Raw genomic sequence first — 57,671 nt, 5'->3', positions numbered from 1 at the left:
TTCGGCTGGGGGTGTCTCGACATAGGGGCGGTCGTATTCGGGCGCGTTGCCCGAGAGCGCTTTAAGCGGCAGGTCGGCTTTGACCTCGCCATTGTGCACGATCAGGAAACGGTCCTCGGCAATTGTTTCGCCTACGATGGCGAAATCGAGGTCCCATTTGTCGAAGACGGCCTTCGCCTCTGCCTCAAGCTCGGGGCGCAGGACCATCAGCATCCGTTCCTGGGATTCCGACAGCATCATCTCGTAGGCGGTCATCGCGTGTTCGCGGGTCGGTACTTTCTCAAGATCAAGGCGCACACCAAGGTTGCCCTTGTCGCCCATTTCCACGGCCGAACAGGTCAGGCCTGCGGCGCCCATATCCTGGATCGAAATCACGGCACCGGTCGCCATCAGTTCTAGCGTGGCTTCCATCAGGCGTTTTTCGGTGAAGGGGTCGCCGACCTGAACGGTGGGGCGTTTGTCTTCGATGGTGTCGTCGAACTCGGCCGATGCCATCGTCGCGCCGCCCACGCCGTCGCGGCCAGTTTTCGCACCAAGGTAAACGACTGGCATGCCAACGCCGGAAGCGGCGGAATAGAAGATCTTGTCGGTGTCGGCCAAACCCGCAGCAAAGGCGTTCACCAGGCAGTTGCCATCATAGGCGGTGTCAAAACGCACTTCGCCGCCCACCGTGGGCACGCCAAAGCAGTTACCGTAGCCGCCCACACCCGCGACCACGCCATGCACCAGTTGGCGCGTCTTGCGGTGGTCGGGCGACCCGAAGCTAAGAGAGTTCATCGCCGCGATCGGACGCGCGCCCATAGTGAAGACGTCCCGCAGGATGCCGCCCACGCCAGTTGCCGCACCCTGATAGGGTTCGATGTAGGACGGGTGGTTGTGGCTTTCCATCTTGAAGACCAGCGCTTGGCCATCGCCGATATCAACGATACCCGCATTCTCGCCCGGGCCGCAGATCACCTGTGGGCCTTCGGTCGGCAGGGTACGCAGCCATTTCTTCGACGACTTGTAGGAACAGTGTTCGTTCCACATGGCCGAAAAGATGCCCAGTTCGGTAAAGGTGGGTTCGCGCCCGATGATATCCAGAATACGCTGATATTCTTCGGCATTGATGCCGTGGCTGGAAATCAGGTCTTGGGTGATGGCTGGTTCGGTCATGGTGCGCGTTTTCCCCTAGCAATATGCCACACCTCTTAGATCAAGCGCAGCGCGGGGAAAAGACCTAAGGCTCGTGAAGGGCTCTAGCCAAAAAAAAGGCCGAGCACGAAGCTCGGCCNAGTCCAACAGGGAGGTATGAAGTAGCGGCGCGGAGCCGCCCGTCTTCATACCGCCCAANTAAGTGGCGTTNGTGCACGGTTCAAGGATGGAATCGTTAATATGTGACATGTCCGATATGCGGTTTTCGCATAGCTAGTGGGACTCTTTCTCGCGCAGCAGTTTGCGGTGGGTAATGATCTCGTCCTGCACGAAGTCTTTAAAGGCCGCGACCCGCTTGGAGGCGCGCAATTCNTCGGGGTAGGCAAGGAATACGGGCACATCCGCCGACTCGGTCTCTGGCAGAACTTGCACCAGATCGGGGAAGTCTTGCATGAGGTAGTCGGGCAGTACGCCGATCCCGAGGTTGTTGATCACCGCTTGCAATACGCCAAAGTAGTTGTTCACCGTCAGCATCGACCGCACGTCATGCATCATAAGCTGCTGGATCAGGTTCAGACCCGCATGCACCTGNTTGCTGTCNGTGTTCTGGCAGATCAGACGGTGGTCCGACATATCCTCAAGCCGCTGGGGCGTGCCGTTCGCCGCAAGATAGGCGGGCGAGGCGTACATGCACATCTTGATCATCATCAGCTTCTTGCGCACCAGATCGGCTTGCGACGGCTCTTTCATGCGGATGGCGACATCGGCTTCGCGCATGGGNAGGTCAAGGACGCGTTCTTCGAGCATCAGGTCGACNTTGAGGTCGGGGTATTTCTCGTAGAGCTTCGGCAGACGCGGGGCCAGCCATAGGGTGCCAAAGCCCGTGGTNGTGGTGACACGCAATTCGCCAAAGACTTCTTCCTCGCTGTCGCGGATGCGCGCAGCNGCGGTATCAAGCCGTTTGGACATNGCGACGGTGGCGTCGAACAGCAGCTCGCCTTGTTCGGTCAGGATCANGCCGCGTGCNTGGCGGTGGAACAGGTTGGTATTCAGCTGCTCTTCCAGTCCGCGGATCTGGCGGCTGACGGCAGATTGCGACAAATTCAGCTTGTCGCCCGCATGGGTCAAGCTGCCCGCGTCCGCCACGGCGTGAAATATTCTGAGCTTGTCCCAATCCATGAGGACTACCTTTATAATGAGCGCAGTGTTCGCAAGAACGGTCATCTTTGCGCGTTTTACAGTTTAAAAACAACCCTCCGACGCGGCGCATCGGTATATGTGCGGTTATCTTATCACGGATAGATCGGGCGGAGGTGCAAAAGATCAAGCCCCGCGCCTTGGCGCTTTATGACCTAGGGTCAGACACAACGCTAGACAGGTCAGCTTTTGTGACCTAGTGTGATGCCATAGCTATTGATTGCACGTAGGGGAGGACGCGCTATGGGTACGCAAAAAATTTCACTAACTGACCGGTATGACCTCGAGAAATCGCCCGTGTTGCTGAACGGCACGCAGGCGTTGGTGCGCCTGACGATGATGCAGGCGGCACGGGACAANGCGGCAGGGTTGAATACCGCCGGATATGTGACCGGATATCGTGGATCGCCACTNGGGGCCGTTGACCTTCAGATGGACCGCGCCGCCAAGACNCTGGCCGCGCATAACGTCGTGTTCGAACCGGGCCTGAACGAAGANCTTGCCGCTACGGCCCTATGGGGCAGCCAGCAGGCAGAATTGCGCGGTGAGGGNAAGTACGACGGNGTGTTTGGCCTGTGGTACGGTAAGGGCCCGGGTGTGGANCGCTCTGGNGATGTNATGCGTCACGCGAATATGGCGGGCTCGTCCGTGAACGGTGGTGTTCTGATGGCCATGGGGGATGACCACACGGGTGAATCCTCTACCGTNTTGCACCAGTCCGAATGGGCGATGGTGGATGCCTATATGCCCGTCGTCAGCCCCGCCGGTGTGCAGGAGATCCTTGATTACGGTATCTATGGCTGGGCGCTNAGCCGTTTTAGCGGNCTNTGGGTCGGGCTCAAGACGATGAAAGACACCGTAGAGGCGACATCGGTCGTGAATGGTGACCCGAACCGAATGNAGCTGGTCACCCCGCAGTTCGATATGCCNGANGGNGGGCTGAACATTCGTCTGCAAGACACGCCGCATCTGCAAGAAGCGCGNATGATCGACTATAANCGNTNTGCCGCAGAGGCGTTTAGCCACGCCAACAAGATGGACAANCGCATGTGGGGCAAGCGCGGGGCCAAGATCGGCATCGCGGCNGCCGGCAAGAACTGGCTGGATGTGATCCACGCCATGAGCTTGCTGAACATCGACGAGAACGAAGCCGAACGTCTGGGGATCACGCTCTATAAGATCGGGCAGACCTTCCCNCTGGATATGAAGGGGTTCCATNNNTGGGCCGAAGGGCTCGATCTGGTGATCGTCGTGGAAGAGAAGCGCAAGCTGATCGAGGTGCAGATCAAAGAGGCNNTGTTCTCGGATACGCATCGCCGCGTCTATGGCTGGCACAAAGGCGGNGGTGCCGGGATGGAGCATGGCGAAGAGCTGTTCCCCACCCGTGGCGCNCTGGACCCGATCTGGATTGCCGAAAAGCTGGGCGGTATCTTTATCGAGGAAGGCCGGACCACCGATGGCATCAAGGCGGGTATGGAAGCGCTGGATACCGCGCGACGTGCCGANAACGCCGAAGACATCGCCGCGCGTGTGCCCTANTTCTGTTCGGGCTGTCCGCATAACTCATCAACCAAGCTCCCAGAGGGGAGCCGCGCCTACGCCGGGATCGGNTGCCACTATATGGTGCAATGGATGGANCGCGAGACAACCGGCTTTACCCATATGGGAGGNGAAGGNGCGAACTGGATCGGTGAATCCAAATTCTCGACACGCGACCATGTGTTCCAGAACCTCGGGGACGGGACATACAACCATTCGGGTAATCTGGCGATCCGTGCGGCCATCGCGGCCAAGACGAACATCACCTACAAGATCCTTTATAACGATGCCGTTGCCATGACCGGTGGCCAGCACAACGAAGGCGATCTGGACGCGCCGCGTATCGTGGCAGAGGTGAAGGCCATGGGCGTCAAGAANATCGCCGTGGTCTATGACGANAAAGAAGACGTAGACGAAAAAGCCTTTGGCGACGTGCCGATGTACGAGCGTGCAGACCTGCAGACCGTGCAAGAGAANTTCGCCAAACACAAAGGCGTCAGNGTCATCGTCTATATCCAGACCTGTGCCGCCGAGAAACGTCGCCGTCGCAAACGGGGNNTGTTCCCNGATCCCGACAAGCGCGTGTTCATCAATACCGATGTCTGCGAAGGCTGCGGGGATTGTGGNGTGCAGTCCAACTGCGTCTCGATCGTGCCCGAAGAAACAGAACTGGGGCGCAAACGGGCGATTGATCAATCCTCGTGCAACAAGGATTTCTCGTGCGTCAAAGGGTTCTGCCCGTCCTTCGTGACGCTGGANGGGGCCAAGATCCGCAAGGATCCCACGACAGAGGTCAAGATTCCCGACCTGCCCATGCCGACCCTGCCGGCGATCAATGGCACGCATAACGTGGTGATCACCGGTGTCGGTGGGACCGGCGTTGTGACCATCGGTGCCGTGCTGGCGCAAGCCGCGCAGATTGATGGCAAGGGCGCTGGGATGATGGAGATGGCAGGCCTTGCCCAAAAGGGCGGTGCCGTACATATCCATTGCCGTATTGCGAACCGTCCCGAAGACATCAGCGCCATTCGCGTGGCAACGGGTGAGGCGGATGCGTTGATCGGGGGTGATCTTGTTGTCTCTGCCGGGACCAAGACGCTTGGCCTGACGCGCGCTGGGCGGACGGGGGCGGTTGTGAANTCGCANCAGATCATCACGGGCGAGTTTACCCGCGATACCGAGTTCCAGATGCCCTACGACCGGCTCACCCTCGCGCTTGAGGCGCGGCTCAAGGATGACGTCGCGCTGTTTGATGCCTCTGATTTGGCGAAGGCGACGCTGGGGGATTCGATCTATTCGAACATGATGATCTTCGGCGCAGCGTGGCAGCAGGGGTTGATCCCGCTGTCGCTGGACAGCTTGCAACAGGCGATCACCTTGAACGGTGCCGCGGTCGAGCGGAACTTGCGTGCGTTTGAACTGGGCCGTTGGGCCGTGCTGCACCCCGAAGACGCCAAGCGCGTGATGACGCCCAATGTCGTCGCCCTGCCGAAGACGCTGGATGAACGGATCGCCTTCCGCAAGGACCACCTGATCGCCTATCAGGGCAAGCGGCTGGCGAAGCGTTATGGCACCATGGTGGACAGCATTACCGACGCGCGCCTGAAAGAGGCCGTGGCCTTGGGCTANCANAAGCTCNTGTCCTATAANGATGAATACGAGGTCGCGCGCCTGTTGAAATCCACCCGCGCCAAAGTGGCAGAGGCCTTTGAGGGGGATCCCAAGCTGACCTTCAACCTTGCGCCNCCGATCCTGTCGAAAACCGGCGCGGATGGCCGTCCGATGAAACGGACCTTTGGCGCGTGGATGGAGGGGCCGTTCAACATGCTGGCGCGGATGAAGTTCCTGCGCGGCACGCCNTTCGATCCCTTTGGNCGCACCGAAGAACGCCGGATGGAGCGGTCCTTGATCACGCAATACGAGGCCGACATGAAGGANGTTCTGCCCAAGCTGACTGATGCAACCCACGACGCGATTGTCGCCTTGGCANAGCTTCCCTTGCAGATCCGCGGCTTTGGNCCGGTNAAACAGGCGAATGAAGCCAAGGCCGCAAAGCGGCGCGAAGAGCTGCTGGCCGTCATCCGGTCAGGGGGCACGCAAACCTCGCGCGCGGCAGAGTAGGCAGAGTAGGCTGAATAGGCTGTCTGTCACGCGACTGTCATGATCCACTGCTAGAGGGCAAGGCAAAGCCCGTGAAAAGGAACCGACCTTGACCCTCTTGCAGCCCGATCTTCGGCCNCTGACAGCGCGTGACATCAGCTATGCCTATTCCGCCAAATCGCGGCCCGCGCGTGCCTTCATCCGCCTGATGGAGAATAGCACAGGGCGGTTGGGGCTGATGAAACGCGCAACCGGCTATGAAGACGACATGGCGCGCGGGATGGGNTTCTTTGACGTGATGGTGCAGCGCTANGGGCTGACGCTTGANGTCGTGGGNGGCAGTCTGGCGAANATCCCTGAAACGGGGCCTGTCATCGCGCTGGCGAACCATCCTTACGGTATTCTGGACGGGTTGATGCTGGGGCATATGTTGGCGCGCCGCCGGGACGGGTTCAAGATCATGGCNCATTCGGTNTTTAACCGCGCNCCCGACCTGAACCGCCATNTNCTGCCGATCAGTTTTGACGAGGACAAGGCCGCACTGGCGCTNAACCTGCGCACGCGCAAGACCGCGCTGGAGTATCTGGGGCAGGGTGGCGCGGTTGGTATCTTTCCGGGGGGCACCGTCAGCACCAGCGCACGGCCGTTTTCGCGCCCCATGGACCCGGGCTGGCGCAGCTTTACCGCCCGCATGATCGCGAAATCGGATGCCACCGTCGTGCCGATCTACTTTGACGGCCACACCAGCCGCTTGTTCCAGATTGCCAGCCATCTGCATCACACCCTGCGCATGGGNCTGCTGATCAAGGAATTCCGCAAACGGCTCGACACGCCCGTGCGCGTGGTCATNGGCGANCCCATCGGCAGAAACGTGCTGGACCCCATGGCAAAAGACGCAAAAGCTATGATGGATTTCCTGCGCAAAGCGACGTATGAGTTGTCACCAGACCCGGCAAAATCCTTTGATCTGGGGTTTGAATTTGAAGATCGGCATCGTGCCGACAGGTGACGGCAAGGTGTTATGGCAGTTGGTATTTTCGATTCTGGGCTAGGCGGGCTGACCGTTTGGGATGCCGTGCAGGCGCAGCTACCGGATGTGGATTTCGTGTATTTGGCCGATAGCGCCCATGCGCCCTACGGTGTGCGTAATGCGGATGACATCTATAACCTGACCACTGCTGCAACCCAGCGTCTGTTTGATGCGGGCTGCGATCTGGTGATCTTGGCGTGCAACACGGCCTCTGCCGCGGCGCTACGCCGGATGCAGGAAGGGTGGATCCCGTCGGACAAGCGNGTGTTNGGCGTCTTTGTGCCGCTGATCGAGGCGATGACAGAACGCCAATGGGGCGACAATTCCCCCCCGCGCGAGGTGGATCTCAAGCACGTGGCGCTGTTTGCGACGCCCGCAACGGTGGCAAGCCGTGCGTTCCAGCGTGAACTGGCCTTTCGGGCGATCGGCGTCGATGTCGAAGCGCAGGCCTGTGGGGGTGTCGTGGATGCGATCGAGGACGGTGACTTCATCCTNGCCGAAGCGCTGGTGCGCAGCCATGTGGACGCGCTGAAACGCAAGATGCCCGCGCCCGAAGCGGCCATTCTGGGTTGCACCCATTACCCGCTGATGCAGGAAACCTTTCAGGANGCGCTTGGCCCCGATGTCAAAGTGTTCAGCCAAGCCAATCTGGTCGCCCATAGTTTAAGCGACTATCTAAAGCGTCACCCCAATATGCTGGGCACGGGCGAGGCGGCTTTCCTGACCACGGGCGACCCCAAAAAGGTCAGCAGCCGTGCCACGCAATTCTTGCGACGACCCTTGACCTTTCAAGCGGCCTAACACGTATTTGCTAACACTTTCCGAACGGAACCCGACATGACCCATAATATCGCCATTCTTGGTGCCTCCGGCTATACCGGAGCCGAGCTGATCCGGCTGATCGCTGGCCATTCCTCTATGCAGATCAAAGCTTTGGGGGCAAACTCCAAGGCGGGGCAAACCATCGCAGAGGTGTTTCCACACCTGCGCCATCTCGACCTGCCCGCATTGGTCACCATCGAAGAGATCGATTTCTCGGAGATTGACCTGTGCTTTTGCGCCTTGCCCCATAAAACCAGCCAAGAGGTCATCGCGAACCTGCCTAAAGACCTGAAAATCGTCGATCTTTCTGCGGATTTCCGGCTGCGCGACCCCGAGGCCTACGCCAAGTGGTACGGCAACCCCCATGCCGCGCTGGAGCAGCAGAAAGAGGCGGTCTATGGCCTCACCGAATTCTACCGCGAAGAGATCAAATCCGCGCGTCTTGTGGCCGGTACGGGCTGCAACGCCGCCACCGGCCAGTTCGCCCTGCGCCCCTTGATCGAAAAAGGCGTCATTGATCTGGACGACATCATCCTTGACCTCAAATGCGCCGTTTCCGGTGCGGGGCGGTCGTTGAAGGAAAACCTGCTGCATGCAGAATTGTCCGAGGGGTATCATGCCTATTCTCTTGGCGGGACGCACCGCCATCTGGGTGAGTTTGATCAGGAGTTTTCCGCCATTGCCGGCCGTCCGGTCAAGGTGCAGTTCACCCCGCATCTGGTGCCCGCCAACCGCGGGATTTTAGCGACCGTCTATGTCAAAGGCGATGCCGAGGTGATCCACAAAACACTTGCCGCGGCCTATGATGCAGAGCCCTTTATCGAGGTGCTGCCCATGGGGGAGGCCCCGAGCACGCGCCATATTCGCGGGTCGAACTTCTGTCATATCGGCGTGGTGGCAGACCGGATCGACGGCCGCGCCATTGTGGTTGCCGCGCTCGATAATTTGACCAAGGGCTCCAGCGGGCAGGCGTTGCAAAACGCCAACCTGATGTTAGGTATTGACGAGGTCGAGGGGCTGATGATGGCTCCGCTATTTCCCTGAGGGCGCATGAAAAGTATTAAAAAACAAAGGCGTATCCAGATCATCGGCGTCGCGGTCGTGGCGCTTGTGCTGTCCACGGCGCTGATTGGATATGCCATGCGCGACGGGATCAACTTTTTCCGCGCNCCCAGTCAGGTGATCGCCGANCCCCCCGGCCCGNCAGAGGTTTTCCGCATCGGTGGCCTGGTTGAAGAGGGCAGNCTTGTGCGCGGGGATGGTCTGACGATCCGCTTTTCCGTGACCGATGGCGGCGCGGNTGTGCCTGTGACCTACAGCGGNGTATTGCCCGATCTGTTCGAGGAAAATCAAGGCATGGTAGGGACAGGNCGTTACATCAACGGCACCTTCGAAGCGACTGAAATCCTTGCCAAACATGACGAGACCTANATGCCGAAAGAGGTCGTCGACGCCCTGAAAGAGCAAGGCGTTTATGTTGCCCCCGAGGGGTGATGCGTACGGGCCTGCCGGGTTTCGTTAACATCTGAGACGTCATTCTTGCAGCAGTGCAACCTGCAAGAAGGGCCAATTTGATGCAAACTGTTGAGGAAATTGCAAAGTCCATCGTCGCGCGTGAGGGGGGCTTTGTAAACGACCCCGATGATCCGGGCGGGGCAACGAACCACGGCGTCACCATCCACACACTGCGTCGGCTGGGGCTGGATGTGAACCGTGACGGCGCAGTAAATCTCGCCGATGTTCAAGAGCTTACTCAAGATCAAGCGACCGAGATATTCATCACCCATTACTTCCACAAACCCAAGATCGCNCAGNTGCCCNGTCCGCTCCAGCCCTCTGTTTTCGACATGTACGTGAATGCGGGGGCGAATGCGGTGAAGATTCTTCAGCGATTGTTAAGAGATATGGGGTTTGATGTGGCCGTGGACGGGGTGCTTGGACCGCGAACGCTTGGCGCTACGGGGCGCGCCTATGCCGCTGCACCTGCGCAGATGGTGGACGCCTACGCCGTCGCGCGGCGCAACTATTACTTTGGGCTGGCGGATCAGCGCCCCGCAAGTCGCAAATACGCCCGCACAAGGGCCGGAAAGAAGGGAGGATGGATCAAACGGGCAGAGGAATTCATGTCACCGCGGTACCATCTGAGCATCCGTGACTTTAACGAAAGGGTCGCGGCATGGGGATGATTGATACCGCGCTTGCACTAGTCTTTGGTGACGGCCGCAATGTGGTGCGCGACACGGTCGAGGTGTTTCGCGCCAATGCGGAAAAGACGGCCGGCCGTGATGCGACCGCGCGGGAACAGGCTATGGTGCAATTTGGGGCGGAATTCGCTGTGCCCCGCAANGGACGGTTTGACCGTTTCATGGACGGGCTGAACCGGCTTCCGCGTCCAGCGCTGGCGCTTGGTACCTTGGGCTTGTTCATCGCGGCGATGGTTGATCCGGTCTGGTTTGCCAGCCGGATGCAGGGCGTGTCGCTGGTNCCAGAGCCGTTATGGTGGCTTCTGGGGGTTGTCGTGTCCTTTTACTTTGGCGCGCGGCATCAGGTAAAAACNCAAGAGTTCCAACGCTCTATCGCGCGCACCATCGCGCAGACACCAACGGTGATGCGGCATATCGAAGAGCTGGAAACGCTNCGTGTTNATGGTGTTGAAGAAGGGGNNNTGCGGGATCTGGAAGGCGTATCTAGCGCAGTGCGCGACAGATCGGACAACGCGGCGCTTGCGGACTGGCGCAGGGNTGCGGGGTAACTGNCNCAGAGTTGCAGGCTAAGGGGGNCCCTGCGACGCTTTGCNGCGCACAGTCGTGTGATTTCGCGGTNAATNGGCATGGTATGGGGCGGNGCNCCGCTCTATGATCGGGGTATGATTACAGAGCTCGGACATTTCGCCCTTATCCTCGCCTTCGGCGTTGCCATCGTTCAGATGGTCGTGCCCCTGATCGGTGCCCATAAACGCTGGCCCGGGTGGATGGCTGTGGCAGANCCCGCCGCCGGGGCGCAATTCGCCCTGACATTGCTGGCGTTTGGNGCGTTGATGTGGGCCTTTGTCACCTCTGATTTCTCGCTGCGGTTGGTGGTGTTGAANAGCCACTCNATGAAGCCGCTTTTGTATAAAATCAGCGGTACTTGGGGCAATCATGAAGGCTCAATGCTGCTGTGGGTGCTCATTGTCTCGCTATTCGGGGCGATGGCCGCGTGGTTCGGGGGCAATCTGCCGCCGACTTTGCGGGCGCGGGTTCTTTCTGTGCAAGCCGCAATCGGTGTGGCGTTTTTTGCCTTCATCCTGTTCACATCCAACCCGTTCTTGCGGCTGGCGACGCCACCTTTTGACGGGCAGGATCTGAACCCGCTGCTGCAGGATCCAGGGCTCGCCTTCCACCCGCCGTTTTTGTATTTGGGGTATGTCGGCCTTTCGATGACCTTCAGCTTTGCCGTTGCCGCCTTGATCGAAGGGCGGATTGATGCCGCTTGGGGCCGGTGGGTGCGCCCTTGGACCCTGGCGGCGTGGGTGTTTTTGACGATCGGCATCGCGCTCGGGTCCTGGTGGGCCTATTACGAACTTGGCTGGGGCGGGTTCTGGTTCTGGGATCCCGTTGAAAACGCTAGCTTTATGCCTTGGCTTCTGGCGGCGGCGCTGCTTCATTCCGCCATCGTTGTAGAAAAACGCGAAAGCCTGAAAAGCTGGACGATCCTGCTTGCGATCCTGGCTTTTGGCTTCTCGCTGATCGGGACGTTTATCGTCAGGTCCGGGTTGCTAACCTCGGTCCACGCCTTTGCGAATGACCCCGAACGCGGCGTGTTTATCCTGATGATTATGGCGTTTTTCATGGGCGGTGCTCTGGTTCTGTTCGCGGCGCGCGCCAGCGCGTTAGAGGCGAAAGGCGTGTTCAGCATGGTCAGCCGAGAGTCGGCTTTGCTGGTAAATAACGTATTGCTCGCCGTTGCCTGTTTTGTCGTGTTCATTGGCACGATGTGGCCGCTGCTGGCGGAGATGTTCTTCGACAGAAAACTGAGCGTTGGCCCCCCGTTTTTTAACGCCGCCTTTACACCTTTCATGATTATGCTGGGGCTGATCCTGCCGATCGGGTCGGCGATGCCTTGGAAGCGTGCGGTGATTTCGCGGGCGCTAAAGCCGCTACGCTACGCCTTCGTATTGGCGATTGCGATTGGGGGGCTTGCCTACGCGATGCAGTCGGGGCGCAGCTTGCTGGGTCCGCTCGGGTTGTTCTTGGGCGCGTGGATCGTGATGGGCACCGTTGTTGATCTGTGGGGGCGCACGGGGCGCGGTAATAACCGGCTGCGCCGGCTTGGGCGGTTGCCGCGCGCGGATTGGGGCAAGATGGTGGCCCACGCCGGCCTTGGGGTGACCATGGCTGGGGTGGCTGGCCTAACGGCGTGGTCGATTGATGACATCCGCGCCGTTCCGCTGGGGGAATCCTACGATGTGGGGCGCTATACCGTGCAGCTGGACGATGTCACCCAGAGCCAAGGTCCGAACTATACGGCGACGACCGGCAGCGTGACATTGTTCCACGACGGGGAAGAGATTGCGCAGTTGCGACCGGAGAAACGCTTTTATCCCGTGGCGCAGATGCCCACGACCGAAGCGGCGATCGACTATAATCTGCTGCGCGATGTCTATGTCGTGATCGGGGATGAACAGGCAAATGGTGGCTGGGTGGTGCGCACTTATGTCAAGCCGCTGACCAACTGGATTTGGATCGGCTGTGCGCTGATGGCCCTTGGTGGCGTGTTAAGTCTTTCGGACCGGCGCTACCGCGTTGCGGCAGGGGCGGCGAAATCAAAACCGGTGCCTGCACAATGAGGGCGCTGATCCTCGCCCTGATGTTGCTTGTAGCACCTGTGCTGTCGGTTGCGCCGACCTGGGCCGTGCAGCCGGACGAGGTGCTCTCGGATCCTGCGCTTGAGCAACGCGCGCGGAGCTTGTCGAAAGGGTTGCGTTGCCTGGTGTGCCGCAACGAAAGCATCGACGAAAGCAATGCCAGCCTTGCGCGCGACCTACGTATCCTGCTGCGCGAACGTCTGGTGGCCGGCGATAGCGACGAAGAGGCGGTCGCTTATATCGTCGACCGCTATGGTGAATATGTCCTGCTCAACCCGCCTGCGCGGGGATCGACCTGGGTGTTATGGGCGGCGGGGCCGCTGATGCTATTGATCGCGGCAGGGGTCGGGTTTGGATACCTGCGCGGTCGTGCGAAGGCACCGTCCGTCGAACAGGCCCCGCTCAGCGCACAAGAACAGGCGCGGCTGGACGACATTCTGAAGCGATAACGCGGGGTTTCACTGGCGGTGGCCTGTCGTATGGGTAAGGTGCGGGGGAAATCTAGATGAGGAACCCGCGCCATGGACTATCAAACCCTGACCTATGAACTGACCGACGGGCTGGCCGTGGTCACCATGAACCGCCCCGACAAGATGAACGCATTGACCACGCAAATGCGGGCAGAGATCGAGCACGCGTTTACCCAAGCGGGCAAAGACGCGCGTTGTGTGGTCATCACCGGTGCCGGTCGTGCGTTTTGCACCGGTCAGGATCTCAGCGACAGCAGCAGCAAGGGCTCGCTGGATCTGGAACGCACCCTGCGCGAGGAATACGGCCCCATGCTGCGGGCGATCACCAACTGCCCTGTGCCAACGATCGCCGCGGTCAATGGTCCTGCGGCGGGGGCAGGGGCGAACCTCGCACTGGCTGCGGATGTGGTCTTTGCGACGGAATCTTCTTATTTCCTGCAAGCATTTACGCGCATTGGTCTGATGCCCGATGCGGGCGGCACCTATACGTTGCCCCGCCAGATGGGCACGGCCAAGGCTATGGGCGCGGCCTTGTTCGCGGATAAAATCTCTGCCCGTCAGGCGGATGACTGGGGGATGATCTGGGAAGCGGTGGCTGATGCCGCGTTTGACAACCATTGGCGTGCCAAGGCGGCGCATCTGGCGCAAGGACCGACCGCAGCCTATGCCGCTGCCAAGAACGCCATTCGCGCCAGCTGGGACAATACGCTGGAGGATCAGCTGTCGCTAGAGGCGCAGGAACAAGGAAAATGCGGGCAATCACGTGATTTCAAAGAGGGCGTGATGGCCTTTATGCAGAAACGCCCCGCAAGCTTCGAGGGCCGCTAATCCCGCTAGACCGAGCGTTCGACCAGCAACACGTCATCGGGGTTGAGGGTCGGACGCGAGGCGCTGGCAACCACGGCCACCGCTATCCCGTCGGCGAGCACCGTGTGCACGCTGCCTGACACTTGCTTGACCGTGATCCGCGGCGGCGTCTGGCCCTTGTCATAGACCACCGCGATCTGGTCACATTTCTGTTCGATATCATGCACGAACGATCCCTGCGGCGCGGGGTGATGCCGTGCGGTCTTGCAGCTTAGACTGGTCGCGTTATCCCATTGCAGGCGAGGCCGAGGGTCGTTCATCCGGTCATCCTTTCCGCAGGGGGCAGCGGGCGTATTGGGGTCTGCTGTGCATCGCACAGGGTAAACCTGCGCTGAATTGACGATGAATCTGGGATGATCGGCGCGGTTGGTCAATCAATTTTGACCATTATGCGCAGCTTGGAAACAACAACACAAAACTGCCATATTTCGGACCTTATGGTTTCGAAATGGGGAAAAGTGAGTTGAAACAGTGGGCTGGAAAGAGGCGCTTTGATCACGGGGCGCTTTTGGGCGGGCTTTCAGGTGATTCTCTTTGTCCTGGGTTTCAGGCAGCAGCAGCCCACCCTGAAACGCAAAACGCCCCGCCGTGAGGGCGGGGCGTTTTGACTAATGTACTGACATTCAGCGCTTTTCGATATCCACATAGTCGCGTGGTGTTTCGCCAAGATACAGCTGACGGGGACGCCCGATTTTCAACTGAGGATCGCTGATCTGCTCTTTCCACTGCGAGATCCAGCCGACGGTCCGTGCCAGCGCAAAGATCGGCGTGAACATCGACGTGGGGAAACCCATCGCTTCGAGGATGATGCCCGAGTAGAAATCGACGTTCGGGAACAGCTTCTTCTCTGCGAAATACGGATCCTCCAGCGCCTGTTTTTCAAGCTCTTTAGCGACCTGCAGGATCGGGTTGTTTTCGACACCCAGCAGCTCAAGCACTTCGTCCGCGCTTTCTTTCATCACGGTCGCGCGTGGGTCGTGGTTCTTGTAGACGCGGTGACCAAAGCCCATCAGGCGGAACGGGTCGTTCTTGTCCTTGGCACGGGCGATGAATTCAGGGATGCGGTCCGGTGTGCCGATCTCTTTCAGCATTTCCAGACATGCCTGGTTCGCCCCACCATGCGCCGGCCCCCAAAGGCAGGCGATGCCAGCAGCGATACAGGCAAAGGGGTTCGCCCCAGAAGAGGACGCCAGACGCACGGTCGATGTCGATGCGTTCTGTTCGTGGTCTGCGTGCAGCGTAAAGATGCGGTCCATCGCGCGGGCAAGGATGGGGTCGACGACATAATCCTCGGCAGGGACGGCGAAACACATGCGCAGGAAGTTACCGGCATAGTCTACGTCGTTGCGCGGATAGATGAACGGCTGACCGATGGTGTACTTATAGGCCATCGCGGCAATCGTGGGCATCTTGGCGATCAGACGGATCGTTGCCACTTCACGCTGGTGCGCGTCGTTGATGTCGGTGCTGTCGTGGTAGAAGGCAGACATCGCGCCCACAACGCCGACCATAATCGCCATCGGGTGTGCATCACGGCGGAAACCACGGAAGAAGTTGATCATCTGCTCGTGGATCATGGTGTGGTTGGTCACCAGATTTTCAAACTCTTCCAGCTGCGCGGCAGAGGGCAGTTCGCCATACAGCAGCAGGTAGCACACTTCGAGGTAGTGGGATTCGCTGGCCAGTTGGTCGATCGGATACCCACGGTGCAGCAACACGCCTTCGTCACCGTCAATGAAGGTGATCGTGCTGTCACAGGCCGCTGTCGAGGTGAAGCCAGGGTCATATGTGAACACATTCGCCTGAGAGAACAGCTTGCGGATGTCCACAACATCCGGGCCCGCCGACGGGGAATAGATCGGCAGTTCAAAGCTGTTCCCGTCGATGGTCAACGTTGCGGATTTTGTACTTTCGGCCATGAAGTCCCTTCCTATCGTTTTATCGACGTGCGTTATGCCGTCGACTGGGGAGATACCGAAACGGTCCGCCCCTCAGTTATTGTTGAGCATATCAGGAATATGCTTTTGCATATCTTAGATAGCCGCATCGTTTAAACGGGCAAGGCTTTCGTCACGCCCAAGTACCAGCATCATATCGAAAACTGATGGGGTTGCTGCCCGCCCGGCGAGTGCTGCGCGCAGCGGCCCCGCCAGTTTGCCGAATTTGGTGTCCCGAGCGGCGGCAAAGCCGTTCAGCGCCTCCTCCAGCGTTTCTCTGCCCCAAGTAACATTCTGCAACTGCGGCGTCAATTCAGTCAGCATACCACGGGATACATTGTCCAAGTGCTTGTCTGCCTTCTCGTCCGGTTGGATGGGGCGTTCGGCGAGGATAAACTCAGCTTTTTCAAGAAGATCAGGGAATTTCTTCGCGCGATCCTTTAAGCAATACATCGCCCGCTCCAACCCGTCAGCTTGCGCATTTGTGAGCGCGGGCAGGCCGGCAGCGGTCAAATAGGCCTCGATCTCGTGCCGCAATGCAGCATCATCCGCCGCGGCGATGTGCTGCCCGCAGATGTTTTCCAGCTTCTTGAGGTCGAATTGCGCGGGGCTTTTGCGGATACCGTCCAGATCGAACCATTCTTGCGCTTGGGCATCGGTGAAGAATTCGTCGTCCCCATGGCTCCACCCCAGACGGGCGAGGTAGTTGCGCATACCGGCCGCGGGAAAGCCCATGGCCTGATACTCCTGCGCGCCCAAAGCGCCGTGACGTTTCGACAGTTTCTTGCCATCCGCGCCGTGGATCAGCGGGATATGCGCCCAGACGGGAACGTCCCAGCCCATGGCGTTATAGATCATCATCTGGCGCGCGGCGTTGTTGAGGTGATCATCCCCGCGGATCACATGGGTCACGCCCATGTCATGGTCATCAACAACAACGGCCAGCATATAGACGGGCGTACCATCGGAACGTAACAGCACCATGTCATCAAGCTGGTCGTTCCCGATCACCACGTCGCCCTGCACCGCGTCGCGGATGACGGTTTCACCCGTCAACGGGGCCTTGATCCGTACGACATAGGGGGCGTCGGGATGCGTTTCCGGCGCGGCGTCACGCCAGGGTGATTGGTACAGGGTGCTGCGCCCCTCGGCCTTGGCCTGATCCCGGAACGCGGCGATTTCTTCTTGCGAGGCAAAGCACTTATAGGCCTTTCCTTCGGCAAGAAGCTGCAGCGCCACCTCGGCGTGGCGGGGGGCGTTTTCGAACTGGCTGACCACGTCACCGTCGTGATCCAGTCCCAGCCACGCCATGCCCTGCAGAATCGCTTCGGTCGCCTCGGGGGTGTGGCGCTGGCGGTCGGTGTCTTCGATACGCAGCAGGAATTTACCGCCCCGACCGCGTGCATAAAGCCAGCTGAACAGCGCCGTCCGCGCGCCGCCGATGTGCAGATAACCGGTAGGAGACGGGGCGAAACGGGTAACGACAGGCGTTGTCATGGGCGGAGGATCCTTTGCAGCAGAAGTTCACGGAAAACGCCCGTTCGGGGTGCCGTTTATCATTTGCTAACTCCTTTGGAGATAGCGTCCCCGACTATCTACCCAGTGCAGAGAACGGGGGCAAGTATGGGGCTGTTGTCCTATATGGCGCGGAGCATGCGCGCACAGCGGGGGCATCTGATCGGCTGGGTGCCGGTGTGTCTGGCCGTGGGGATCGGCTGCTATTTTGCGCTGCGGGTTGAGCCTTCGCTGACCGTCCTGCTTTGGGTCGCGGGCGGGGCGGCGCTGCTGGGGGCGGCGGCCTTTCTGGCGGGCGAGGTCGCGGGGCCTGTGGTGTTGGGCGCGGCCTTGGTGTTGCTCGGTTTTGATCTGGCGGCGTGGCGTGCTCATGCTGTCGGCGGGCCGGTGCTGGGGTGGCGCTATTACGGCCCGATCGCGGGGCGCGTCGTGGCGGTGGATCGCAGCCAGTCCGATGCCTTGCGGCTGACGCTGGATCGGGTTGTGCTGGAACGGGTCTCTGCTGCGCGCACGCCGCTGCATGTGCGCGTGTCCTTGCATGGCGACAGGCGCTTTGACGCGGATATCACGCCGGGGTTGGGGGTGATGACCACGGGGCATCTGTCGCCGCCAAGCGGCCCGATCGAGCCTGAGGGCTTTGATTTCCAACGGCATGCATGGTTCGCGGGCTTGGGCGCTGTGGGGTACAGTCGCACCCCCTTACTGGCGGCGACACCGGCTGGGGCGGGGCATGGCGGGCTGGCGGTCTTTCGGGCGCGCATGGCGGCCTCGGCCCGGATTCAGCGGATCTTGCCGGGTGATATCGGCGGGTTTGCCACGGCGATCACCACTGGCGACCGCAGCGCCATCAGCCAAGACGCGCTGCAGGATCTGCGCGCCAGCAACCTTGCGCATCTATTGGCGATCTCGGGCTTGCACATGGGGTTGCTGAGCGCGGTGGTCTTTGGCGCGTTGCGGATCGTGCTGACGTTGGTGCCGTGGATCGCGCTGCGCTGGCCCACGCGCAGNATCGCAGCNGCNGGNGCGCTGGTGGCGGCCAGNGGCTATCTGCTGTTGTCGGGNGGNAATGTCGCAACCGAACGCGCGTTNATCATGGTCGCNGTGGCCCTTGGCGCGTTGATCATCGGGCGNCGGGCGCTGACCCTNCGGGCNGTNGCNATTGCNGCNACGATCGTATTGGTCCTTCGGCCAGAGGCATTGACGGGGCCGGGGTTCCAGATGTCCTTTGCCGCCACAACGGGGTTGGTTGCGATCTTTGGCTGGTTGCGCAACGCCGAGGTCTCGCTTGGGCCGAAGTGGCTGGCACCGGCTGTGGCGACGGTGATTTCCTCGGCTGTGGCNGGGGGCTTTACCGCGCCCATCGGGGCGGCCCATTTCAANACNATCGCGCANTATGGCTTGNTCGCGAACCTNNTGTCGGTCCCGCTGATGGGGGTCTTGGTGATGCCGGCCGCCGTGGCGGCCTTGGTCATGGCACCGCTGGGGCTAGAGTGGATCCCCCTGCAGGTCATGGGCGCAGGGTTGCGCTGGATCTTGCTGGTCGCGCAGGGCGTGGCAGAGATCGACGGTGCGCAGGGTCATGTGGCCGCCCCCGGCCCTTGGGTGCTGCCGCTGCTGGCGCTNGGGTTTTTGTGGNTGTTGCTGTGGCAGGGTTGGTTGCGATTTGCCGGTNTGGGAGCCGTGATTGCGGCGGGGGTATTGTGGCACGGTGCCGAGCGTCCGACGGTGCTGATCTCGGACACCGGCAGTCTGGTGGGGGTGATGANCCCCACGGGCCGTGCGCTGAGCAAGGCNAAAGGCGCAGGCTTTGTCGCGCTCAACTGGCTGGAGAATGACGGCGACGGNGCCGATCAGGNCCNNGCNGCNGCGCGTTGGCCNANAAGGNCAAAGATCGGGGNACGNGAGGTNATCCACCTGTCCGGCAANCGCGCGCGGGCGGCGTTCGGGGCGTGCCGTGCGGATCAGATCATCGTGCTGTCAGTTGTGCCNGANCCNCCGCTGACGGGCGGCTGCGATGTGTTTGACCCCGACCGGTTGCGATCCACGGGGGCAGTCGCACTCANCCTCGACAACGGGCGGGTCACNATGCAAACGGCCCGCCAAAAGGCGGGCNCGCGGNTGTGGACGNCATGGCCCAAGGACAGNCCNNCGCGGTAGCAANCGTCAGTAGGTGCGGATCAACCCGACCAGACGNCCCTGCACCTTGACCTTATCCGACGGCAGNACCCGCGTTTCATANGCGGGGTTAGCGGCTTCGAGTGCGACAGAGCTGCCGTGACGGCGGAATTTCTTGAGCGTCGCCTCGTGGTCTTCGACCAGCGCAACCACGATATCCCCATCATCCGCGACAGAGGTTTCGCGGATGATCACCACGTCGCCATCGTTGATCCCTGCGTCGATCATGGAATCNCCCTGCACCTCNANNGCGTAATGTTCGCCGCTGCCGCTGATCATCCCGCCGGGNACGGCGACAGATTGGGTCATGGTGCTGATCGCCTCGATCGGGACACCGGCGGCGATCCGTCCCATCATCGGCACATCAAAGGACGACGCGCTGACCGGCTGCGCNGCAGAGGGGGGCGGCCCATCGGGGCGGTCGCCGTCAATCACGCGCGGGGTAAAGCCCGCACCGGACAGGCTGCCCAAGCTATCGGGCAGTTTCACCACCTCTATCGCGCGGGCGCGATGCGCAAGGCGGCGGATGAATCCGCGTTCCTCAAGCGCTGTGATCAGACGGTGGATGCCGGATTTGGACCGCAGATCAAGCGCTTCTTTCATCTCGTCAAAGCTGGGCGGCACGCCGTCGCGCTGCACACGTTTGTGAATAAAGGCCAGCAGATCGAGTTGTTTCTTNGTCAGCATCCGGACATTCCCCGTTTCTATTTGGGGTTTGTTCTAGGGATGTTCCTGTTTTGTGTCAACCGTCAGAGGGGAATACAGCCTATGATCTCTCCGGCTGTGCGGACCCCATCGCGCGGCGGGCGGACCATCAGGACATCGGCGCGCGACAGGATACCCAGCAGCGAACTGTCCTGATTGTCTTCGGGCAGGACGGCACCGTCACGGACCATCGCACGCATATAATGTTCGCGTGGCCCATTGGCNGGCAGATCGACGCCAAGCGGCAGATCAACCCGTGCGGCGGGCGCGGCGGGCAGGCCCAGCATCTTGCGCAGCACCGGCACGACAAAGACCGTCCCGCAGACCATGGCCGACACCGGATTGCCGGGCAGGCCGATCATCGGGACATCATGCAGCCGCCCCGCCATAAGAGGTTTGCCGGGTCGCATGGCGACTTTATAGAAAGCCTGCTCCATCCCCATCTCCGCAGCGACGGGGGCGACCAGATCGTGGTCTCCGACAGAGGCACCGCCGATGGTGATGATCAGATCGGCATCCTGCGCCATGGTGAAGGCTTGGGTCAGCGAGGGCACCGTGTCGCGGGCAATCGGGATCATGCGGCACTGCGCGCCATGCTGTTCGAGCAGGGCGGCCAGACCATAGGTGTTGGAGGCGATGATCTGGTCGGGGTTCGGCACTTCGCCGGGTTGCACCAGCTCGTCCCCCGTGGCGATGATTGCCACGCGTGGTTTGGCATAGACCGGCACCGTCGCCACATTCATCGACGCCAGCAGCGCGATATCGGCAGGGCGCAGCAGGCGCGGCGCATCCATCGTGTCGCCTGCATGGAAATCCCCACCGGCGGGGCGGATATTGGTCTTGGGGCCGATGTCATGGCCCAGCATGATCAGATCGCCGCGACGGGTCGTATCCTCTTGGATCACAACGAAATCTGCACCTTCGGGGACAGGGGCACCGGTAAAGATGCGCACGGCCTGACCGGCTTTTACCACACCGTCAAACCGATGGCCCGCCGCCGCTTCGCCAATGACCTTGAACATCGCGTCGGGCTCGACCTCTGTCTGGCGCAGGGCATAGCCATCCATAGAGGAGGCCGCGAAAGGCGGCTGGGTGCGGGTGGCAACAACATCGCGCGCCAGCACACGGCCCGCGGCCTGACGCAGCGGGACCGCTTCCACCTCTGTGGCGGTGACGAGATCGAAAAGATGCGACAGGGCGTCGCTGACAGAGATCATTCTGCCTCGTATCGGCCCGATTTGCCGCCGTCTTTCAGCACGACCCGCAGGCCGCCGATTTCCATGCCTTTGTCCACGGCCTTGGCCATGTCATAGACGGTCAGCGCGGTGACAGAGGCGGCGGTCAGCGCCTCCATCTCGACGCCGGTCTGTCCGGTGGTCTTGACGGTCGCTTCGATCTGAAGCCCCGGCAGTTCGGGGTCTGGTGTAAGTTCGACAGAGACTTTGGTGATAGGCAGCGGGTGACACAGTGGGATCAGGTCAGCGGTGCGCTTTGCCGCCATGATGCCAGCCAAACGGGCGACGCCCATGACGTCACCTTTCTTTGCGCGGCCTTCGGTAATGATATCAAAGGTTTCGCGCTGCATCTTAATGTGAGTTTTTGCGGTGGCGACGCGTGATGTGACGGGCTTGTCCGACACGTCGACCATATGCGCGTCACCCTTGCCGTCAAAATGCGTAAGCGCCATTACATACCCCCCGGACGCAGCGGCGTCGCAAGCAAGTTGCGGGTTGCGACCTCTACGTCGTCTTGGCGCATCAGGCTTTCCCCGATCAGGAACACGCGCGATCCGTACTTCGCCATATCGGCCAGATCGTCGGGCGTGTTCAGCCCGCTTTCAGATACGATCATTTTTTCTACATCTACATGTTTTGACAGCAGGCGCGTGGTATCCAGCGAAGTCTCGAAGGTTTTGAGGTTGCGGTTGTTGATCCCCATCATCCGGCTTTTGAGCACGGCAGCGCGGTCCAGCTCTTGCTTGTCATGCACTTCAATCAGCGCGTCCATGCCCCATTGTGCGGCGGCATCTTCAAGCTCTATCGCCTGTGCGTCACTGACCGATGCCATGATGATCAAAATGCAATCGGCCCCAAGCGCGCGGGCTTCGGCGACCTGATAGGGGTCGTACATGAAATCCTTGCGCAGTACGGGCAGGGTGCAGGCCTCGCGGGCGGCGACAAGATATTCCTTGGCCCCCTGAAAGCTGGGCGTGTCCGTCAGCACCGACAGGCAGGTCGCACCACCGGCGGCATAGGCAGCGGCCAGTGTAGCGGGGTCGAAATCGGCGCGGATCAACCCTTTTGACGGGCTTGCCTTCTTGACCTCGGCGATCAGCCCGTACCCCTCGCGCGAGGCGTCGAACAACGCGTCGGCAAAGGGGCGCACGGGCGAGGCGGCGCGCGCCTCTGCCTCTACGGCCTCAAGCGGTTTGGCGGCCTTGTCGGCGGCGATCTCTTCCAGCTTGTAGGCTTTGATCTTGTCTAGGATGGTGCCAGTGTTGGTATCGGTCATGATGTCTCCGGTGTTGCCCAGTTTATGGCCGCTTGGCCTTGGGCGTGCAACCAGTCATTGCAGCGCGAGAAGGGGCGTGACCCGAAAAATCCGCGCCGCGCGGACAGGGGCGACGGGTGCGGGGTTTCAAGTTTGAAGTTCGGTCCCCCGTCCACATCCCGCGCGACTTTCTGGGCATGCGCGCCCCACAGCAAATAGGCGCGGGGACGGTCGGCCAAGCGGCCAAGAATTTGCGTGGTCAGCTGCTGCCAGCCCAGTTTCCCATGGCCGCCTGCGTCCCGCGCAGGCACGGTCAATGTGGTGTTCAACAACAGCACGCCCTGATCCGCCCAGAACCGCAGATCGGCATCCGGTGGGCAGGCGCCGATGTCATCCACCATCTCCTTATAGATATTGGACAGCGAACGGGGCAGCGGTTTGGTATCGGCGCTGGCGGAAAAGGCAAAGCCGTGGGCGTGGCCGGGGGTGGGATAGGGATCTTGCCCCAGGATCACCACGCGCACCGCGTCGGGCTGGGTATGTTCCAGCGCGGCGAAAACTTGGCGCCCGGGCGGCAGGGTCTCGCGCGGGTCCGCAGCCAGCGCGGCGGCGATGCCGGGCAGGGTATCGTCAAAGAACGCAAGGTCGCGCCAGGCCCCGAGGCGCGACAGGTCAAAACGGCTCATGCGGTTTGGGTGATCCGCGCGACTTGGGTGATCTTGTCACGGGCCGCACCGCTGTCAATGCTGTGGCGCGCCATCTCTACCCCGGCTTTCAGATCGGATGCGGCATCGGCCACGACCAGCGCCGCCGCCGAATTGAGCAAGACCGCATCGCGGTAGGCCGAGGGGGTTCCGTCCAGCAGCGCGTTGAAATCACGTGCGTTTTCTTCGGGTGTGCCGCCGATGATATCCTCGAACGGATGGACCGGCAGGCCGGCGTCTTCGGGCGTGATCTCGAATTCGGAAATGGTGCCATCAGGGTTCAGCGCGGCGATCCAGCTGGTGCCGGTGATTGTCAGCTCGTCCGTCCCGTCGGAGCCATGCACAAGCCAAGCTTTTTCAGAGCCAAGCGCGCCAAGCGTTTCGGCCATCGGGCGGATCAGATCGCGGCGATAAGCCCCGGTCAGCTGCCGTTTGACGCCTGCAGGGTTGGTCAGCGGGCCAAGGATGTTGAAGATCGTGCGCGTGCCCAGTTCGGACCGTGTGGGCATGACATGGGCAATCGCGGGATGGTGCATCGGGGCCATCATAAAGCCGATGCCCGCATCGCGCAGGGCGGCCTCGACCACCTTTGGTCCGACCATCACCTTGAGCCCCATCTGCGTCAGCGCATCCGCCGCGCCGGATTTGGACGACAGGTTGCGGTTGCCATGTTTCGCCACCACGACGCCCGCGCCGGCAACGACAAAGGCCGTCGCGGTAGAGATATTCAGCGTGCCCTTGCCATCGCCGCCGGTGCCCACGATGTCCATCGCGCCCTCGGGGGCTGTGACAGGATTGCATTTGGCGCGCATGACATGGGCGGCGGCGGCATATTCATCCACCGTCTCGCCACGGGTGCGCAGGGCCATCAGGAAACCACCGATCTGGCTGGGGGTCGCTTCGCCCTCGAACAGGATCTGGAACGCGGTCTCGGCCTGATCGCGGGTCAGCGGGCCATTGGCGGCCGCATCGATCAGAGGTTTCAGAGCGTCGCTCATGCGGGCACCTTTACGTTGTTCAGGAAGTTTTGCAGCATCTGGTGACCGTGATCCGAGCGGATCGATTCCGGGTGGAACTGCACGCCATGCAGCGGCAGGTCACGGTGCTGCAGGCCCATGATCGTGCCGTCCTCAAGCTCTGCCGTGATCTCAAGACAGTCGGGCAGGGTGGCGCGGTCAACGATCAGCGAATGATAGCGTGTCGCGGCAAAGGGCGATGGCAGCCCCGCAAAGACGCCCTGACCCTTGTGGTGCATCATGCCCATCTTGCCGTGCACGATCTCGCCCGCGCGCACGACCTTGCCGCCGAACGCCTGACCCAGCGTCTGATGGCCAAGGCACACACCCAAAAGCGGCGTGCTTGTTTCGGCGGCGGCTGCCGTCAGCGCAAGGCAGATGCCCGCTTGATCCGGGTCGCAGGGGCCGGGCGACAGGATGATCCCCGCGGGGTTCATCGCCATCGCGGCCTGCACGTCGATCTGGTCGTTGCGGCGGATTTCGACTTCGGCCCCGAGGTCACCCAGATAGTGTACGAGGTTGTAGGTGAAGCTATCGTAGTTATCTATCAAGAGCAGCATGCGGCAATTCTTTGTATTGGGGCAGGGTTTAGGGCTAGAGGAACCGCGCAAAACCACGGTATAATGTCCGCTGATACATGTTCAGGGTTAAGACCTATCGTCAAGGGCAGCAGGCCGGAGAGCCGCGCGAACCGGAACAAAAACAGGAGCGATCATCTATGTCACGCGGGTTTATTGGCGGCATCCTCATTGGTGCGGTATTCAGTGTCGGCGTCGCCGGTGTCGCGTCCTTCATGGTACCTATGGGGCCCGCGCCCTTGCAAGACACGCCTTTGCCAAGTGACGCGCCTGACGAAGAGCGCGCGACCAACGCGCCCGAAATGGCGGAACCCCCGGTGGTAGCGGCTGATGAAACGCCCCTGACGGCGGCTGAGGACACTAACGAGGATGTGATCACGCCAGAGCCAGTGGTCGAAGAGCCCGTCGTCGAGGAGCCCATCGTTGAACCAGATCCCGAGACTGTGCCGAAAGCCGAGGTCGCACCAGAAGTAGAAGCACCGGTCACGCAAGAGGCTGTGCAAGATGCACCTTCAGAGGACGCCCCGGACGTCGCGGCAGCGCCTGAGACCGTAGAGCCTGAGACGGTAGAGCCTGAACCACAGCCCGAGCCAGAGGTCGCCCCAACGCCGCAGCCCGCGCCGCAGATCGCACAGGATATCGACGCGACAGCCCCCGTGACCGTGCCCGATGCGGCTGCACCGAAGATCACGCTTGATGATCCTGTCTTGCCCAATCCGATGGCGCTTGCGCCAATGGAACCGACCGAGCCGGATGCGCTTGGCATCGAGACCCGGACAGCACCGCCCGTCACCGCCGACGAAAGCGTCGACACCCCCGTGTCGCCCACGCCGGACACCGATGTTGCCACCGCGCCAAGCGCGCCCGACGCGCAACCCGAAGAAGCGCCTGCAGATGTTGTCTTTGGCGCGCCCGAGCGACGCACAGACGGGCGGCCCACGATCGGCACCCCTGCGGCAATCACCTCTGAACGGGATACGGGCGTGACGATCAACCGCCTGCCGACCGCCCAATCGGGCGAACAGGCCGCCCCCGAGGCGCAAGCCACCGCACAAAGCCCCGCCATCACCCGTTATGGCCAGCCCTTCGCGAATCCTGATGACAAACCGCTGATGAGCGTCCTTTTGATGGACGTGGGGAGTGATCTGCAAGGGGGCGAGGTCGGTATCGCCGCGCTGCGCAGCTTTCCCTATCCGCTGAGCTTTGCCGTCGACGTCAGCCTGCCCGACGCGGCAGAGCGCATGCAGACCTACCGCAACGAAGGGTTCGAGGTGTTGGCGATGGTCGATCTGCCTCAGGGTGCGCAGCCAAGCGATGCAGAGACCACGCTGGCGGTCGCCTTCTCGCGCATGCCCGAAGTGATCGGCGTGCTTGAAGGGCAGGGTGCCGGGCTGCAACCCGACCGCGCGACAGCAGATCAGGTGACTGCGATCCTTGGGCAAGGGGGCTATGGCCTTGTGACCCAGGACAAGGGGCTGAACACGATGCCCAAGCTTGCAGTGAAAGAGGGCGTGCCCGCTGCACCCGTGTTCCGCGACTTTGACAGCAAGGGGCAGACGCCCACCGTGATCCGACGGTTCCTTGATCAGGCCGCGTTCAAGGCGGGGATCGAAGGGTCGGTGATCATGATGGGGCGGATGCGGCCCGAGACGATCTCGGCGCTGTTGGTCTGGGGGTTGCAGGACCGTGCCAGCCAAGTTGCACTTGCCCCTGTTTCAGCCGTGCTGAAAAACGCCACGCCTGAATGATCTACCGGTAAAGCCATCGAAACCTGCGCGTTGCGCGGGCTTCGACGTGCCTGAGTGTGATCTGTCTAGATAATCTCGTCTTCGTCAAACAGCGGGTCGCTTTCGAGCTGCGTGATCATATCCTCGACCGTGTCTGCCACCGCCTTGGGCAGCAGCTTTGCCAAGTGGAAGACCGCGTCGCCCTCGTTCACCACGGGCAGGATCGCGCGGCCGATCAGGATACCGTCATGGGGGGCGATAATATCCTCTTCGGTCTTGCCGAACGGGTCAGAGACTGTCGCCAGCGCGTCGCCATGTTTCACGGTCTCCCCCTCGGCCCTGAAGGTGCGCAGCAGCCCACCCACGGGCGCGCGCAACCACGTAGAGCTGGAACAGACATGGGATTGCCTGCGCGAGGGGGCGATGCCCTTGGCCGGCAGCATGTCTTCGGCATGCATGACCCGCAAGATACCCGCAACGCCCGCGCGCACGGCCATCTCGTCAAAACGCAGCCCTTCGCCGGCTTCATACAGCAGCACCGGTGTGCCCTTGGCGGCGGCGACCGCGCGCAGCGATCCGTCGCGCAGGGGCGAGGTCAGCACCACCGGTGCGGCAAAGCTGGCGGCCATGCGCCGCGTCACCGCATCTGANGGAGANATNCGCACCTGCGGCAGGTTGGTCCGGTGGATCGCGGCTGAATGCAGATCGATTCCGAAATCACAGCGCAGCACCACGTCGTTCANAAAGATATGNGCCAGCCGTGACCCCAAAGACCCAGACGGGTGCCCCGGAAAACAGCGGTTCAGATCGCGCCGGTCCGGCAGGTAGCGTGACCGGTTCAGNAACCCGAAAGAGTTCACCACCGGGATCACCAGCAGTGTTCCCCGCAGGGATTTCAACTGCGGTGCGCGCAGCAGACGNCGCACGATCTCGACCCCGATCAGCTCGTCCCCGTGAACAGCGGCGCTGACAAACATGGTGGGGCCGGGGCGCTTGCCGTGGATCACTTCAAGCGAGAGCCCGACAGGCGTGTGGTCCGGCAGGATCGAGATCGGCAAGTCGATCTGTGCCCGAGNGCCGGGTGCCACGTGTTGACCCGAAATCTCGAACGGGGCTTGGGTCGGCATCCTCAGCTGTTCCCTTGACCTGCGAAGCGTGCTGCATCGGCCGCCGCACGNCGGATCGCGTCGGATTTATGCNCCGTNTCCATATACTCNGCCTCTGCGTCGCTGTCATAGACGACACCGCCNCCGGCCTGAATATACAGGGTCTTGTCCTTGATAACGGCCGTGCGCAGGGCGATGCACATGTCCATGTCGCCGCCCGCGCTAAAGTAGCCNACACCGCCGCCGTAGAGCCCGCGTTTCTCGGGCTCCAGCTCGTCGATAATCTCCATCGCGCGGACCTTGGGTGCGCCTGACACTGTGCCCGCGGGCATCCCCGCAAAGAAGGCATCCAGCGCATCGCGGTCTTCGCGCAGCTCGCCCACGACATTGGACACGATATGCATCACGTGGCTGTAGCGTTCGACGATGAATTCCTCGGTCGGGCGCACGGTGCCGATCTTGGCGACCCGGCCCACGTCATTGCGGCCCAGNTCAAGCAGCATCAGATGCTCAGCCAGCTCTTTCTGNTCGGCCAGCAGATCAGCCTCCAGNGCGCGNTCTTCTTCCGGCGTGGCCCCGCGACGACGGGTNCCTGCNACGGGGCGGATCGTGATCTCGTTGCCGAAGACNCGCACNAGGATCTCGGGCGAGGCCCCGACGACGTGGAAATCACCGAAGTTGAAATAGAACATGAAGGGCGACGGGTTGGTCCGGCGCAAACTGCGATANAGCGCAAAGGGCGGCTGCGAGAAGCCCTGCGCCCACCGTTGCGACGGCACCACCTGAAAGATGTCGCCCGCCACGATGTATTCGCGCGCTTTTTCAACGGCGGATTTATAGCCNTCGCGGGTGAAATTGCTGACGGGGGCGGATTCTTCGTGGGCGTCGCCCAGATCACGGCTGGNGCCGGGCATCGACCGNTCCAGATCACGCACCGCATCCATCACGCGTTCGGCGGCTTGGGCATAAGCGGCCTTGGCCGATTGCCCGTCAGACACCCAAGCTGGCGATACGATCGTGACCTCGCCCTTGACCCCGTCNAGCACGGCAATCACCGAGGGNCGCACCATCATCGCATCGGGCAGCCCCATGGGATCGGGGTTCACATTCGGCAGATGTTCCACCAGCCGGATCATGTCATACCCCAGATAGCCGAACAGCCCGGCGGCGGCTTGCGGCAGGTCATCAGGCAGGTCGATCTTCGACTCCGCGATCACCGCACGCAATGTATCCAGCGGATCCCCTGCGACATCGTCGAAGGCATCCACGTCATAGCGTGCCGAACGGTTGATGGCCGANGTGGTGCCCTGACAGCGCCAGATCAGATCGGGCTTCATCCCGATAATCGAATAGCGCCCGCGGACCTCNCCGCCGGTCACGGATTCCAGNACAAAGGCGTTCTGNGCCGCACCGGTGAGCTTGAGCATCAGCGAAACAGGCGTGTCCAGATCGGCAGCCAGACGGGTGTAAACGATCTGGTTCTTGCCCGCCGCATAGCCTGCGGCAAAGCTGTCATAATCGGGTGTCAACGACATGGGAGACCTAACTTAGGGGAAGTTCACGTGGACGGCGTTGATCGCCTGCTGATCGACACGCGGTGCCGTGCGGCGGATCACGTCGTCAGAGAAAGCGGCGAAAAGCGCTTGCGACAGCTGGTCATCCAGCTGGGTAGCGATCTGGGATTTGACCTGCGTCATCCGGTCATTCTCGCCCGCGTCCTTGATGCTATCAAGACGGACAAGCGCGACCTCATCGGCACCTTCCAGCAGTTCGACTTCGCCGGGGGCTGCGTCAAACACAGCGGCGATGAACCCCTGCGGTGCGGCGCTGACCACGGCGTCGCGGGTCTGGTCGGTCCCGGTCTTGGGCTCCAGCCCCAGTTCGGCAAAATCAGCGCCATCCGCAAGTTCGGCNTGCAGGGTCTCGGCCTTGGCACGCAGGGCGGTGATCAATTGTTCGTTCTGCCACGCCTCGGACACGTCTGCACGGGCGGCGTCAAACGGGTTGGGGCGTTCCTCTTTGGTGCCATCAAGACGCATGGCAAAAACGCTACCGTCATCCAGCTGNTGGATCTGGGGGAAGTCGCCTTCGGTCAGACGTGTCGCGGCCTCGCGGAAACCGGCATAGGCGGCGATGCTTTCGCTGCTGTCCTGCGTCCATTCGATGGTGCTGAGGGTCATTTTGCTTTCCTCGGCGATCTGTTCCAGCGTGGCNCCACCGGCCAATTGNTCGTCCAGATCCTGGGCGCGGACCTCTACCAGACGGGCCGCNCGGTCCGCGGCAAGGTCTTGNACCAGCGTCGGGCGGGCTTCTTCGAAGGTGGTGTTCAGCGACGGCAGCACACCGTTCACACGGAACAATGCAGGCCCGAGGTTGCTGGGCAGCGGGCCGACAATATCACCCACTTCGGCAGCAAANACGGCGTCCCCTGCGGCACCCANCTGTTGCTGGCTCAGATCNCCAAGATCCACATCCGACAGGGAAAGCCCGCGGTCCGCGACCAGCCCCTCAAATGTGTTGCCATCAACCTCGAGCGCGGCGGCGGCCTGATCGGCTGCCTCCTGATCGCGGAAGACCAGACGTTCGACCAAGCGGCGTTCAGGCTGGATGTATTCATCCGCGCGGTCATCATAGGCGGCCTGTAGCTCTTCGTCGGTCAGCTCTACNTCGTCCAGCAGATCCTGCGGGCCCATGGTGATATAGCTGATGGTCTTGCTGGCGGGCAGAATGAACTGNTCGGCGTTCTCGTCGTAATAGGCCTGCANCTGCGCATCGGTNGCGTNGGGCAGGGGCGCATCCAGATCATCTTGCGTNAGTTTGGCCCAGGTAAAGCTGCGCTGCTCGCCCACATAGGATACAAGCGTGTCGGCATAGGCGTCGGGCATCGCAACCCCGCCGGTGATCGCTTCCTGCAACAGGGTACGGCCCGCTTCCTCGCGCAGGGATTGTTCGAATTCATTCTCGTTCAGACCGGCCTGCTGCAGCGCAAAGCGATAGCCCTCGCGGTCGAAATTCCCATCAACGCCTTGGAACGACGGGATTTCCACAACGCGTTCGCGCAGGTTTGCGTCGCCGATGGACAGGCCCATCAAGTCGGCCTCATTGTCGAGCGCGCGCAAACGGACCAGACGTTGCAGCACGGCACGGTCCAGCCCGATGGCTTGGGCTTCCTGAAAGCTAAGCTGTTCGCCGGACTGGCTTTCGATGGCGCGGATCTGCTGCTGCAGCTCGCGGGCGTAATCGTCAACCGAGATAGACTTGTCGCCCACTTCGCCGACGGTGCGTGCGCTGCCGTTCAGATTGACCGCGCCAAAACCGCCCAGACCCAGGATCAACAGACCCATCAGCCCCCATACTGCGGTTTTCGTAAAGCTGTTGCCTTTGGCTTTCATGGTGTCATCCCTTAAACGCACGTTTTGCCCTGTCTATGCGGTGCGCGGCAGGGGGGCAAGAGCCGCGTTAGACCTGTGTCAGACGGTCAAACAGCACCTCGATGCCTGCGACATCCAGATTGGCAAAAGCGATGCGCAGATGCCGCCCGCCGGTGATATCCTCTTCCGGATGAAACATGGTGCCGGGCAGGGTCAGCACGGCCGCCTCGCGCACCAGCCGCGGGGCCAATGTGGCAGAGCTTTCGTCAAAGGGATGCGAGAGATAGGCGAAATAGCCGCCAAGCCCCAAAAGCTTCCAGCCTTTCGCGTCCAAACGGTGCATGCTGTCGGCAATCGCCTGCCGCCGCGCCAGGATCTCGCGCCGCTCGCCGGCCAGCCATGTGTCAAGGTTCTGCATCCCCCAAAGGGCGGCATGCTGACCGATCTGGCCGGGGCAAATGGCAACGGTATCCAGGAACTTCTCAACCTCGGCGAGACGCGTCTGGGAGGCGACAATCGCGCCCACTCGGTGACCAGTCAGACGGTAGGCCTTTGAAAAAGAATATAAATGGATCAACGTATCGTGCCAGACGGGGTCCTGAAACAGACGGTGCGGCGGACCGGAACGACTGTCAAAGTCGCGATAGGTCTCGTCCAGGATCAGGGCGATACCGCGCGCACGGGCCAGATCGAAAAACGCCTGCACCAGCTCTTCGGGGTATTCAACGCCGCCGGGGTTGTTGGGCGTCACCAGGGCGATGGCACGGGTGCGGTCGGTGATCAGGGCGGCGGCCTGTTCCGGGTCGGGCAAGAGCGTATCGCCCACCGGCAGCGGCACGGCGGCGACACCCGACATGTCCAGCCACATCTTGTGGTTAAAGTACCACGGCACCGGCAGGATCACCTCGTCCCCCTCGGCACAGAGCGTGGCAATCGCAGCGGCAAAGGCCTGATTGCAGCCCGATGTAATCGCCGCTTGCGCGGGCTCTACCGCGCCGGCGTAATGGGCGCTGACCTGCGCGGCCAGCTCGTCGCGCAACTCGGGCAGACCCAGCACCGGCCCGTAAAGATGCGCATCATCGTTGTTCAGCGCGACATCAGCCATGGCCTGCCGCATGGCCTGCGGTGGCGGATCGACAGGGGCGGCTTGGCTCACGTTGATCAGGGGGCGGTCGGCGTCAAAATGGACGCCCGTCAACCAGCGGCGCGCCTCCATCACCGGAGGAGAGAAAGTCGCGGCGGTACGCGGGGTCATGGTCAATGCTCCTGTCTGGGCGAGGGAGGGGGCCCTTCGGCGAGCGGACCAGCGCAAAGTCTGACACGGCGCGTGGCCGCTGCTTCCAAATGGTCCTAAATCCTCGCCGAAGGCAGGTATCTGCGGGGGTGCCGCTTAGTCTTTGCCGCGGTAGGGCTCTACATATTGCAGCGCCATATCCCAGGGGAAGAAAATCCACGTATCCTGGCTGACTTCGGTAATGAAGGTATCCACCTGCGGGCGGCCCTTGGGCTTGGCATAGACGGTGGCCAGATGCGCATTGGGGTAAAGCTGGCGCACGACTTCAAGGGTCTTACCGGAGTCTACCAGATCGTCGATGATCAGGATACCGGTGCCGTCGCCCATCAGTTCTGCATCGGGGGCCTTGAGCACGACCGCGTCCGATTGATCCTGATGGTCATAGGACTTGATCGAAATCGTGTCGACGGTGCGGATATCCAGCTCGCGGGCGGCGATCATCGCGGGGGCCATACCGCCACGGGTGATCGCAACCACAGCACGCCAGCCGCCGTCATCGGGGCCCATGCCGTCCAGACGCCACGCCAGCGCACGGCTGTCACGGTGGATCTGGTCCCAGCTGATGTGAAACCCTTTTTCATGGGGCAGGCGCGAGGCATCCTTGCTCATGTCGTTATTCCTTTGCCATGTCTGGGGCGTCGACGGCTTTCATGCCCACCACGTGATAGCCCGCATCCACATGCAGGTTCTCGCCCGTCGTGCCCGAGCCAAGATCGCTAAGCAGGAACAGCGCGGATTTACCCACATCGTCGATGGTCACGTTGCGGCGCAGGGGCGAGTTATACTCGTTCCACTTCATGATATAGCGGAAGTCGCCGATGCCGGATGCGGCCAATGTCTTGATCGGGCCGGCGCTGATCGCGTTAACGCGGATGCCGTCCTTGCCCAGATCCTCGGCCAGATATTTGACCGATGCTTCCAGAGCGGCCTTGGCGACGCCCATCACATTATAATGCGGCATCACTTTTTCGGCGCCGTAATAGGTGAGCGTGACCGCGCTGCCGCCGGACTTCATCATCTTTTCCGCGCGCTGCATCACAGCGGTGAAGGAGTAGACAGAGATATCCATCGACATCGCGAAATTGGCGCGGCTGGTGTCGACATAGCGCCCGCGCAATTCGTTTTTGTCAGAGAACCCGATCGCGTGGACGATAAAGTCGATCCCGTCCCAACGTTCGCCCAAAGCGGTAAACAGCGCGTCAATCGACTCTTCCGACCCGACATCGCAGGGCAGGACCAGATCGCTGCCCAGTTGCGCCGCCAGCGGATCGACCCGCTTTTTCAGCGCGTCGCCTTGATACGAGAATGCCAGCTCTGCACCGGCATCCGCGAGGGTGCGCGCGATGCCCCAGGCAATCGACTTGTCATTGGCGAGGCCCATGATAAGCCCACGTTTGCCTGCCATCAGGTCATTTGCCATTGTACTTCCTTCGACTATGTCACTGAACTTTTATCCGGTTTATGCTATTGATAGTTTGGCATCAAGGCTGCACGGTGATCGCGGCACTTGAGAGGACGCCGTGATAGACCGCCCTGGCGGTTTTTTCGGCGCGGCGGTGTGTTTAGTTGTTCTAGTATGTCATTTGATGTAAGGCATTGTCGCAAGATTGCGTCGATGCGCAAGGAAGGGGATCATGATCATGGAAGTGCGCAAAGGCATTTTTGCCGGTGACGATCCCTTTGTGATTGCGCGCCGCTGGCTGGATGAGGCAACGCAGACAGAGGTCAACGACCCAAATGCCATCGCGCTATCGACCGTGGATGCCGACGGTTTGCCCAATGCGCGCATGGTATTGCTGAAAGAAATCGAAGACGCGGCATTCGTCTTTTATACAAACTACACCAGCGCCAAGGCGCAAGAACTGGATCACGCGGGCAAGGCTGCTTTCGTGATGCATTGGAAATCCCTGCGCCGCCAGATACGGGTGCGCGGCGTGGTTTCCAAAGAAGAAGGCCCGCAGGCGGACGCATATTACAAGTCGCGTTCGCTCAAAAGCCGGTTGGGGGCCTGGGCCTCTGACCAATCGTCCCCTTTAGCCAGCCGTGCGTCATTGGTCGCCGAAGTGGCAAAAGTCACCGCCAAAAAGGGGCCAAACCCAGACCGTCCACCTTTTTGGGGGGGCTACCGGATCACCCCGGTCGAAATCGAGTTCTGGGCCGACGGAGAGTATAGATTGCATGACCGTTTTGTCTGGCGACGTGCCGAACAAAACGGTGATTGGAGCGTAACGAGATTGAACCCATAAGGCGGCTTTTGCCGCTGATATTTTGTACGCGGGCACGCTGTTGCCTGACCTAGAGAAGACCAAAGGACATTTGTGTCAGAAGTATCCAGCAATAGCTCTGCCATTTCCGGCGTGGTGAAATGGTTCGACCCTGCGAAGGGGTTCGGTTTCGTTGTCTCAGACGCTGGCGGGCCTGATATCCTGTTGCACGTCAATGTGTTACGTAATTACGGTCAAAGCTCTGTCGCGGACGGTGCGCGCATTGATCTGACGGTGCAAAAGACCGAACGCGGGGTGCAGGCGACACAGGTCCATGCGGTACACCCGCCCGCTGCCGCTCAGGCGATGGCGTTGTCGGATATTGTGGGCATTGATCCCGCGCTGGTGGCCGCCGCACCGCTGGAGCCCGCGCGGGTCAAATGGTTCGATAAGTCCAAAGGCTTTGGTTTCGCGAATGTGTTTGGCAAAAGCGATGACATCTTTCTACATATAGAAGTGTTGCGCCAGTCGGGCCTGTCGGATTTGCAACCGGGCGAGGCATTGGCGCTGCGGGTCATTAACGGGGAACGCGGCCAGATGGCGGCAGAGGTACATGCATGGGAAACGGTACGACTCGATTCATCTGGCACCGCGCAAAGCTGATCCGCGCGGGTCTTATGGCCTTTGCCACTCTGGCGATGGCAGGGGCTGCCGCTGCCAAATGCAGTGACACCAGCGTGACGCTGCGCGGCGACTGGGGGCAGGCGCGCTTTAGCGTCGAGATTGCCGATGACGCCGGTGAACGTGCCCAAGGATTGATGCACCGCACCTCACTGGCAGGCAGCGCGGGTATGCTTTTTATCTATGAAGAACCGCAGCCGCTTAGCTTTTGGATGCGCAACACATTGATTCCCCTCGATCTGCTGTTCATCGATTCCCGTGGTGTGGTGCAGCACATCCACCATAATGCGGTTCCGCTCGACGAATCTCCGCTTGAGGGGGGCAGTGATGCGCTGCTGGCGGTGCTGGAAATCAACGGCGGATTAAGCGCGCGGATGGGCATCACACCGGGGACAGAGCTGCGCCATCCCGCGTTTGCAGGGCGCAATCCGGCATGGCCCTGTTAGTTCGTCAGAAACTATCATTTTCTGTGAACTTAGGGCTTTTCAATCCGATTGCTTGGGGCTAAGTAGGCCGCAGTCGGGGCGTGGCGCAGCCTGGTAGCGCACCTGTTTTGGGTACAGGGGGTCGGAAGTTCGAATCTTCTCGCCCCGACCACTTTAAGAACCACCACATATAGTGTTACTGATCTGCTTCATGCAGATCAGAACGCTGTATTTGTGTGCAGTCGTTCTTTTTTGCCACAGAAGCACGCTCTAAATCTGGTGAGATAGCCGGGTTTGCGAACCTATATCTGGTGGCTGCATAAATTTTTATCATCCACAGTTACGCCATGTTTATCCCCAGCCCGCTGTTTGGGATTTTGTGGATAACTCAAGCGATACATGAGCCAGCCGGGCTAAACCTTAGCGTTTATTAACTTTATCCGCGGTGTGAAAAAGCCTCCTCGTGATCCGCTGTCTGTGCATATCATTTCGCTGAATCACCGCGCCGACCGAAGCTTCAAAAAATGCCGATCCGGTCAAGATGCAACTTCCCTTGTTTCGATAATAAAGCCGTTGACCCAATAGGGCTGCATACGCCAGTTTGTGTAAATCGACGGGCGGGCCACTACATCTGGTGATTGATCGGGGTGGCGTGCTGATCGGGTGACATTGGGTTTTGCACTTTTGCGCCGGTTAAACGGCTTGATCCAAGACCAACCTGATGCGGGTGCGGGGGACGATGCACACCGGCGATAGGTTTGGCGGCCCGATCATGCCGCTGGTTGAGAGTTTGAAAATTTGGGGCAGCACTTATGAAAATCGAGAGAAAATTCACGCGATCCGGTCAGGATGCCTACGCAGAACTGGACTTTGTGAGCACAGCCTCCGAAATCCGCAATCCTGATGGGTCGGTGGTCTTTCGCCTCGATAACGTCGAAGTGCCCTCCAGCTGGAGCCAGGTCGCCTCTGATGTGATCGCCCAGAAATATTTCCGCAAGGCAGGCGTCCCGTCCGAAACCAAGAAGGTCAAGGAAAAGGGCGTTCCAGAATTCCTCTGGCGCTCGGTGCCGACCGATGACGCGACCATGGGCGGCGAGACGTCGTCGAAGCAAGTGTTCGACCGTCTGGCCGGCGCTTGGGCCTATTGGGGATGGAAAGGTGGCTATTTCACCACCGAAGAAGACGCCCAAGCCTATTATGACGAGATGCGCCACATCCTGGCCAGCCAGCGCGGCGCACCCAACAGCCCGCAATGGTTCAACACCGGTCTGCATTGGGCTTACGGCATCGATGGTCCCGCGCAGGGGCATTACTATGTCGATTACAAATCCGGCAAGCTGACGCGGTCGACATCCTCTTACGAGCATCCCCAGCCCCACGCTTGTTTCATCCAGTCTGTCGCTGACGATCTGGTAGGCGACGGCGGCATTATGGACCTATGGGTCCGCGAGGCGCGTCTGTTCAAATACGGTTCCGGCACCGGCACCAACTTCTCGAGCCTGCGGGCGGCGGGCGAGAAACTGTCGGGCGGGGGGAAATCCTCTGGCTTGATGGGCTTTTTGAAAATCGGTGACCGTGCGGCAGGCGCGATCAAATCGGGTGGCACCACACGGCGCGCGGCCAAGATGGTGATCGTTGATGCGGACCACCCCGATATCGAGGATTTCATCAACTGGAAGGTCATCGAAGAGCAAAAGGTGGCGAGCATCGTCGCTGGCTCGAAGATGCATGAACGCGAGCTGAACAAGCTGTTTGCCGCGATCAAAGCATGGGACGGCGCAGAGGCCGACGCCTATGACCCCGCCAAGAACGACCAGCTGAAGGCCGCGATCCGCAGCGCGAAAAAATGCGCGATCCCAGAGACATACGTCAAGCGCGTGCTGGATTACGCCAAGCAGGGTCACACCTCGATCGAATTCCCGACCTATGACACAGACTGGGATTCCGAAGCCTATTCCTCGGTCTCGGGCCAGAACTCCAACAACTCGATCCGGGTGACCAACGCTTTCCTGCATGCCGTCGAAAAAGACGCCGATTGGGAACTGCTCGACCGCACCACCGGGCGGGTGTCGAAAACCATCCGCGCCCGTGACCTGTGGGAGCAAGTCGGCCACGCCGCATGGGCCTGCGCCGATCCCGGCATCCAGTATCACGACACGGTCAACGACTGGCACACATGCCCCGAAGATGGCGCGATCCGCGGGTCGAACCCGTGCTCTGAATACATGTTCCTGGATGACACGGCCTGTAACCTCGCGTCGATGAACCTGCTGACCTTCCTGCAAGACGGGGAGTTCATGGTCGAAGACTATATGCACGCCTCGCGGCTGTGGACCGTCACGCTCGAAATCTCGGTGATGATGGCGCAGTTCCCGTCCAAGGAAATCGCGCAGCGGTCCTATGATTTCCGCACGCTGGGTCTGGGCTATGCCAACATCGGCGGTCTGCTGATGAACATGGGCTTTAGCTACGACAGTGACGAAGGCCGTGCGCTTTGCGGGGCGCTGACCGCGATCATGACAGGCGTTTCCTATGCCACCTCCGCCGAGATGGCGGGCGAGCTGGGGGCCTTCCCCGGGCACGCCAAGAACGCCGACCATATGCTGCGCGTCATCCGCAACCACCGCAACGCGGCCCACGGCAAGACCGACGGCTACGAGGCGCTATCGGTCAAGCCCGTGCCGCTGGATCACGCAAACTGCCCGCAAGCCAACCTGATCGACATCGCCACCGCGACCTGGGACGAAGCCCTGCGGCTTGGCGAAAAGCACGGGTACCGCAACGCGCAAACCTCTGTGATTGCGCCGACGGGCACCATCGGTCTGGTGATGGATTGCGACACCACCGGGATCGAGCCTGACTTTGCGCTTGTGAAATTCAAGAAGCTCGCGGGCGGTGGCTATTTCAAGATCATCAACCAGTCGGTGCCCGCAGCGCTTGAAAAGCTTGGCTACGGCTCGGCCCAGATCGAAGAAATCGTCGGCTATGCCGTCGGTCACGGCACCATCGGCAACGCGCCTGCGATCAACCACACCACGCTGGTCGGTCACGGTTTTGGCCCTAACGAGCTGGCCAAGATCGACGCGGCGCTGGCGCAGGCCTTCGACATCCGCTTTGTCTTCAACCAATGGACATTGGGCGAGGAGTTTTGCACCCAAGTCCTTGGCATCCCTGCCGAAAAGCTGAACGACCCGACGTTTGACCTGCTGAAATCCCTGGGCTTTTCCAAGAAAGACATCGAAGCGGCCAACGACCATGTTTGCGGTACGATGACGCTGGAAGGCGCGCCGCACCTCAAGCCTGAACACTACGGCATCTTCGACTGCGCCAACCCCTGCGGCAAGAAGGGCAAACGCTACTTGTCCGTCAACAGCCACATCTACATGATGGCGGCGGCGCAAAGCTTCATCTCCGGCGCGATCTCGAAGACGATCAACATGCCGAATGACGCCACCATCGAGGATTGCCAGAACGCATACGAGCTGTCGTGGTCGCTTGGCGTCAAAGCCAACGCGCTGTACCGCGACGGATCAAAACTGTCGCAGCCTCTGGCTTCTGCGCTGGTCGAGGATGATGACGAGGCCGCCGAAACGCTCGAAAGCGGCACCACCCACGAGAAAGCCACCGTGCTGGCTGAAAAGATCGTCGAGAAGGTCATCGTCAAAGAGATCATCAAATCGCACCGCGAAAAGATGCCTCAGCGCCGCAAGGGGTATACCCAAAAGGCCAATGTCGGCGGGCACAAGGTCTATCTGCGCACCGGTGAATACGAAGACGGCTCCTTGGGCGAGATCTTTATCGACATGCACAAGGAAGGCGCGGGCTTCCGTGCGATGATGAACAACTTTGCCATCGCCGTGTCCGTGGGTCTGCAATACGGCGTCCCGCTGGAGGAATTCGTCGACGCCTTCACCTTCACCAAGTTCGAACCCGCTGGCATGGTGCAGGGCAACGACAGCATCAAGAACGCGACGTCGATCCTTGACTATGTGTTCCGCGAGCTCGCCGTGTCCTATCTGGACCGTACCGATCTGGCGCATGTGCAACCCGAAGGGGCCAGCTTTGACAGCCTCGGCCGCGGCGATCAGGAAAGCGTTGCCAATGTGGCGGAAATCTCCGAAACCGCCGCCAACCGCTCGCTCGAGGTGCTCAAGCAGATCAGCTCCACCGGGTATCTGCGCAACCGTCTGCCGCAGGATCTGGTGCTGCTGCAAGGCGGGCAGGGGCAGGGCGACACGCAGACGCTTGACCGTGTGATGCCGCAGGCAGGCCAAGCCTCGGTCGCGGCCAGCATGGGGTCGACCACAGCGGTGTCCAGCGGCGCGGTCAGCATGGACGCCCGTACCAAGGCAAAGATGCAGGGCTACGAGGGCGAAGCCTGCGGGGAATGCGGCAACTACACGCTGGTCCGCAACGGCACCTGCATGAAGTGCAACACCTGCGGCGGAACGTCCGGCTGCAGCTAAGACAAACGCCCCGGCCTTTGAAAAGCCAAGCATATGAAGCCCAATTCGAGTGTTTTGGCGGCCATTTACAGGGTGATTAACGCCCAGATCGCGTAAGTTGTTGATTATATTGACGCGGGCTGGGGCCAGATCTTTTATGAAGTTTGATGGTCTAGTTCGGCAATAACGGAGAAGAAACGAGGCAACTATCGGACGTGAGCTACCAAAAGGCATGACATTACATCTCATTACGGTGTCAAATTGCTAGCAGTTTCGGAATGAGAAAGGAGATAGTTTCTTTTTTCATTCCATCGAACAGGGGGCCGGTGCGCTAGCCCCTAACGATGGCCAAGCCGCAGGCATAAAACAAACGAGCGGTGAACGATGAGCTTGGCTATGCGAAACTTAGGGTGCCCTCTGGGCATCCTTTTTTCGATGCATGTTTAAAAAGAGTTAGTTATATTCGAACACTGAGCTCTTTTCTTGATAAACCTTTGGTCGGTATCTGCGCGTGAGCTGAAGGGATTTTAGTTTAGTTCATTAGCTATAGAATGTGTCTTAGTGATTGGGCTGCCTTTGGTCATTGATGGTCTTAAAACGATCACGGCCCAATCCGGACATTGATCCAACCACGCGTCGCAGCGCCTCAGTTTCCCCGAAGCGGTCATTGGATCAGTTGTGCAGCATTTTGGCCCGTTCGATGTCGGCAATGCGGACTTTCCAGACTTTCGCCGCAGCTGCGCCAATGGCGGCTTTGGATGAACGCGCAAGGTCACAAACGGTCGTTATCGCCGGTGACAGAAACACTTGCGTTTTATGTAGAAAGCCTTCGACGCTCAGCGAGGAACAACAAACAAAGCGTTACTGTCATAGCGAGGTACGCTGCTACGGCGTGGGGTGCGAGCGACGGAAGGCCATGCACGAGCAGTGTTCCGTTGCCACCAGGAATGACTGCTGCAGCCGCACCCATCACGGCGCCTCCGGCAAAACATCTTGCCGCAGATACCGGAGTGGGTCGCCGTAGCTGGAAGTCGTGGTACCTGATGGCCGCAACAACTCCTCCCGCAGTGACGGTCATGGCACAGATCAAAACGGGCCAACCGTTCGCTGTAAGCGTCGGATCGACCAGTCGTGCGGCGCGGTTGGACAGGACGCTCATATAGGTCCAGTTCCCGGCCAGGGCATAGAGAAGCCCACCGCTGATCCCTACGATCAGCATGGAGCGATACGGCCCCATGCGGGTGGAGGCTGGGTCACGAAGGCCCCTGATCCATCGGGGAACACGACGATAGAGCGCCAGCAACAGCGAGATGGCCTACACAGCCACGAACGCGCCCCCAAAGTTTGAGGGCTCTTCAAGGGGCGAAGGGACCGGCGCTGTGACGCTGGCTTGCCAAAGACCAGATGACGTCATTGCAGTGGCACCGATAACCATGCCCAGCACGCTGAAGCCAAAGACCAGATTGCCGCCTGTCAGATGCGCCAAGGTCCCAAGAACGCAAGCATTGTTCAGGCGCGCGCCAAGGCCTAAGATGGCCCCCGCGACGGCGACGGACACCGTGACGGGATATCCCGCTGAAAGCGTCACATCCGCCGGAGCCAGCCAATGCAGTGGAACAACCACGGCACCCGCTCCGGCGGCGGCGACGCCGAAGGCGCGGAAACGTGCGCTGCGCCGGTCGACAATCAACGCCCGCGTCGCCAGAACGGCGCAGATGCTGCCACGCCGGATGGCATAGCCGACGAGGAACGACAGTCCCAAGAGTAAGGGGATCAGGATCAAGGTGCCGTTCCTCGCTGTCGCTTACCCGCCCGGTCCGCAGTCGATGCAGCGCAGTGGCGGGTTCGGACCGAATTCCAGCTCGGCGGCCAGATTGCGCAGCGCGGTGCGCAGGCCCTCTTCCAGAACCGGGTGGTAGAACGGACGTTGCAGGGTCTCGATCACGGTCAGTCGGCTTTCGATGGTCCAGGCAAGCAAATGCCCGATGTGTTCGGCTGCAGGACCGATCATTTCGGCACCCAGCAGGATCCCCGTTTCGCGCTCTGCATAGACGCGCAGCAATCCCTTGTCCTTTCCGATCACGCGCGCGCCCCTGGTCTTCGAACGAAACCTCGCCATAGGCAAAGTCGATCCCATCCTTCGTGAGATCACCTTGTCCACGCCCGGCGATGGCAATCTGTGGATCGGAAAAGACGACACCCAAACCAGTGCGCCGGGCGCGGCGATAGACCTCTGGATAGCGCGCGGCGTTTTCGCCTGCGATGCGGCCTTCATCTGCTGCCTCGTGCAGCAACGGCAACTCGATGGCAGCGTCGCCGGTTACGAAGATCGAGGACAACCCGTCCCCCGCCGTGTCGGCGCGCATCGACATGTGATCGTGACGCGGTGCGCCCCGTTCATCCAGGATCAGTGAGGTGTTTTCGACGCCGATGGTGTCCAGGTTGGGACGGCGACCAGTGGCCGCCAGCAGGACATCGAAGCGTTCCTCTCCCGTGTCAGCAGCATTGCCCTTGTCGGTCCAGCGTACAACGACCTTGTCGCCATCACGGGAAATCTGCGTGTCCGCATCAAAATGCGCGGCAAACTCGGACTTGAACGTGTCCCTTGCATAGGCCACGAGGTCGGGATCACTCAGGGGGCCGACGGAGTTGCCAAGGCCAAACAGGTGCACGCGCACGCCAAGCCGTGACAGCGCCTGACCCAGTTCTAACCCGATGACACCCGCGCCAAAGACGGCTGCCGAACGCGGCAGATCCTGCCAGTCAAAAACATCGTCATTGACGATCAACCGGTCGCCTGCCGTTTTGAACGGGGGCGGCACGATGGGGCGAGACCCTGTGGCGATGATGACAGTGCGCGCCGTCAGACGGCTGCCATCGGCAAGCTCCAACGTGGTGTCGTCGATGAAGCGCGCGTGTTGCCGGATCAAATGGCGATCCTCAAAACTGTCCACGGCATCATTGACGAAGCCGACAAACCGGTCGCGTTCGCGGCGCACGCGGTCCATCACGGCCACACCGTCGATCGTGACCTCACCGGTGGACACGCCAAATTTGTCCGTATGGCGGGCTTCATGTGCTGCATCTGCGGCAGCGATCAGCAACTTAGAAGGCATGCAGCCAACACGTGCGCAGGTCGTCCCGAGCGGACCACCGTCAATCAAGGCCACGCGGTCGGTGTGTTTCACAACCTCGCGAAAGGCGGCCATCCCGGAAGTCCCTGCGCCCAGGATGGCGACATCAACATCATACTGGGTCATTGCTTTGTCCTTCTTCTTTTAGGTCAGACAGGTTCCCCAAGGCCCAACAGCGGGTCAAGGTTGCCAGCCGCATTGAGTGCCACAAGATCACTGTTTCCGCCCACATGGAACTCCCCGATGAAGATTTGCGGGACCGTTCTGCGCCCGCCGCTGCGGGCGATCATTTCAGCGCGCAGCAAAGGGTCGGTCGAAACTTCATAATTTTCAAAGATGATCCCCTTGGATTTCAGTAAGGCTTTGGCGGCCTTGCAGTGTGGGCAATAGTCTTTGGTGTAGAGGGTAACTTTGGCGGTCATGGTCTTTCTCCTTTAGCGTACGGAATGCCCGCGCCTCGATGGCGCGGGCAAGTGTGCAGCTCAGTTGTTTCTGGCGATCCGCTTGAGGGCGTCACCCGTCAGGAAAAGCGCACCTGCCAACAAAACGATGTCCTTGAGCAGGAACTGACCCGGGACGACGGACAGGGCCGGAAAGCCACCAAGGCTCGGCTCGGTCACGGGTGCCGTGAACAAAAAGCTGGCGGTGACAAGGAAGGTCGCAAGCGCACCGAGCGCGCCAAGCAGGGCTGCCTTGGGGAATTTCGCACCGATGACGATCAGCGCGGCGGTTGCGATTTCTGCGGTGCCGATCAGGTTGGACGCGCCTTGCAGGCTGAACACGCTGTAAAGCCAGTTCGTCAATGGGCTGGAGGCGACCAGCCCCTCAATGGCACCCGCTTCGTAGGCGGTGAATTTCATCGCACCGATCCAGCCCAATACGATGGCGGTGGAAAAGCGCAGCGTGTGCACGCCAGCGAATGTTACATTATCGGCAAAGGTTGAAAGATCCGTGGCCGGGGTTGCTTTGTCGGTTGCGTATGTCATGTGCGTCTCCTTCTTGACCAATCGGTCTTAAATTTGGTATAGCTGTGCGGCGTCAGTGCCGATGACCCAGACCTAAGAGATAAAGACCGATCGGTCAATAATTAGAATGTCACAGCTTCGCGAGGAACATTTCACATGCAGCAACCCGGTCGCCCCAGGGAATTTGACCCCGACGAAGTACTCTCGAAGATCATGCAGCTTTTCTGGGAGAATGGGTACGAGGGCACAGGTCTGAGCGATATCATCGCGGCCACAGGCATGGGCAAGGCGAGCCTCTATTCCGCATTTGGCAACAAACAAGAGATGTATCTCAAGGCGCTGGCGCGGTACGAGGCGCTTATGGTCGATTCAGCCGTTGCAATCCTGCGCGCTGGTGATCGCCCCCCGTTGGAACGCATCAACGCGTTCCTGTCCGCCCCGATCACAGCCGTGCGTGACAATGCCGACAGGCGTGGCTGTTTTCTGTGCAATGCCGCAGCAGACCGCGCGTCCTTGGACCCAAAGACCGGTGCGGTTGTTCTGCGCGGCTACGCCAAGATGCGGTCAGCAATCACTGAGGCGTTGAACGCCGACAGGCCGGACCAAGACGACGACGCAACCGCGCAGCACGCGCAGCTTGTTCTCACGGTATACTCTGGCCTACGCGTCATGGCCCGGTCGGGCATGAAGAACGAAGACCTTGAAATGGCCAAGATCGCCGTTCTGGAGAATCTGACTGGTTAGACGGACTGCTGCAAAATGCCACGTGCCACAAACCCTTGGCAAATCTCCGCTTAATTTTGACACGTTTTTGGCTGCGTCTCGAAAACTGGACGTTCGTGCAAAGCGCAGCATCCGGCACTATGGGCTGATTCCGTTGAAAAACTCTTGGTTGATTGGGGTGCGAGCGCCTGATTCAATTCTCTCAGCGAGCGGGAGGATTTGCGATGATGGGACCGAGGCAGGAAGCGCAAGCTTCGCTATTCTACGAGTTCTCGCTGGAAGGTCACGTTCCTCACGATCACCTGCTGCGGTCGATTGATCGTTTCGTTGATCTCAGCACCATCCGCGCACATCTGGCGGATTTCTACAACCACACGGGTCGGCCGTCGGTCGATCCTGAACTGCTGATCCGGATGCTGTTGGTTGGGTATTGCTTCGGCATCCGGTCAGAACGGCGGCTCTGTGAAGAGGGGCATTTGAACCTGGCTTACCGGTGGTTCTGTCGTCTCGATCTGACAGATCGCATCCCGGACCATTCTACTTTCTCCAAGAACAGGCACGGACGCTTCCGCGAGAGCGACTTGTTGCGCCATGTTTTTGAGACGACTGTCGCGCGTTGCATGTCGGAAGGGTTGGTTGGAGGACAGGGCTTTGCGGTCGATGCCAGTCTGATTGTCGTGGATGTCCAGAAGCAGAACTCCAGCAATCCCGAGGACTGGGCGGCGCGCGATGTTGACCCTACTGATGCGCCACGCGCGGTGCGCGAGTATCTGGATGTATTGGATGACGAAGCCTTTGGGGCCGCCAGCGAGGTGAAGCCGAAGTTCACAGCCCACGTCGACCCTGCGAGCCAATGGACGGCAGCCCGGAAAGGCCCTGCGTTCTTTGCCTATTCGGACAATTACCTGATCGACACAGATCACGGGATCATTGTCGATGTTGAAGCGAGCAGGTCCGTCAAAACAGCTGAAGTGGGCGCATCACGCCGCATGATCGACCGGACAAGCGAATGCTTCGGGCTGAAGCCGGACTGGGTTGCGGCTGACACCGCCTACGGCTCTGAAGAGAACCTCGCCTGGCTCGCGTTGGATCGACAAATCCTGCCGTTCATCCCTGTCTTTGACAAATCGAAACGCCAGGATGGAACGTGGTCGCGGTCCGACTTCACCTGGGATCCCGACAATGACAGGTATCTTTGTCCCGAAGGCAAAGAGTTGAAGCGCACTCGGCAATACCACAAGGACCCACGCAACAAGCAGCCGCGAACAGGCCGCCGCAAATACCGCGCCAGCAAGATGGTTTGCAGCATCTGCCCTGCAAAGGAGAGGTGCTGTCCGAAGGTCGATGCACGTTCCGTCACCCGCGAGCGGTTCGAGGAGGTCCGGGAGTTTGCCCGCCAATGCACGGCCCCGGAGTTCAATCCAAAGGCTCAGGCGCGCCGCAAGAAAGTCGAGATGCTCTTCGCCCACCTCAAACGCATTCTCGGTCTGGGACGGCTCCGATTACGAGGGCCCTGTGGCGTTCAGGATGAATTCACTCTCGCCGCCACCGCCCAAAACCTCCGAAAAATGGCCAAACTCAAGCCCATGATACCAGCCAAAGGATGAGGAGCCATCAAGTCTCGCGCATCCAAAAGAAATCAAAGCGATAGCTTGAGACAAAGCTCCAAAGTCAGTGAGTTTTTCAACGGAATGGGCTCGAAGCCGGCATTCGCTGCAGCCTCCCTGAATGACCGAACAGAAGCGCGCTTCTGGTGACGTCCCGTCTCTATTGCCGCATCGGGTTGCCTCTGCAGTCAACGGATCTCGTTCAGGCGCCTCCTGAGAAACAGGGCGTCGGCGTCCGTTGTCGCTCTTTCGATGGCTTGAGCGTAAGCCTCTCGCGCAGCGTCGACGTTCCCGGATCTGGCAAGCAGGTCTGCCCGGGCGGCGTGCCAGGGCTGGTAGTCCGACAACGCCTCTTTGAGGTCTTCTATCAATGACAGCCCACGTGTCAGGTCTCCGGCACGCGCGATCGCAACGGCCCCGTTCAAACCCACGACCGGTGTGGGCTCGAACCGCCACAAAGCTGCGTAGAGTGCCGCGATCTGCGGCCAATCCGGCCCGGGATGCGACATGTGACAATCTGAAATGGCTGCCTTGATCTGGAACGGCCCCGGAGCGTGCCGGCGCACAGCTGTTTCCAGAANNTGCCGACCTTCGGCTATCTTNTCAGCATCCCATAACCCGCGATCCTGTTCATCAGGAGGCAAGCTTGCTCCGTCGGGTGACACCCTCGCGAAACGACGCGCCCCAATCAGCAAGATCATTGCCAGCGCCCCTTCNATCTCTGGATCATCAGGGCGGAGTTGATTGATCAGACGCGCCANAAACTCTGCNTCGTGGCACAGATCGCGNGTCTCATCNNGACGGTTGACNTAGCCCGTTGTGAAAATCAGGTAGACCGCCGTCAAAACNGCATTCAGGCGCTCCGCCCATTGATCGGGACCGGGGATGGCGAACGGAATACCGGTCGCCGCAATCTTGGCCTTGGCACGGGACAGGCGCTGACCCATAGTGGTGTCCGCGTCAAGGAACGCCCGTGCGATCTCGACTGTTGTCAAGCCGCATACCGTTCGCAGTGTGAGGGCAACGCGCGACTTTGGCTCAAGCGCGGGGTGGCAACAGGCGAAGATCAGGCGCAGGCGTTCATCTGGGATGAAGTCTTGGTCAGGCATCAGGTCGTCGTTGGNCAGTAGGGCCAATGCCTCTGTTACCCGCGTATGGCGCGACGTCTTCCGCAACCTGTCTATCGCCTTNCGCTGCGCAACCTTCAACAACCAGCCTGCAGGCGAGGCAGGCGGACCGTTTCGCCCCCAATGGGTCAGGGCCGAAACGGCGGCCTCCTGCAGGACATCTTCGGCAAGGGTGATGTCGCGCAGGCTTGCCGNAAGAATGGCCACAAGCCTGCTTCGATCNGTCTGGATGGTGCGGTCAAGCAAGGCNGCCGCCGCCATGGCATGGGCCGGTCCGGGAATGGCCTGCGGCATCCGTTCAGCCCGCCGGGTTNTAGTCCATGAGGGGGCGGACTTCGATGGTGCCGAAATCGGCCGACGGGATCAACGCAGCATAGGTCAATGCGGCGTCGAGGTCGGGCGCCTCGATGACGTAATAGCCCCCGAGATATTCGCGCGTTTCGGCAAAGGGGCCATCCATCGTCTCCACCTTGCCGGCCTTTCGACGCAGCGAAGTGGCNGTTTCGACNCCCTGCAAAGCTTCACCAGNGATCAGAACGCCGTCCGANTTCATTCGTTCGTTGGCGGCGAAATACCCCNTCATGAACTGGTCAAATTCGGGCGTGCCNAACTTGGGCTGTTGTGCGGGATCATTGTAGATCAAAAGCATGTACTTCATTATGAACTCTCAGAATGCAAGGGCTTGAANGGCGATGCCGACCATGGCGATCAAGGCGGCGGTGATGTTGGTTCCATTGCCGATATAGCGAAGCGGATGANCGGCGTTGTCAATGGCGAGCCCGAAGGGGTGGGCGATGCGNCCCANGATCAGCAATGCACCGGCGGCATGCAGCCACAGTGGCGCGACGCCCGCCCCTTCGGCCAGGATCATNAGGATAAGCANAAAGCTGCACCACTCGGCGCAGTTTCCATGCTGACGGATGCGTTGCAGCAGAAGCGCATTGCCGCCTTCGCCAGTTGATATGCCGGTTTTGCCACGGAGCGCTGACACGCGCATAAAGAGGACAAGGTAGATGACGGCAGCGGCCAACGCGTAGAGCGGGGTGATCGTGAAGACCATGGAAGGTCCTTTCTTTTAGGGTTTCGATACCCTTAGGACGCTCGGGCCGGGTGGATTTCGACATGCGCTTCAAATTTTCTGTTCAATCGCGGACAAAGCTCGGCGGTTTTCGACGGTGATCTCGATAAAAGGAGACGCTTAACGGATTTGTCTNGAAGGTCGGCTATGGGCTCNAAGCGGNCATGCGGCGGTGCGGCGTCGGCAAGTCCTTGGTCGACCTTGGCTCGACGCCGCTTCCGGCNCTTACCGGACCTTCATGCCACACGCGGCGAAGGACCGGTTTGAGCCCTTATTTACCACGTCGAGCCAAAGACGTTCTGCAATAACAGCATCGCGTTTGCGGGGGAGATCCCAAGGCTGGCATTGTTCAGCAACTAAAAATGGTTGCCAGCGCATCCATTGCATGCGCTGGCAGTCAGATCTTCAGCTTGCGTCTTTGAACTCAGCGTATTCGCCCCGCACCTTGACGGTTACGGTAACGTCCTCATCGTCGCGGTTGCGCCAGAACCAACCGTGTTCGCCAGCGAAAGACGCTTTGATCTCACCTTCGGCACCAGNAGAACCACGGCCCTTCTCATAGGTCTCTGATTGGCCTGAACCATGACCGTGCAGNTCGAAGTTCACCCGACCTCCTTTGACCAGCATAACAAACTCAGCCACTTGCCCCTCTTCCATGACNAGTTTCCATTCTGCGGTNTCACCNGGNGCGAGAGTGAACGTGATCTCGTCGCGCCATTCCTTTCCTGGCTCGGCTGTCACTTCCTGGGCATGGGCTGCGCCGACAAAGATGCCGAGGAAGTCATTCAACAGGCTCGACTCTTGCTGGCTGCGCAGCGCTTCTTGCTGGGCTTCCAACTCCATGAGGCGATCGGCCTCGGCCTCTGCGGCAAGCTGGGTTTTAATCTCCCCCATCTCTGCAAGGCCAAGCACGCCACCGATCCCGGTCGGGTCGATGTCATATTCGGCCGGTAGCACAACGGTCACGAGGATAGCGACTGCGCTGGCTGCGGCAATGGCTGTCGAGCGGAGCAGTTGGCGGGAGGAGGGAAGCTCGTCGAGGCTTGGTTTTTCTGCATTGAACATATTGGTCTCCTATTTTTTCAGGTTGCTACGAAGTAGCCGGTGATTTGCAAGCCCATCAGGATGAACCCCATGGACATCATAACGACGTTGGCGGTGTAGGCTTGGCGGAAGAAGTTGGGGGATTTCCGCCAAAACCCCATGACGATAAGGATGACGCCGAGCGCCATCAATTGGCCCAGTTCGACGCCAACGTTGAACGCCAGAAGGTTGGCCAGAAGGCCATCCGAAGCGATATCGTAGTCGAGGATCTTGGTCGCGAGGCCGGTCCCGTGGAAAAAGCCGAAGATCAGCGTGGCGGCTTTTGTGTTGGGCTGCACACCGAACCAGCGTTGATAGGCGCCAAGGTTATCGAGCGCCTTATAGACGACCGACAGGCCGATGATAGCGTCAACGATATAGGCGTTGACGCCCCAGCCGAACCAGACCCCCGCCAGCATCGTGGTCGAATGCCCCACGGCGAAAATGCTGACATAAATACCGACGTCTTTCATCTTGTAGAGGAAGAAGACGACACCCAGCAGGAACAGGATATGGTCGTAACCCGTCACCATGTGTTTGGCACCGAGATACATGAAGGGAATGATGTTCACCCCCCATATCTCTTGGATATACCCCGCGTCGCCGGGGGTGACATTATGAGCCAAGGCATGGCCTGCGCTCAGGATGAGTAAAGTTATCGTGATGAGGGACAAGATCGCGACCCGGCGTGTGCCAAGATCGGTCCAGCCCCGTTGGACTGTGTTCATGAAGTGAACTCCGCAAATAAGGTTGTGATCGGAATGAGAGTGCCGACATGGCACTGGGGATCACGCGCGCGGAGGTCTTTCGATCGAATACACCCTTGAGATATTTGCCGAAGCGGCACTTAGGCGCCACGCAGCCCGGACAACCTCAACAGGCCGGATATTCGGCTCAGGAGCCAGCACCACGGCCTGGCTATGATCATGGTCCGCACTGTCATGACTATGGCCGTGCATGGCCCATGCGAGGTCTTCTTCCAAACCATGAGAATGCCCATGATCTAAGATCATCTGCTCGTTTTCTTGGAGGACATCCAGCACAGCGGGGACATGCGACGACGTCGGCACGACAGACCAGAGCAGCACGGCCACGCAGAGAAGCATCGCGAAAGCGGCTTGTCCGGTTGTCCGCAAAAACTGCATTCGTGCTATCTGCCTCTTGCCTATCATTCTGGGCGGCTTCGCCGTCTTGCCCTATCCCCCCGAGGGGGATAGGGTCTTAGTATGTCAAACACACATATTCATGCAAGTCATCCCGCCCTCATTGCCCGGCTGAAACGTGCCGATGGGCACCTGCGTGCGGTTATTACAATGTTAGAGGAAGGCAAACCCTGCGTGGATGTCGCACAGCAGCTTCAGGCCGTCGAGAAGGCGGTGACCAACGCGAAGCGAGTTCTAATCCACGATCACATTGATCATTGTCTTGAAGTCGACGGCTCCGCCAGCGACCGCGCCGAACTCAAAACCATCACCCGCTATCTTTGAGGGATATATGCTGGCTGTTCTATCGGATCGCACTTACCGGCATCTCTTTCTGGCCCAAGTCGTAGCACTTCTTGGGACCGGATTAGCGACGATGGCGCTTGGCCTTTTGGCATACGATCTGTCCGGAGAACGGGCCGCGATGGTGCTCGGCACCGTTTTTACGATCAAGATGGTTGCCTATGTCGGAATTGCTCCGATCGCGGGTGCCTTTACCGACCGGCTGCCGCGCCGCGCGATGTTGGTATCGCTGGATCTCTTGCGCGCGGCGGTGGCGCTGGCCCTGCCTTTCGTGACCGAGGTCTGGCAGGTCTATGTCCTGATCTTCCTGCTGCAATCGGCCTCTGCTGCCTTCACGCCAACATTTCAGGCGACAATCCCGGACGTGCTTCCAGAAGAAGATCGCTATACCCGAGCGCTGTCGCTCTCGCGGCTGGCCTATGATCTGGAGAACATCATCTCGCCCGCGCTGGCTGCTGTGCTGCTGGCGGTGATGAGCTACAATGCGCTGTTTTTGGGAACGGTCGCAGGCTTCGTGGCCTCGGCCCTGCTTGTGGTCTCGGTCATCTTGCCCAGTCCCAAGGCTGCAGAGCCACGCGGAGTGTATGACCGCACCACAAGAGGCATTCGCATCTACCTCGCAACACCGCGTCTACGTGGCCTGCTGGGCCTCAGCTTGGCCGTGTCAAGCGCGGGGGCCATGGTTTTGGTCAACACGGTCGTTCTGGTGCGTGGGCAGCTCGGGCTGGACGATACCGCCTTGGCTTGGAGCATGTTCGCTTTCGGGGCGGGCAGCATGATCTCGGCACTTGCCCTGCCGAAGCTGCTGGATAGATTCCCCGACAGGCCAGTGATGCTGACAGGCGCTTGGCTCATGGTCGCGGCGCTGTTCACCATTGCGGTCTTAGTCATATCTATAGGATTAAGTTGGCCATTGCTGTTAGCTGTCTGGCTGGTGATCGGTTTGGGTAACTCGGCCGTATTAACCCCATCTGGCCGTCTTCTGCGCCGCTCCGCTCATCCCGAAGACCGGCCAGCAATTTTCGCGGCGCAATTCGCGCTTTCCCACGCCTGCTGGCTCCTCACCTATCCCCTCGCAGGTTGGCTGATGACCACATACGGGACAGTTCCCACACTCATGGTCTTGGCTATCGTTGCGACTGTCGGCATTGCGGTGGCGCTGCGGTTCTGGCCTGCTGATATGCCGCACCATCTGACGCATAGCCACCCAGACCTGCCTGTGAACCACCCTCATCTTCAGGGAAAGCGAAACAAACTTCACCATCACGAATTCATTATTGACGACCTTCATCCCCATTGGCCAAATCTCAGCTGATGTATTGACGCTCCGGCTCGCTTCTTTGCGGTCCTTTCGGGTGTCTCGTTCGTCTGGCTCATACCCTCCCCGCTTCTTATCTGGATCGCGGCGATGGGAAATTTGTTCGGCTTGGCGATCAACTGGCTCTGGGTCCAATATCTCAATTACATAACATGTCACCGCTGGTTCCCGGTCTCCAGAAACGGGTACAGTGGGTATTGATCTATAACGCAGTGTAGGGTCGGCTTAGCCCTTCCTCCACATGGTTTTACCAACTACAATGCAACTGTGCGTCCGCAGCGAACGGCAGCAAAGTCCGCAGTGCAGACCCTGGTGAAGATCGCAGCGAATGACCGGTATCCGCCCGATAAGTATATGGCTACTCAGTTCTAACTTCCGTTCCGAGATTAAGACAGTAACAATACTAGTCCATACAGCTTACGCGAATATCATGGCGCAGCGGTTCGGTGTATGACACCTTTCGGGTATGATCGAATACCAAACCCTCGCTGACGACCACCCCGACCTTTTACAGTCACCGTTGCTACGGGCAGCTCTTCTGACCTTGCAATATACGCAGGAACACGGATCGATCGGGATTACCAAAAACAAGGCGTTCAAGCGTACCTTCGTTCATTGGGCCGTACAGAATTTTGACTGGCCAGGAGAAGGTGCGGATGAGGTGTTCCGTTATCATAAGGTGATCAACGAAGCTGACTACGCGCCGCTCGAAGTGCTGCACTTCCTGCTGATTGAATTACGCCTTGGTCGCCACTTCAAAGACGAGTTCCGGCTCACCAAGCGTGGCAAAGAGTTGGCCCAATCGCCCGGGCGCTTATTTGTCGAATTGATCCCTTATTTTGTACATCAGATAGATCACTCCTCTTATGCGCGCTTTGACGACCAGCCCTTCGGTAATTGGGAAGTTTGGATAAATGTGATCAACGTGGAGGCCGATCACGGCATCAGCGATGTTGCCCTATACCAAAAGTTCTATGGCGAACCGGAGAGTGACCGCAATGCTGCCAGGCGGGACATATACGCCTTTAAGGCCTGCGTTTTACGACCGCTTGAATGGGCCGGATTGCTGATGTCGACCCAAGACCAGGGCGCGGAAATGCGCGCTGTCCACGTGTTTAAAAGCCCGCTCTGGCGCAGTGTTTTGAAGTTAGACACTGACGATATGCTTCAATCGGTACACCTCCAGTGAGGCCTCTTCACCTTCTGTAAGCAGGGCAGGGGTGTTGATTGTCACCGAGAACTGATGGGTTGGATACCCCCTCCCGACGGCATCGCAATGTGCCAAGGTGATGTGGGTCACATCACTGATAGGAGGAAGCATCCATGGAACAAGTTACCATCGTTGGGTTAGATTTGGCAAAGCGGGTTTTCCAGGTTCACGGCGCCACGGCTGATGGCGGCATTGCTATTCGCAAAAAGCTGTCTCGGGGCCAGGTGTTGGCATTTTTCGCGGACCTGCCGCCCTGTGTAGTGGCGATGGAGGCCTGTGCTACAGCACATTACTGGGCCCGTGAAATAGGTGCTTTGGGACACAATGTGCGGCTGGTGCCACCTGCGTACGTTAAGCCTTTCGTAAAGCGCCAAAAGAATGATGCCGCTGATGCAGAAGCCATAGCCGAAGCAGCCAGCCGGCCGACTATGCGATTTGTTGAACCGAAGTCGCCGCAACAACAGGCGCGTGCTATGGTTTTCAGGACGAGAGATCTTTTCGTCCGGCAAAGAACGCAAACGATCAACGCTCTGCGTGCGCATCTGGCAGAACACGGGCTGATCGCACCGCAAGGCATGTCCAATCTGGCAAATATCCGGCGGTTGATTGACGAGGCCGCAGCTGAAGTGGAGCCTTTGGTTGTCGAAACAGCTCACACCTATCTTGAGCAAATCGATGATCTATCATCTCGCATTTTGAAGTTGGAGGCGACGTTGAAACAAGAAGCCGCCCGAACTGATGCTTCATCACGGATGATGACTATGCCGGGAGTTGGTCCCATTACCGCAATGGCGATAGAGGCTTTTGCTCCATCTCTTTGTGTCTTTAGGCGCAGTCGGGATTTCGCTGCTTGGTTAGGGCTTGTGCCACGACAACATTCTACTGGCGGCAAACAGGTCTTGGGCCGAACGTCGAAGATGGGGCAACGGGATATCCGGCGACTACTCATAATTGGCGCAATGTCGGTCATTCGGTGGGCAACCCGCAAAGGAACAACCCCAGGGACTTGGCTACATTCCATTCTCCTACGCAAGCCGCGCAAGGTGGCGGCGATCGCACTGGCCAACAAGATGGCCCGAACACTGTGGGCGATGGAAACGCGGAAGGTAGATTACAGAGATCCACGTCTGACAGCGGCTTGATTGTATCGAGCAGTCAGTAGTGGAAGTCGGCGTGTGAGGAGGTCATAGACAGTAAGGACAAAAGATCGGTGACGACGGTTTTGAAAACGCATCCGGGTCAATGGGCCAAGAGCCCGCAGAACTGATTTTGCATCAAGGCCGCGCAGCTCCATACCGGCCAGCGGTCATATGATTGCCGCACAACAGGCCTGATACATGACCGCATCCGATCACACGTCACTATGTCGAAAAACCATCTTGCGCGAACGGGGGTATCCATACATGACCCGGCATTTTCACCGAGACTTGACCCACCCAGTTGTTATGTTCTTTGCTTTATGATGGCGTCAATGCCGCTTTCTCCTTTCGTTTTTGTTTGGCTGTCGTCGAGCTGGCCTTGAACCGATAGCTGTCGTTGCCGGTCTCGAGAATGTGGCAACGATGTGTGAGGCGGTCGAGGAGCGCGGTGGTCATCTTTGCATCACCGAACACGCTGGCCCATTCACTAAAGCTCAGGTTGGTTGTGATAACGACGCTGGTGCGCTCGTAGAGTTTACTCAGAAGGTGTAACAGCAACGCGCCACCGGAAGCGCTGAACGGCAGATATCCGAGCTCATCGAGGATCACCAAATCAGCTTTCACCAGCACCTCTGCGATCTTTCCTGCCTTGCCTTGGGCCTTTTCCTGCTCCAACGCATTGACCAACTCGACCGTGGAGAAGAAGCGCACACGCTTGCGATGATGCTCGATTGCTTGAATGCCGAGGGCGGTAGCGACATGTGATTTTCCCGTTCCAGGGCCCCCGATCAGCACTACATTCTCAGCCGCCTCCATGAACTCGCATCGGTGAAGTTGGCGGACCAAAGCTTCACGGACTTCGCTGGCACCAAAGTCGAAGCCAGAGATGTCTTTGTATGCCGGAAAGCGTGCTGCCTTCATGTGGTAGGCCCCTCTCATGCATGTAAACATGCACTGCCGGGCAGTGGATGGAACGCACCTCACGTTCAGCCATCTCGGCCTTAAGCAGCTGCGACAACATGGGGATCGCTGCATCGAAAGCGGGCGATCCCTGCTCATGCAGGTCCTGCACGGCCTGAGCCATGCGTCGTGCTGAAAGCACGCCTTTGGCGTGATGCATCTTCAGGCTGCGCATCATGATGACGATGGCAGCACGGGCGGGATCATGACGCATGACGTGTTGCTCCCGTGGTGCGTAGCCCGTCATATCGTGCGACATTGGCCTCGGGCTCCTTATTCAAAGAAAGAGCCGCAGGCGGGGTCACATCGGGCTGGTCTACCGGTGCGCCATCCACCAGCCTGTGAAATAGCTTCAATACATGGGTTTTTGTTGGCACGCCCGCCTCCAGCGCCATTTCCACCGCGCAAAGCACGGCCTGTTCGTCATGGTGGAGCACCAAGGACAGGACGTCGACCATCCATTGACCGGCAGTCGATACGAAGTATCGATGACAGGGACGCGGTCACCACCTGGCCTACGCAACATATGATCCTGCAGCTTCCGGAACCCTTCTGGCATCTCAACGAAGGGCGCCCCGTTGCGCAGCGCGCCGGGTTTGCGTTGAACCACCGCCAGATAATGGTGCCAGTCATAAATAACGCGCCCTGGCTGACGGTGTGAGCGTTCAATAATGCGCTCATGCGTGCAGACCACATGGCCTTCGGCGACGATGACCAGCCGTTCAGGATAGATGCGGAGACTGACAGGGCGGTTCGCAAAGCTGGCAGGCACTGAGTAGCGATTACGGTCGAATGCTATCAGACAAGTGGGGGACACCCGCTTGCTCTGCTCGACAAAGCCGTCAAACATTGTGGGCAGTGGCATCAGCGCGGCCTTCTCGGCGTCCCAGACATCCGCAATATTGCCAGGCAATCTGCCATGCGGTGTCTCGGTCCACAGAAGCTTGCAGCGCTCCTCCAGCCATTCATTCAGCGCATTGAGGTTCGGAAAGGCGGGCATGAGTTGCCAAAGCCGTCGTGCTGCAGGCACGCCTTTGGCGTGATGGCGGGCGTCGCGCACATTCTTCTCAACCTGACCTTTCTTCCACCCTGCCGCGGGATTGCAGAACTCAGGGTCAAAGACATAATGGCTGGTCATCGCAAGGAACCGTGCGTTTACATCGCGCTTCTTGCCGACACCAATCCGGTCAACGGCTGTCTTCATGTTGTCATAGACGCCACGCCCCGGAACACCCTCAAACACCCGAAAGCCATGCCAGTGGGCATCGAACAGCATCTCATGCGTTTGCAGCAGATAGGCCCGCACCAGAAATGCGCGGCTGTGGGACAGCTTGATATGGGCGACCTGAAGCTTGAGACGCTCGCCCCCGACATAGGCCCAGTCCTCGCTCCAATCGAATTGGAACGCCTCGCCCGGCTGAAAGACCAACGGCACGAAAACACC

At 59.9% G+C, this 57,671-nt stretch carries 50 protein-coding genes, 1 tRNA gene and 3 pseudogenes (1 of these 54 running past the window's edge); 23 read left to right on the top strand and 31 right to left on the bottom strand.

The features are described from left to right. Both purL and CBB63_RS14500 read right to left on the bottom strand, forming a co-directional pair. Positions 1 to 1,155 carry the 5' portion of a phosphoribosylformylglycinamidine synthase subunit PurL gene (gene purL / locus CBB63_RS14505; protein WP_286699650.1) on the bottom strand. Its footprint begins 1,005 nt before the window's first position, so only the first 1,155 of its 2,160 coding nucleotides appear in the window; its start codon is at positions 1,153 to 1,155; its stop codon lies off the left edge, out of view. A gap of 252 nt (positions 1,156 to 1,407) precedes the next feature. Beyond that, positions 1,408 to 2,313 carry a LysR family transcriptional regulator gene (locus CBB63_RS14500; RefSeq protein ID WP_286699649.1) on the bottom strand — a complete coding sequence of 302 codons (906 nt, stop codon included), beginning with the start codon at positions 2,311 to 2,313 and terminating at the stop codon, positions 1,408 to 1,410. A 261-nt stretch (positions 2,314 to 2,574) separates the two neighbouring features. On the opposite strand from CBB63_RS14500, the gene CBB63_RS14495 reads away from it, so the two are divergent. From CBB63_RS14495 to CBB63_RS14450, 10 genes are all read left to right on the top strand, one after another. After that, positions 2,575 to 5,991, top strand: coding sequence for an indolepyruvate ferredoxin oxidoreductase family protein (locus CBB63_RS14495; RefSeq protein ID WP_286699648.1), 3,417 nt, complete (start codon positions 2,575 to 2,577; stop codon positions 5,989 to 5,991). A gap of 88 nt (positions 5,992 to 6,079) precedes the next feature. Continuing rightward, entirely contained in the window at positions 6,080 to 6,979 is a 900-nt protein-coding gene (locus CBB63_RS14490) for a lysophospholipid acyltransferase family protein (protein WP_286699647.1), read from the top strand. A gap of 12 nt (positions 6,980 to 6,991) precedes the next feature. Further along, positions 6,992 to 7,801 (top strand): glutamate racemase, encoded by an 810-nt coding sequence (locus tag CBB63_RS14485; protein ID WP_286699646.1) that lies wholly within the window; start codon positions 6,992 to 6,994, stop codon positions 7,799 to 7,801. A 36-nt stretch (positions 7,802 to 7,837) separates the two neighbouring features. Next, the gene (gene argC, locus CBB63_RS14480; protein WP_009824820.1) at positions 7,838 to 8,866 is read left to right on the top strand and encodes an N-acetyl-gamma-glutamyl-phosphate reductase; all 1,029 of its coding nucleotides are present in this window, start codon (positions 7,838 to 7,840) and stop codon (positions 8,864 to 8,866) included. A gap of 6 nt (positions 8,867 to 8,872) precedes the next feature. Continuing rightward, positions 8,873 to 9,316 (top strand): cytochrome c maturation protein CcmE, encoded by a 444-nt coding sequence (gene ccmE, locus CBB63_RS14475; protein ID WP_286699645.1) that lies wholly within the window; start codon positions 8,873 to 8,875, stop codon positions 9,314 to 9,316. Positions 9,317 to 9,396: 80 nt separating this feature from the next. Then, positions 9,397 to 10,008, top strand: a complete 612-nt coding sequence (locus CBB63_RS14470) for a holin-associated N-acetylmuramidase (RefSeq protein ID WP_286699644.1) — start codon at positions 9,397 to 9,399, stop codon at positions 10,006 to 10,008. After that, on the top strand, positions 9,999 to 10,574 hold the full coding sequence (locus tag CBB63_RS14465) for a holin family protein (RefSeq protein ID WP_286699643.1): 576 nt from the start codon (positions 9,999 to 10,001) through the stop codon (positions 10,572 to 10,574). Before CBB63_RS14470 ends, CBB63_RS14465 begins: the two co-directional genes overlap by 10 nt. A 114-nt stretch (positions 10,575 to 10,688) precedes the next feature. Then, the gene (locus CBB63_RS14460; RefSeq protein WP_286699642.1) at positions 10,689 to 12,650 is read left to right on the top strand and encodes a heme lyase CcmF/NrfE family subunit; all 1,962 of its coding nucleotides are present in this window, start codon (positions 10,689 to 10,691) and stop codon (positions 12,648 to 12,650) included. Beyond that, positions 12,647 to 13,117, top strand: a complete 471-nt coding sequence (locus CBB63_RS14455) for a cytochrome c-type biogenesis protein (RefSeq protein WP_009824815.1) — start codon at positions 12,647 to 12,649, stop codon at positions 13,115 to 13,117. The genes CBB63_RS14460 and CBB63_RS14455 overlap by 4 nt, the downstream gene beginning before the upstream one ends. A 72-nt stretch (positions 13,118 to 13,189) precedes the next feature. Then, complete coding sequence (locus tag CBB63_RS14450) at positions 13,190 to 13,966, top strand: enoyl-CoA hydratase-related protein (protein ID WP_009824814.1); 777 nt, start codon at positions 13,190 to 13,192, stop codon at positions 13,964 to 13,966. A gap of 5 nt (positions 13,967 to 13,971) precedes the next feature. On the opposite strand, the gene CBB63_RS14445 is transcribed toward CBB63_RS14450, so the two are convergent. The 3 genes from CBB63_RS14445 to gltX form a co-directional block, all read right to left on the bottom strand. Then, the gene (locus CBB63_RS14445) at positions 13,972 to 14,265 is read right to left on the bottom strand and encodes a hypothetical protein (RefSeq protein ID WP_005853859.1); all 294 of its coding nucleotides are present in this window, start codon (positions 14,263 to 14,265) and stop codon (positions 13,972 to 13,974) included. Between the two features lie 363 nt (positions 14,266 to 14,628). Beyond that, positions 14,629 to 15,924 carry a citrate synthase gene (gltA, locus tag CBB63_RS14440; protein ID WP_009824812.1) on the bottom strand — a complete coding sequence of 432 codons (1,296 nt, stop codon included), beginning with the start codon at positions 15,922 to 15,924 and terminating at the stop codon, positions 14,629 to 14,631. A gap of 114 nt (positions 15,925 to 16,038) precedes the next feature. Beyond that, the gene (gene gltX, locus CBB63_RS14435) at positions 16,039 to 17,439 is read right to left on the bottom strand and encodes a glutamate--tRNA ligase (protein WP_286699641.1); all 1,401 of its coding nucleotides are present in this window, start codon (positions 17,437 to 17,439) and stop codon (positions 16,039 to 16,041) included. 126 nt (positions 17,440 to 17,565) lie between these two features. Between gltX and CBB63_RS14430 the strand changes: the two genes are divergently transcribed. Further along, positions 17,566 to 19,614: a ComEC/Rec2 family competence protein gene (locus CBB63_RS14430; protein WP_286699640.1), complete on the top strand. Its 2,049-nt coding sequence runs from the start codon at positions 17,566 to 17,568 to the stop codon at positions 19,612 to 19,614. 6 nt (positions 19,615 to 19,620) lie between these two features. On the opposite strand, the gene lexA is transcribed toward CBB63_RS14430, so the two are convergent. The 7 genes from lexA to CBB63_RS14395 all read right to left on the bottom strand — a co-directional run bounded on the left by lexA (position 19,621) and on the right by CBB63_RS14395 (position 25,107). Continuing rightward, positions 19,621 to 20,319: a transcriptional repressor LexA gene (gene lexA / locus CBB63_RS14425; protein WP_286699639.1), complete on the bottom strand. Its 699-nt coding sequence runs from the start codon at positions 20,317 to 20,319 to the stop codon at positions 19,621 to 19,623. A gap of 62 nt (positions 20,320 to 20,381) precedes the next feature. Continuing rightward, a complete protein-coding gene (locus CBB63_RS14420; RefSeq protein ID WP_286699638.1) occupies positions 20,382 to 21,554 on the bottom strand; it encodes a molybdopterin molybdotransferase MoeA in 1,173 nt (390 codons plus the stop codon). Next, complete coding sequence (gene moaC, locus CBB63_RS14415) at positions 21,551 to 22,024, bottom strand: cyclic pyranopterin monophosphate synthase MoaC (protein ID WP_273056200.1); 474 nt, start codon at positions 22,022 to 22,024, stop codon at positions 21,551 to 21,553. The genes CBB63_RS14420 and moaC overlap by 4 nt, the downstream gene beginning before the upstream one ends. Further along, on the bottom strand, positions 22,024 to 22,848 hold the full coding sequence (gene trpC / locus CBB63_RS14410) for an indole-3-glycerol phosphate synthase TrpC (RefSeq protein WP_286699637.1): 825 nt from the start codon (positions 22,846 to 22,848) through the stop codon (positions 22,024 to 22,026). Before trpC ends, moaC begins: the two co-directional genes overlap by 1 nt. Then, a complete protein-coding gene (locus CBB63_RS14405) occupies positions 22,845 to 23,513 on the bottom strand; it encodes a uracil-DNA glycosylase (protein ID WP_009824806.1) in 669 nt (222 codons plus the stop codon). Before CBB63_RS14405 ends, trpC begins: the two co-directional genes overlap by 4 nt. Then, on the bottom strand, positions 23,510 to 24,529 hold the full coding sequence (gene trpD, locus CBB63_RS14400; RefSeq protein ID WP_286699636.1) for an anthranilate phosphoribosyltransferase: 1,020 nt from the start codon (positions 24,527 to 24,529) through the stop codon (positions 23,510 to 23,512). Before trpD ends, CBB63_RS14405 begins: the two co-directional genes overlap by 4 nt. Continuing rightward, positions 24,526 to 25,107 carry an anthranilate synthase component II gene (locus tag CBB63_RS14395; RefSeq protein WP_005853838.1) on the bottom strand — a complete coding sequence of 194 codons (582 nt, stop codon included), beginning with the start codon at positions 25,105 to 25,107 and terminating at the stop codon, positions 24,526 to 24,528. The genes trpD and CBB63_RS14395 overlap by 4 nt, the downstream gene beginning before the upstream one ends. 158 nt (positions 25,108 to 25,265) lie before the next feature. Here CBB63_RS14395 and CBB63_RS14390 point away from each other — a divergent pair, with 158 nt between their 5' ends. Then, a complete protein-coding gene (locus tag CBB63_RS14390) occupies positions 25,266 to 26,873 on the top strand; it encodes a divergent polysaccharide deacetylase family protein (protein WP_286699635.1) in 1,608 nt (535 codons plus the stop codon). Positions 26,874 to 26,938: 65 nt separating this feature from the next. Here the strand turns inward: CBB63_RS14390 and CBB63_RS14385 are convergent, their stop codons facing one another. The 6 genes from CBB63_RS14385 to fabI form a co-directional block, all read right to left on the bottom strand. Then, positions 26,939 to 27,979, bottom strand: coding sequence for a succinylglutamate desuccinylase/aspartoacylase family protein (locus tag CBB63_RS14385; RefSeq protein WP_286699634.1), 1,041 nt, complete (start codon positions 27,977 to 27,979; stop codon positions 26,939 to 26,941). 2 nt (positions 27,980 to 27,981) lie between these two features. Beyond that, the gene (gene trpE / locus CBB63_RS14380) at positions 27,982 to 29,493 is read right to left on the bottom strand and encodes an anthranilate synthase component I (protein WP_286699633.1); all 1,512 of its coding nucleotides are present in this window, start codon (positions 29,491 to 29,493) and stop codon (positions 27,982 to 27,984) included. A gap of 12 nt (positions 29,494 to 29,505) precedes the next feature. Continuing rightward, on the bottom strand, positions 29,506 to 31,350 hold the full coding sequence (locus CBB63_RS14375) for a peptidyl-prolyl cis-trans isomerase (protein WP_286699632.1): 1,845 nt from the start codon (positions 31,348 to 31,350) through the stop codon (positions 29,506 to 29,508). Between the two features lie 67 nt (positions 31,351 to 31,417). Continuing rightward, entirely contained in the window at positions 31,418 to 32,584 is a 1,167-nt protein-coding gene (locus CBB63_RS14370; RefSeq protein WP_286699631.1) for an aminotransferase, read from the bottom strand. A 135-nt stretch (positions 32,585 to 32,719) separates the two neighbouring features. Next, positions 32,720 to 33,232, bottom strand: a complete 513-nt coding sequence (gene gpt, locus CBB63_RS14365; protein WP_005853828.1) for a xanthine phosphoribosyltransferase — start codon at positions 33,230 to 33,232, stop codon at positions 32,720 to 32,722. 4 nt (positions 33,233 to 33,236) lie between these two features. Then, positions 33,237 to 34,043: an enoyl-ACP reductase FabI gene (fabI, locus tag CBB63_RS14360; RefSeq protein ID WP_005853827.1), complete on the bottom strand. Its 807-nt coding sequence runs from the start codon at positions 34,041 to 34,043 to the stop codon at positions 33,237 to 33,239. A gap of 220 nt (positions 34,044 to 34,263) precedes the next feature. Here fabI and pdxH point away from each other — a divergent pair, with 220 nt between their 5' ends. The 5 genes from pdxH (at position 34,264) to CBB63_RS14335 (ending at position 40,399) form a co-directional block, all read left to right on the top strand. Further along, entirely contained in the window at positions 34,264 to 34,869 is a 606-nt protein-coding gene (gene pdxH / locus CBB63_RS14355; RefSeq protein WP_037945043.1) for a pyridoxamine 5'-phosphate oxidase, read from the top strand. Between the two features lie 72 nt (positions 34,870 to 34,941). Beyond that, positions 34,942 to 35,490: a cold-shock protein gene (locus CBB63_RS14350; protein WP_174226609.1), complete on the top strand. Its 549-nt coding sequence runs from the start codon at positions 34,942 to 34,944 to the stop codon at positions 35,488 to 35,490. Between the two features lie 14 nt (positions 35,491 to 35,504). Next, positions 35,505 to 35,954, top strand: a complete 450-nt coding sequence (locus tag CBB63_RS14345) for a DUF192 domain-containing protein (RefSeq protein WP_286699661.1) — start codon at positions 35,505 to 35,507, stop codon at positions 35,952 to 35,954. Between the two features lie 74 nt (positions 35,955 to 36,028). After that, positions 36,029 to 36,105: transfer RNA gene (locus CBB63_RS14340), tRNA-Pro, on the top strand. A gap of 640 nt (positions 36,106 to 36,745) precedes the next feature. Then, positions 36,746 to 40,399: a vitamin B12-dependent ribonucleotide reductase gene (locus tag CBB63_RS14335; RefSeq protein WP_064216423.1), complete on the top strand. Its 3,654-nt coding sequence runs from the start codon at positions 36,746 to 36,748 to the stop codon at positions 40,397 to 40,399. A 793-nt stretch (positions 40,400 to 41,192) separates the two neighbouring features. Here CBB63_RS14335 and CBB63_RS14330 read toward each other — a convergent pair. The 6 genes and pseudogenes from CBB63_RS14330 to CBB63_RS14305 form a co-directional block, all read right to left on the bottom strand. After that, positions 41,193 to 41,615 (bottom strand): YeeE/YedE thiosulfate transporter family protein, encoded by a 423-nt coding sequence (locus CBB63_RS14330; protein ID WP_286699660.1) that lies wholly within the window; start codon positions 41,613 to 41,615, stop codon positions 41,193 to 41,195. A 78-nt stretch (positions 41,616 to 41,693) separates the two neighbouring features. Continuing rightward, positions 41,694 to 42,161 carry a YeeE/YedE thiosulfate transporter family protein gene (locus CBB63_RS14325; RefSeq protein WP_286699630.1) on the bottom strand — a complete coding sequence of 156 codons (468 nt, stop codon included), beginning with the start codon at positions 42,159 to 42,161 and terminating at the stop codon, positions 41,694 to 41,696. 21 nt (positions 42,162 to 42,182) lie between these two features. Continuing rightward, positions 42,183 to 42,461, bottom strand: a complete 279-nt coding sequence (locus CBB63_RS14320) for an oxidoreductase dimerization domain-containing protein (RefSeq protein ID WP_286699629.1) — start codon at positions 42,459 to 42,461, stop codon at positions 42,183 to 42,185. A 58-nt stretch (positions 42,462 to 42,519) separates the two neighbouring features. After that, positions 42,520 to 43,587, bottom strand: a pseudogene (locus CBB63_RS14315) (dihydrolipoyl dehydrogenase); the annotation flags it as partial. Positions 43,588 to 43,661: 74 nt separating this feature from the next. Further along, positions 43,662 to 43,934 carry a glutaredoxin 3 gene (grxC, locus tag CBB63_RS14310; protein WP_286699628.1) on the bottom strand — a complete coding sequence of 91 codons (273 nt, stop codon included), beginning with the start codon at positions 43,932 to 43,934 and terminating at the stop codon, positions 43,662 to 43,664. Positions 43,935 to 43,994: 60 nt separating this feature from the next. Then, positions 43,995 to 44,498 carry a YkgB family protein gene (locus tag CBB63_RS14305; protein ID WP_037953736.1) on the bottom strand — a complete coding sequence of 168 codons (504 nt, stop codon included), beginning with the start codon at positions 44,496 to 44,498 and terminating at the stop codon, positions 43,995 to 43,997. Between the two features lie 135 nt (positions 44,499 to 44,633). Between CBB63_RS14305 and CBB63_RS14300 the strand changes: the two genes are divergently transcribed. Both CBB63_RS14300 and CBB63_RS14295 read left to right on the top strand, forming a co-directional pair. Then, positions 44,634 to 45,221 carry a TetR/AcrR family transcriptional regulator gene (locus CBB63_RS14300; RefSeq protein ID WP_009824790.1) on the top strand — a complete coding sequence of 196 codons (588 nt, stop codon included), beginning with the start codon at positions 44,634 to 44,636 and terminating at the stop codon, positions 45,219 to 45,221. Positions 45,222 to 45,424: 203 nt separating this feature from the next. Continuing rightward, entirely contained in the window at positions 45,425 to 46,807 is a 1,383-nt protein-coding gene (locus CBB63_RS14295) for an IS1182 family transposase (protein ID WP_286699627.1), read from the top strand. Positions 46,808 to 46,995: 188 nt separating this feature from the next. On the opposite strand, the gene CBB63_RS14290 is transcribed toward CBB63_RS14295, so the two are convergent. The 5 genes from CBB63_RS14290 to CBB63_RS14270 form a co-directional block, all read right to left on the bottom strand. After that, entirely contained in the window at positions 46,996 to 48,195 is a 1,200-nt protein-coding gene (locus tag CBB63_RS14290) for an RNA polymerase sigma factor (RefSeq protein WP_502695946.1), read from the bottom strand. Positions 48,196 to 48,232: 37 nt separating this feature from the next. Beyond that, positions 48,233 to 48,583, bottom strand: coding sequence for a YciI family protein (locus CBB63_RS14285; RefSeq protein ID WP_502695945.1), 351 nt, complete (start codon positions 48,581 to 48,583; stop codon positions 48,233 to 48,235). A gap of 18 nt (positions 48,584 to 48,601) precedes the next feature. Further along, a complete protein-coding gene (locus tag CBB63_RS14280) occupies positions 48,602 to 48,994 on the bottom strand; it encodes an MAPEG family protein (RefSeq protein ID WP_286699624.1) in 393 nt (130 codons plus the stop codon). A 423-nt stretch (positions 48,995 to 49,417) separates the two neighbouring features. Next, positions 49,418 to 50,077 (bottom strand): transmembrane anchor protein, encoded by a 660-nt coding sequence (locus tag CBB63_RS14275; protein ID WP_286699623.1) that lies wholly within the window; start codon positions 50,075 to 50,077, stop codon positions 49,418 to 49,420. A 17-nt stretch (positions 50,078 to 50,094) separates the two neighbouring features. Next, positions 50,095 to 50,823, bottom strand: coding sequence for a HupE/UreJ family protein (locus CBB63_RS14270; protein WP_286699622.1), 729 nt, complete (start codon positions 50,821 to 50,823; stop codon positions 50,095 to 50,097). A gap of 498 nt (positions 50,824 to 51,321) precedes the next feature. On the opposite strand from CBB63_RS14270, the gene CBB63_RS14265 reads away from it, so the two are divergent. The 4 genes from CBB63_RS14265 (at position 51,322) to CBB63_RS14250 (ending at position 55,270) form a co-directional block, all read left to right on the top strand. Beyond that, positions 51,322 to 51,582 (top strand): metal-sensing transcriptional repressor, encoded by a 261-nt coding sequence (locus CBB63_RS14265; protein ID WP_286699621.1) that lies wholly within the window; start codon positions 51,322 to 51,324, stop codon positions 51,580 to 51,582. Between the two features lie 7 nt (positions 51,583 to 51,589). Beyond that, positions 51,590 to 52,915 carry an MFS transporter gene (locus tag CBB63_RS14260; protein WP_286699620.1) on the top strand — a complete coding sequence of 442 codons (1,326 nt, stop codon included), beginning with the start codon at positions 51,590 to 51,592 and terminating at the stop codon, positions 52,913 to 52,915. A 469-nt stretch (positions 52,916 to 53,384) separates the two neighbouring features. Then, entirely contained in the window at positions 53,385 to 54,107 is a 723-nt protein-coding gene (locus CBB63_RS14255) for a hypothetical protein (RefSeq protein WP_286699619.1), read from the top strand. Positions 54,108 to 54,241: 134 nt separating this feature from the next. Beyond that, positions 54,242 to 55,270, top strand: a complete 1,029-nt coding sequence (locus CBB63_RS14250; protein ID WP_286699618.1) for an IS110 family RNA-guided transposase — start codon at positions 54,242 to 54,244, stop codon at positions 55,268 to 55,270. Between the two features lie 315 nt (positions 55,271 to 55,585). Here CBB63_RS14250 and istB read toward each other — a convergent pair. Next, positions 55,586 to 56,441, bottom strand: a pseudogene (gene istB / locus CBB63_RS14245) (IS21-like element helper ATPase IstB). Then, positions 56,431 to 57,671, bottom strand: a pseudogene (gene istA, locus CBB63_RS14240) (IS21 family transposase); the annotation flags it as partial. The pseudogenes istA and istB, both read right to left, overlap by 11 nt.

Source organism: Sulfitobacter sp. TMED3 (assembly GCF_002167505.1).
Lineage (GTDB): Bacteria > Pseudomonadota > Alphaproteobacteria > Rhodobacterales > Rhodobacteraceae > Sulfitobacter > Sulfitobacter pontiacus.
This window is presented reverse-complemented; position numbering and strand designations above follow the sequence as displayed.

Coding starts and splice junctions, on each gene's coding strand:
- CBB63_RS14390 (WP_286699635.1), top strand. CDS start 25,266: ATGTCACGCGGGTTTATTGGCGGCATCCTCATTGGTGCGGTATTCAGT.
- CBB63_RS14265 (WP_286699621.1), top strand. CDS start 51,322: ATGTCAAACACACATATTCATGCAAGTCATCCCGCCCTCATTGCCCGG.
- CBB63_RS14345 (WP_286699661.1), top strand. CDS start 35,505: ATGGCCTTTGCCACTCTGGCGATGGCAGGGGCTGCCGCTGCCAAATGC.
- gltA (WP_009824812.1), bottom strand. CDS start 15,924: ATGGCCGAAAGTACAAAATCCGCAACGTTGACCATCGACGGGAACAGC.
- CBB63_RS14250 (WP_286699618.1), top strand. CDS start 54,242: ATGGAACAAGTTACCATCGTTGGGTTAGATTTGGCAAAGCGGGTTTTC.
- CBB63_RS14255 (WP_286699619.1), top strand. CDS start 53,385: ATGATCGAATACCAAACCCTCGCTGACGACCACCCCGACCTTTTACAG.
- pdxH (WP_037945043.1), top strand. CDS start 34,264: ATGGAAGTGCGCAAAGGCATTTTTGCCGGTGACGATCCCTTTGTGATT.
- CBB63_RS14330 (WP_286699660.1), bottom strand. CDS start 41,615: ATGGGGCCGTATCGCTCCATGCTGATCGTAGGGATCAGCGGTGGGCTT.
- CBB63_RS14370 (WP_286699631.1), bottom strand. CDS start 32,584: ATGACCCCGCGTACCGCCGCGACTTTCTCTCCTCCGGTGATGGAGGCG.
- argC (WP_009824820.1), top strand. CDS start 7,838: ATGACCCATAATATCGCCATTCTTGGTGCCTCCGGCTATACCGGAGCC.
- fabI (WP_005853827.1), bottom strand. CDS start 34,043: ATGGCAAATGACCTGATGGCAGGCAAACGTGGGCTTATCATGGGCCTC.
- CBB63_RS14305 (WP_037953736.1), bottom strand. CDS start 44,498: ATGACATACGCAACCGACAAAGCAACCCCGGCCACGGATCTTTCAACC.
- CBB63_RS14395 (WP_005853838.1), bottom strand. CDS start 25,107: ATGCTGCTCTTGATAGATAACTACGATAGCTTCACCTACAACCTCGTA.
- CBB63_RS14260 (WP_286699620.1), top strand. CDS start 51,590: ATGCTGGCTGTTCTATCGGATCGCACTTACCGGCATCTCTTTCTGGCC.
- moaC (WP_273056200.1), bottom strand. CDS start 22,024: ATGGCGCTTACGCATTTTGACGGCAAGGGTGACGCGCATATGGTCGAC.
- CBB63_RS14450 (WP_009824814.1), top strand. CDS start 13,190: ATGGACTATCAAACCCTGACCTATGAACTGACCGACGGGCTGGCCGTG.
- CBB63_RS14270 (WP_286699622.1), bottom strand. CDS start 50,823: ATGAACACAGTCCAACGGGGCTGGACCGATCTTGGCACACGCCGGGTC.
- CBB63_RS14295 (WP_286699627.1), top strand. CDS start 45,425: ATGATGGGACCGAGGCAGGAAGCGCAAGCTTCGCTATTCTACGAGTTC.
- CBB63_RS14455 (WP_009824815.1), top strand. CDS start 12,647: ATGAGGGCGCTGATCCTCGCCCTGATGTTGCTTGTAGCACCTGTGCTG.
- CBB63_RS14300 (WP_009824790.1), top strand. CDS start 44,634: ATGCAGCAACCCGGTCGCCCCAGGGAATTTGACCCCGACGAAGTACTC.
- CBB63_RS14405 (WP_009824806.1), bottom strand. CDS start 23,513: ATGAGCCGTTTTGACCTGTCGCGCCTCGGGGCCTGGCGCGACCTTGCG.
- gltX (WP_286699641.1), bottom strand. CDS start 17,439: ATGACAACGCCTGTCGTTACCCGTTTCGCCCCGTCTCCTACCGGTTAT.
- grxC (WP_286699628.1), bottom strand. CDS start 43,934: ATGACCGCCAAAGTTACCCTCTACACCAAAGACTATTGCCCACACTGC.
- CBB63_RS14335 (WP_064216423.1), top strand. CDS start 36,746: ATGAAAATCGAGAGAAAATTCACGCGATCCGGTCAGGATGCCTACGCA.
- trpC (WP_286699637.1), bottom strand. CDS start 22,848: ATGACCGATACCAACACTGGCACCATCCTAGACAAGATCAAAGCCTAC.
- gpt (WP_005853828.1), bottom strand. CDS start 33,232: ATGAGCAAGGATGCCTCGCGCCTGCCCCATGAAAAAGGGTTTCACATC.
- CBB63_RS14445 (WP_005853859.1), bottom strand. CDS start 14,265: ATGAACGACCCTCGGCCTCGCCTGCAATGGGATAACGCGACCAGTCTA.
- trpD (WP_286699636.1), bottom strand. CDS start 24,529: ATGAGCGACGCTCTGAAACCTCTGATCGATGCGGCCGCCAATGGCCCG.